Origin of the sequence: Microbacterium sp. NPDC089320 (assembly GCF_040684875.1) — a bacterium.
GTDB lineage: Bacteria > Actinomycetota > Actinomycetes > Actinomycetales > Microbacteriaceae > Microbacterium.
The window spans coordinates 57,672-112,538 of record NZ_JBFBGY010000004.1 but is presented as its reverse complement, the minus strand read 5'-3'; the positions used below and the strand labels follow the sequence as shown (position 1 = coordinate 112,538).

Genomic DNA, 54,867 nt, shown 5'->3' with positions numbered 1-54,867 from the left:
CGGGTTCCGCCCCGACAAGTCGTTCTCGAAGTGCGCTCGCGTGGTCGGCGAGGTCATGGGTCAGTACCACCCGCACGGCGACTCGGCGATCTACGACGCCCTCGTCCGTCTCGTGCAGCCGTGGTCGCTGCGCTATCCGCTGGCTCTCGGCCAGGGCAACTTCGGGTCGCCCGGCAACATGGGTGCCGCGGCCCCCCGATACACCGAGACCAAGATGGCTCCGCTCGCTCTCGAGATGGTGCGGGACATCGAAGAGGACACGGTCGACTTCACCGACAACTACGACGGTCAGACGCAGGAGCCGACGGTGCTTCCGTCGCGCTTCCCGAACCTGCTCGTCAACGGGTCGGTGGGCATCGCGGTCGGCATGGCGACGAACATCCCGCCGCACAACCTGCGCGAGGTCTCGGCCGCGGCTCTCTGGGCGCTTGAGAACCCGGGACTTCCCCGCGAGGAGCTCCTCGAGGGTCTGATCCAGCGGATCCCCGGTCCCGACTTCCCCACCGGTGCGCAGATCCTCGGCACCAAGGGTGTGCAGGAGGCATACCGCACCGGACGCGGCTCGATCACCATGCGGGCGGTCGTCAACGTCGAGGAGATCCAGGGCCGCACGTGCCTCGTGATCACCGAGCTTCCGTACCAGGTGAACCCCGACAACGTCGCGGTCAAGATCGGCGACCTCGCCCGTGACGGCAAGATCACCGGCATCGCCGACATCCGCGATGAGTCCTCGGACCGCACCGGACAGCGCCTCGTCGTCGTGCTCAAGCGCGACGCCGTCGCGAAGGTCGTGCTGAACAACCTGTACAAGCACACGCAGCTGCAGGAGAACTTCGGCGCGAATATGCTCGCGATCGTCGACGGTGTGCCCCGCACCCTGGCCATCGACGGTTTCGTGAGCTACTGGATCACGCACCAGCTCGAGGTCATCGTCCGCCGCACGCGCTTCCGTCTCGCGAAGGCCGAGCGTCGCATGCACATCCTGCGCGGTTACCTCAAGGCGCTCGATGCTCTCGACGAGGTCATCGCCCTGATCCGTCGGTCGGCCACGGTCGAGGACGCCCGCGATGGGCTGAAGAAGCTGCTCGACATCGATGACGACCAGGCTCAGGCCATCCTCGACATGCAGCTCCGACGCCTCGCGGCACTCGAGCGGCAGAAGATCCTCGACGAGGCTGCCGAGCTCGAGCGCCTCATCGCCGAATACCAGGCGATCCTGGCCGACGAAGCCCTGCAGCGCGACATCATCCGTGAAGAGCTCACGGGCATCGTCGACCGTTTCGGAGACGACCGCCGCACACACATCCTGCACGGCTTCGACGGCGACGTGTCGATGGAAGACCTCATCGCCGAAGAGGAGATGGTCGTCACCATCACCCGCGCCGGATACATCAAGCGCACGCGCAGCGACAACTACCGTTCGCAGCACCGCGGCGGCAAGGGCATCAAGGGCGCCCAGCTGCGGGCCGATGACATCGTCGAGCACTTCTTCGTGACGACGACGCACCACTGGCTGCTGTTCTTCACCGACAAGGGCCGCGTCTACCGCTCGAAGACCTATGAGGTCCCCGAGGCCGGCCGCGATGCGAAGGGGACCCACGTCGCGAACCTGCTTGCCCTGCAGCCGGATGAGAACATCGCGCAGGTGCTCGACATCCGTGATTACGGTGTCGCCGACTATCTCGTGCTCGCCACGCGCGACGGTCTGGTCAAGAAGACGCGTCTCGACGCGTACGACACCAACCGTCAGGGCGGTGTCATCGCCATCCGTCTGAACGATGAGGACGAGCTGGTCTCGGCACTCATGGTGAACGCCGAGGACGACATCCTGCTGATCAGCCGCCGGGGCATGTCGGTCAGGTTCAGCGCGACCGATGAGGCGCTGCGTCCGATGGGGCGAGCGACCGCCGGTGTGAAGGGCATGAAGTTCCGCGAGGGCGACAGCCTGCTCTCGGCCTCCGTCGCGGCTCCCGGTCAGTTCGTGTTCGTGGTGACCGACGGAGGCTACGCCAAGCGCACGGCGGTCGAGGAGTATCGCGTGCAGGGTCGCGGTGGTTTCGGCATCAAGGTGGCGAAGCTGAACGACGATCGGGGCACTCTCGCGGGCGGTCTGATGGTCTCGTCCGACGACGAGGTCCTTGTGGTTCTGTCCAGCGGCAAGGTGGTACGCTCTGCCGTGGCCGAGGTGCCCGCGAAGGGCAGGGACACCATGGGAGTGGTGTTCGCACGGACGACGGAAGCCGACCGGATCCTCGCCATCGCCCGCAACGGTGAGCGGGGCCTCACCGAAGAAGACGAATCGGATGAGGCTGACGTGGAGTCCACGTCCACAGCCCCCGAGACGAACGAGAACCCTGAGGAAGCAGACGCATGAGCACAGTAGCCGACAAGCTGGCGAAGAAGTCCACGCGCAAGACCGGTGGTAAGCAGGTGCGCCTGCGCCTCGTCTACGTGGACTTCTGGTCGGCTGTGAAGCTGTCGTTCCTGGGCGCTGTGGCGCTCGCGATCGTCACGATGGTGTCGTTCTTCCTGATCTTCCTCGTGCTGCAGGCGACCGGCATCCTCACGCAGGCCGATGAGTTCATCGGAACCATCACCGACAACTCGGTGCGGATCTCCGAGGTGGCCGGTCTTCCGCAGGTCATGGCCTTCGCCGCTGTGGTGTCGATCCTCAACCTGATCGTCTTCACCGTCCTCGGTGCGGTCATCGCCGGGATCTACAACGTCGCCGTGAAGGTGACCGGCGGACTGCTGGTCGGGTTCATGTCGAACTGATCGTCAGGATTCGAGAGGGGCGGGTGCGAACAGCATCCGCCCCTCTCGCGTTCAGCGACGCAGTAGGGAAAACCCGAAGCCGGGTCTCCGGTTGCCTCGGTGTCGGCCTGATCGGGGCCGCCGTACCTTTGAACCATGACGACACACACTGCCACGCCACAACCGGCGAGGGCCACGAAGCCACCGCTTCGCATCGTGCTCTCGATCCTGCATCTCGCAGGGATCGGAGTCATCGGCGGCTTCATCTTCGCTGCTCTGTCTGGACTCCTCGGCACCGGTCTCGGCCTGCTCTTCGTGGCGGGCGTCGGCATCGTGCTGCTCGTCGGACTCGTGTACGCGCTCTTCGGCGTGGGCTGGTTCGAAGTGGCGCGAGTCGGCGCCCTCTACCGGTCGCCGATCGTGCCTCTCAGATGGCGCCCCCGAGACCGGCCCGGGTTCGGCGGCTGGCTCCGCTCGCTGGGACGACAGGCCATGGACGGCCGCATGTGGCGGGCCCTCGCGAACTTCGCGATCACCGCCGTGCTGGGCTGGATCGTGCTGCGCCTCGCGTTCGGCCTGGTCTGGTCGATCGCGATCTCGTTCGCTCCGCTCACCGGGACGGATGCCGTGATCGGTCCGTTCGGCGGAGGCGGCATCGACACGGCGTGGGCGCCGGTCGTGGGCATCCTCGGCATCGCCGCGTGCCTCGCCGGAATGATCGGACTGGCACTCCTCAATCGGGTGCTCTCACTGGCCATCGTCGTTCGGAGCCGCGAGGCAGAGCTCACCGAGCGGGTGCGCACCAGCACCGCTCAGCGTGAAGGCGCCGTGCGCGCCGCCGACGTCGAGCGCACCCGCATCGAGCGGGATCTGCACGACGGCGTCCAACCGCGACTCGTGTCGGTCGGCATGACCCTGGGGCTCGCCCAGCAGAAGATCGATAACGACCCGAACGCCGCGAAGGAGCTGATCGCCGAGGCGCACACCTCGACCAAGGCCGCCATCACCGAACTGCGTCAGCTCGCCCGAGGCATCCATGCATCGGTCCTCGACGATCGGGGTCTGGATGCGGCGCTGTCCGCCCTCGCGGGTCGGTCGCACATCCCCGTGCATCTCGACGTGCGCATGGACGGGCGCTGCAGTCGTGAGGCCGAGGCCGCGGTGTACTTCTCGATCGCCGAGTCGCTCACCAACGCGGCGAAGCATTCACGGGCCAGCGAGGCGCGGGTCACTGTCCGCCTCCGCGACGGAGGGGTGCTCTGGGCTCGGGTCGAGGACAACGGCCTGGGCGGCGCACAGGTGCAGCCCGGCGGCGGGCTCGACGGCATCGCGAACCGCATCCTCGCAGCGGGTGGAACCTTCCGCCTCGAGAGCCCCCTCGGCGGGCCGACCAGTCTGGAGGTGACAGTGCCATGCGCATCCTGATCTGCGAGGACTCCGTCCTGCTGCGTGAGGGACTCGTGCGACTGCTCGAGGACGCCGGTCACCGTGTGGTGGCCGCACTGCCCGACACCAGCGGCCTCGACGAGGTGGTGATCGAGACGGAACCGGAGCTGTGCATCCTCGACGTACGGCTCCCCCCGACGTTCACCGATGAGGGGATTCGCGCGGCGCTCGGACTCCGCGATACGCACCCCGCGCTTCCGCTGCTCGTGCTCTCGCAGTACGTCGAGGAACGATACGCGTCGGACCTCATCGCCGCACAGGGTGGCCCGCTGGGCTATCTCCTCAAGGACCGCGTCGCCGATGTCTCGGAGTTCCTCGCCTCAGTGCAGCGGATCTCCGAGGGGGCGACGGTGCTCGACCCCGAGGTCGTGGCTCAGCTGCTCACCCGCCGCAACCGGGACGACCGGATGCAGCGTCTCACCGAGCGCGAACGGACCGTGCTGGCCCTGATCGCCGAGGGCAAGTCGAACCAGGCCATCGCCGGCCTGCTCTTCCTCTCGGAGGCGAGCGTCGAGAAGCACATCACCGCGATCTTCCAGAAGCTGGGCTTCGAGCAGGGTGAGTCGGGCAACCGACGCGTGCTCGCGGCCCTCGCACACATCGAGAACACGGGCGGCACGACGCCGACCGGACAGACAGGACTGGGACGATGACCACGAACGACCACGACTACCAGGGCGGACACACGCCCCTCACTCCCCCGCCGGCGCCCGGGGCGCAGACACAGGAGACCGCACCGGCTCCTGCCCCGACGGCGTCTCCCGCGCAGGCGGCGCCCGCCGATGCCGGCCGCTCGTCGGGCTCGACGGCGATCATGATCGTCACGGCCGTCGTCGGCGGCATCGCTCTGCTCGGCGCAGGAGGTTCGGCCGCGGTCGCCGCGACCGGCAGCATGATCGCCCCCACTGAGGGCAGTGACGCGGTGCTGAGTCAGGACGCAACCGGCATCGAGGCGATCGATCTCGACGTGGATGCGGGGAACATGCGCATCGAGTTCGGCGACGTCGATGAGGCCGAGCTGACAGTGACCAACCTCCGGGGACCGGCGTGGACTCTCGACCGTGAGGGTGACGAGCTGGTGGTCCGGAGCCCGGAATCGCGTTTCGGATGGTGGTTCGGCAGCTGGTTCGGCGACGACCAGTCGGCGGTGCTCACTCTGCCCGACGAACTCCGAGATGCCGAGCTCGATGCCGACCTCACTCTCGATGCGGGAAGCCTCGACGTCATCGGAGACTTCGGTGCTCTCGACATCACCGTCAACGCGGGCGCACTCGATGTCGAAGGTACGGCGAGCGGCCTCAGCATCGACATGAGTGCGGGCCGGGCCGATGCGCTGCTCGACGGCGTCGATGCGGCTGATCTCAGTGTGTCGGCCGGCGACCTGAACGTCGAGCTCACCGGGCGTGCGCCCTCTCAGACGACGATCGATGTGAGTGCGGGCTCGGTCGATCTGACCGTTCCGGATGAGTCGTACTCGATCACTCAGGACGTCAGCGCGGGTTCGCTCGATGCGAAGGTGGACCAGTCTTCCGGCACCCGCAACAGCATCGACGTCACTCTCTCGGCCGGCAGCGTGACGATCCGCCCGGGCCGCTGATGCCGATCGAGGGCGGGGGCGCGCCGGTGCCTCCGCCCTCGATTGGGTATTTCCGCAAATCTCCGGTAAAGTTTCGGAGGTTGACGGGCCCATAGCTCAGGCGGTTAGAGCGCTTCACTGATAATGAAGAGGTCCCAGGTTCAAGTCCTGGTGGGCCCACTCCTCAACTTAAAAATTCCCTCACGGGGCCTTAGCTCAGTTGGTAGAGCGCCTGCTTTGCAAGCAGGATGTCAGGAGTTCGAATCTCCTAGGCTCCACACTGTGTTGAGACAGTTCGAGAAGGCCCCGCCGAGTGCGGGGCCTTCTCGTTTCTCCCGTGTCTCCACAGGTGTTAACAACCCTGTTAACAACTGCTCGAGTGTACGGCTCGTGAGTGCACAGGTGTGGATGGACCTGTTAACAACGCCGTCGGCGAGTCCTCGTCTCATTAGACGGCCTAGATATCAACCCCCCTCCGCATTCTCAGGTCGGGGGCGTAGCGTGCTGGCATGAGCGACGCGGAGACGATGATCCAGACCGAGATCGTGTTCGATGGATCGAGCTATCTGCTCGCTCAGGATCAGGACGTCGACGATCTCCGAGAACGGATCGAGTCGGCGTCGAAGACCGCGGGCACGTTCGTCGACATGGTCGTCGTCGGGAACAGGGCTGTGAGCGTGCTCGTCACGCCGACCACCCAGGTCACGATCAGCGTGGCATCCGTGGCGTTCGATCCTCGGGATACCGGAGACGTCGACTTCCCCTACAGCGGGTTGTACGACGAGCTGTGACTCGGCGAGTCTGATCGCCGGTGGTTCAGAGCTCGGGACCGCGGATCATCCGCACAGGGCCGCGTGCGTCTCCGATCGTCACCTCGGCGCCCTTCTGCGTCACGACGATCTCTCCGCGGTCGGCGAGCAGTCCGGCGACCCGTCGCACCTCGGGCATCGTCGAGCGCCACGACTCCCCGCCCACGGTCCGAGCGACATCGCTCGGACAGATCGACGACTCTCCCCGTTTGCGGATGAGCGCGCGCGTCGCGGCCGCGATCCTCTCGTCGAAGACGTCACCGCTGCGGTCTTCCCACCACGGCGCCCCGCGTTCCCCGAGTGCGGTCTTGGCATCCTGCACGCGACGTCGCGCATCGGGTTCCTGAGCCTTCACTGCGCGGCGCGCGGCCATCAGCTCGTTCACGAGCTCCTGACGGAACGTCTCGGGGATCGACGGGTCGGTCGCTCTCCACCGCCGCCCGTCGATGACGACATGGTGACCGTCGGGAGTGCGTTCCGGGCCGCTCGCATCGCCGTCGTGTGTGCGCTCATCCGATGCCATGGTGACAGTCAAACCACCCGTGACCGCGCCGACCAGGGGGTTGACCAGTCCGGTCCGCGCGGCACTGCGTGCCGCGGAGCGTCACACCGAGCGAAGGTCGTGGGGAGCCAGGTTGAGACGCTCGCATCCGTCGGCGGTCACGACGACGATGTCCTCGATGCGTGCGCCCCACTCGCCCGCGAAGTAGATTCCGGGCTCGATGCTGAAGGCCATGCCTTCGCGCAGCACCAGATCGTTTCCGGGGGCGATGTACGGCTCCTCGTGCACCGAGACGCCGATGCCATGGCCCGTGCGGTGCAGGAAGGCCTCTCCGAGCCCCGCCTCGGCGAGCACGGATCGCGCGGCGGCATCCACCGCCTCAGCCGTCGCTCCGGGGCGCACGGCATCGACGGCGGCCTGCTGCGCACGAACCAGCACCGCGATGCGGTCGGCAGCCGCACTCTCGGGGGTGCCGACGACGTAGGTGCGGGTGCTGTCGGAGTTGTATCCGCTCGGCACGGCGCCGCCGATGTCGACCACGACGATGTCCCCGTCGTCGATCACGCGGTCGGACACCTCGTGGTGAGGATCCGCGCCGTTGGGCCCCGAGCCGACGATGACGAACTCCACCGAGCGGTGTCCCTCGGCCACGATGGCCTCGGCGATGTCGGCGGCCACTTCACGCTCGGTGCGCCCCGCTCGCAACCACTCGGGCACGCGGCGATGCACGGCGTCGATCGCAGAGCCCGCACGCCGCAGCTCGGCGACCTCATCGGCGTCTTTGATCATGCGGCTCTCGCGCAGCACCGGTGTGGCGAGCTCGACGCGCCGGCCGATCCGCTCGGCGAGCGGGATCACGTGCAGCGCTGGGAGGGCGTCTGAGACTCCTACCCGCGCCACGGGGCCGAGCGCAGCAGTCACGAGGTCGTAGGGGTTCTCGCCATCCACCCAATCCGAGACGGCCAGGCCGAGCTGACCGACAGCGGTGGTCCTGACCTTCGCCAGTTCCATGCGCGGCACGATGACGGTGGGGGAGAGGCCGGGACCGAGCACGAGTGCGGTGAGGCGTTCGATCGTGTCGCCCTCGACGCCGACCAGGTACTCCAGATCGGGGCCCGGGCCCACCACGATTCCGTCGAGACCGGCGTCGGCGGCAAGGGCTGCTGCACGGTCGAGTCGAGCGGCGTACACGGATGCGGGGAACGGCAGTGTGCTCACGGCATCCACGCTACTGCGCGAGCCCGCAACCGGGTACGGCGACTCAGCTGACGGCGAGGCGGATGCGCTCCGTGAGCGCCTTGCGGTTCGCGGCCGAGAGGTCGAGCAGCGCATAGGCCGTGGGCCACATCGTGCCGTCGTCGAGGTTCGAGATGGGCTCGAAACCGAAGGTGCCGTACCGGACCTTGAACTTGCTGGCCGGCTGGAAGAAGCAGAGCACCTTGCCATCCTTGCCCCATGCAGGCATGCCGTAGTACGTGCGCGGCATGAGCTCGGGAGCCACCTCGGTGACGAGTTCGTGAAGCGCCTTCGACAGCTCGCGGTCGTTGTCGTCGGGAAGCTTCGCGATCGCCGCCTCGAGGTCGGCGACACCCTCGGCGCGCACCTCTTCAGGGGTCTTCTTGGCCCGCGAACGGGACTTCCGCTTGTCGGCAGCGGCCTCCTTCATCGCCTCGCGCTCTTCGGCACTGAAGTTCTTCTCGTTGTCAGCCATGGCCGACTCCTTCCGTCGTGTGATCTGCGATGGATCTCACCCTACGGATGCGAAGGCAGCGGCGCTTCTCGATTCGTGATCGATCCGCCGGCGGTTCTCCGGCCGATGCCGGACCACTATGGTGGACGAATGGATATGCGGGTCGCGGCATACGCGGTCGTCACCGATGACGACGGTCGCATACTCCTTGCGCGCTGGATCGAGGGTCGCCGCGTGGCGTGGACGATGCCCGGTGGCGGATTGGAACCCGGCGAGGCGCCGGAAGATGCGGTGCGTCGCGAGCTTCGGGAAGAGACCGGCTACACGGTCAAGGTCGGCGAGCTGCTCGGCATCCATTCGAGGGTGATCCCGGCGAGCCAGAGGGTGAACGAGTCGGATCAGCCACTGCACGCGCTGCGCATCGTCTATCGGGCGTCTGTGACCGGCGGGAAGCTGACGTTCGAAGAGGAGGGCTCGACCGACATGGCCGAGTGGTTCCCGCTCAAGGCGGTGAAGGAGCTGCAGAGGGTCAAACTGGTCGATATCGCACTGCGAATGGCCGGCATCCTCTGAGTCAGTCGCGGGCCTCTTCGGGCACCGAGATGTCGGCGACGGTGGCGCCGTAGGCGGCGATGAGGTCGTCGGCGTCGACGAAGAGACTGTAGCCGTGCGATCCCGCGCCCATGGCGATCCGCTGGCCCACGATCGATTCATCGGCGAAGACGGGCCAGTCGGTGGTGCTGCCGATGGGCACGATGGTGCCGCGCTCGTAACCCGTGGCGGCCAGAGCGAGATCCGGATCCGGCAGGCGCAGCTTGTTCACGCCGACGATGGCCCGCAGCTTCGGCCAGGAGATCGACCGGCCGCCCGGGATCAGCGCGAAGAGGTACGTGTCATCCGATCGCTTGACGACCAGGGTCTTCACGATGCCGGAGGGAGGGATGCCGAGGAGATCTGCAGCCTCGAAGAGACTTCGGGCCGCGGGACGCTCGCGGATCTCGATGTCGAGACCGCGAGCGGTGGCGGCATCCCTCACCCGAGCATGGAGGTCCCCCGGCTCAGCGGCCGGGGGCTCCGATGTCGAGATCACGCGTCAGGAGCGGAAAGCGGGTCGTCCGCGACCCAGAGCTCGTCGTCTGCACGCAGTGCCTGCCAGGCGGCGTAGAGGACACCGGCTGCCGCGGCGACTCCGAGGATCAGAGCGATCACCGAGCCGACGCTCGGCCCCTTGGGCTCGGGCTGGGTGGCCTTCTTGACCTTCTTCACGACGCCCTCGCGCTTGGCGTTCGCGACGTCCCACGCGGTGAGCGCGGAGCCGACGACACCGCCGACGATCGGGACGACCTTGTCGTCCACCACGTGGTGTCCGAAGCGGACGCCACGGTCGACGACCGGCGCGACACGACGGTTGTAGGTGTCCTGCACGACGGGACCGACCTGCTCGCGACCGAAGTTGCCGAGCTGGCGTCCGGCTTCACGGGCGACGTCGGCGGCGTGCCCGACCAGGACCTGCTGGTTCTCCCAGAGCTGGTTGGCGTCGTTCTGCAGACGACGCAGCTCCTTCTTCCGCTTGCGGCTGATGCTCACGATGATCTCCTGTCGATTGGAGTACGGATTCCCCATCTTGCCACGCGACCCTGTATGGGGCGAGGGAATCGCCGAACCCTTGCGTCCGGGGGCGATGAGCGCTAGACGCGGGCCAACTCATGGGAAGCTCTGCGAGAATGGACCCATGGTTCACGCTTCTCATGTCGCAACCCTGCACACCAACCACGGTGACATCGTCATCAACCTCTTCGGCGACCACGCCCCGAAGACGGTCAAGAACTTCGTCGGCCTGGCCGACGGCACCCAGGAGTGGACGCACCCCGCCACCGGCAAGCCGGGCGAGGGCGCCCTCTACAAGGACGTCATCTTCCACCGGATCATCCCGAACTTCATGATCCAGGGCGGCGACCCGCTCGGACAGGGCGTCGGCGGTCCCGGCTACAACTTCGACGACGAGATCAACATGGAGCTCAACTTCAACGAGCCCTACATCCTCGCCATGGCCAACGCCGGCCTCCGTCGCAACGCCATCACGGGCAAGGCCGAGGGCACCAACGGCTCGCAGTTCTTCATCACGACCGACCCCACTCCCTGGCTGCAGGGCAAGCACACCATCTTCGGCGAGGTCGCGGATGACGCCTCCAAGGCTGTCGTCGACGCGATCGCCGCTGTGCCGACGGCTGCGGGCGATCGCCCCATCGAGCCGGTCGTGCTGCAGTCGATCGACATCGTCGCGGCCTGACGTCGACGCTGGCCGATCCGGATGACGACGCCTGAGTTCACGGACAACCGTGACAACTTCTGCTACCGGCATCCGGATCGGCAGAGCTTCGTGCTCTGCCAGCGGTGCCTGCGCACCATCTGCCCCGAGTGCCAGACTCAGGCGGCAGTCGGGGTCATCTGCCCCGAGTGCATGGCGGCGGAGCGCAAGAACCGCAGTCCCGCCCAGAAACGCGCCGAGCGTCGCTGGGGCGGACGCGGCACCGCACTCTCTTCGCGGGGCAGTGGCAAGCCTGTCGTCACCTACTCGCTGCTCGCGATCACCTCGTTCATCGGGCTCCTTCAGCTGATCCCGGGGATGGGTCAGGCCATCACCGGCCAGCTGCTGTTCGCGGCCGGTTATCTGTATCCGGACCTGTCTCTCATGCCGTTCGAACCCTGGCGGCTTCTCACAGCGGTCTTCGTGCACGGCGGTTTCCTGCATCTCGCGCTCAACATGCTCGCTCTGTGGATGCTGGGCCAGAGCCTCGAACCGATGCTGGGCCGGGTCCGCTTCCTGTCGCTATATCTGATCAGCGGTCTCGGCGGTTCCGTCGCCGTCGCACTGCTCGCGCCCGGCACGGCGACGGTCGGCGCCTCCGGCGCGATCTTCGGCCTGATGGCCGCGCTGCTGATCATCGGGCGCCACATCGGTGCGAACGTGACGGGGATCCTCGTGATCCTCGGCATCAACTTCGTGGTCGGGTTCGTGTTCTCTCAGAACATCGCCTGGCAGGCGCATCTCGGTGGCGCGATCGTCGGCGCGCTCGTGGCGTTCATCCTCACGAGAACCCGCAGACGCGAGCAGAGGACCCTGCAGATCGTGCTGCTGGCTGCGGTGGTCGTCGCCCTGATCCTGATCGTCGCCCTGTTGGTACCGTTCCTGATCACGACGGTTTACTCCTGATCAAGAGTTGTTAACAGGGTTGTTAACCGCTGTGAATAACATCTGTGTAATTCTCCCCATGTTGGGGATAACCTGTGGATAACCAGAAAATGGCCCCTCTCGCTGAAGCGAAAGGGGCCTTTTCGAAAGCAGTGGCGTGGCGCCCTAGCGCCAGCGAGTCGTCATCAGGAAGCCGATCAGAGCGATGCCCAGGCCGATCGCCAGGTTCCAGTTGTCGAGACCCGGGATCGGGAACTGCATGCCCGAGATGTAGAACACGAGGATCCAGACGAGACCGAGCAGCATGAAGCCGACCATCACCGGCTTGAACCACACGGCATTGGGCGCGGCTTCGCCTTCGCTGCGCGGAGCTTCGGGTTCTTCGGTCTTGCGGTCGCGTGCCATTCCCACAGTGTACCGAAGAGTGTCATATCGCGCGGAAAACCCAGGCCACAGGGCGGGAATTCAGGTCCGGCAGATAGGATTCTGGCCATGACTGCATCCGTCGTCTCGGGGGAGCGACGAGCACACCGTCGCCGGCGCCGTTCGCGCGCGACCTTCTCGAGCGTGCTCGGCGAGCTGCTGCTCACCGGAGGCGTGATCGTGCTCCTCTTCGTGGCCTGGCAGATGTGGATCGGCGACATCATCATCTCGGCCCAGAAGAACGAGGAGGGTGCGGCGGTCTCGCAGGAATGGGCGAACGCCCCCGCCCCCGAACTCCCACCGGTCGTCCAGACCGACGACGGAGCGACGGCCTTCGAGCCCGTGATCCCTGCCGCCCCGGCCGACACCGAGCTTCTCGGCCAGATGCACGTCCCGCGTTTCGGCGCCGAGTACAACGTCGGGATCTACGGCGGCACGAGCCGCGCACGCACGCTCGACAAGCTCGGCATCGGCGTCTACACCGATTCGAAGATGCCCGGCGAGATCGGCAACTTCGCGATGGCCGGCCACCGCACCACCTGGGGCAAGCCGTTCAATCAGCTCGACAAGCTCCAGGTGGGCGACGCGATCGTCGTCGAGACGCCCGACGGCTGGTTCACCTACCGCTTCCGGACGCTCGAGTACGTCAAGCCCACGCAGACCGATGTGCTGCTCGACGTGCCGCAGATGCCCGGCGTCGCGACCGGCGAGAGGTACATCACGCTCACCGCGTGTTCGCCGCTGTACTCCCTCGCCGAGCGCATCGTCGCCTACGGAGTGTACGAGAGCTTCCAACCGCGCGCCGAGGGTCCGCCCTCCGCGCTCACCGACCCGCCACCTCCGCCGGCCGCGCCGTCGATCTAGCCGAACGGACACGACGACCCATGTATGCCGCACTCTGGCGCATCCTCCCCGGCCCGTGGTGGCTGAAGCTCTTCATCCTCCTCGTGCTCGTGGCAGCGGTGCTCTACGGACTCTTCTGGTACGTCTTCCCCTGGGTGAGCCCTCTGATCACCCCGGGTGAGGTCGACCTCGAATGACGCGGGTGCTCGTCGTGGACAACCGCGACAGCTTCGTGCACACGCTCGTCGGGTACCTGCGCGAGCTCGGCGCTGAGGTCACGCTGATCGAAGCGGATGCGACTGATGCCGCCGATCTCGAGACGATGCTGTCGGATGTCGATGCGGTGCTGCTCTCGCCCGGTCCCGGTACACCCGATGACGCCGGGGTCTCGATCGACGCCGTGCGCCTCGCCGCACGGATGCGGATGCCGCTTCTCGGCGTCTGCCTCGGGCATCAGGTGATCGGCGCCGCGTTCGGCACCTCCGTCACGGAAGCGCCCGAGCTGATGCACGGCATGGTGTCGCAGGTCACGCATGACGGATCAGCCCTCTTCTCGGGCATCCCCTCGCCGTTCGACGCGGGCAGGTATCACTCGCTCGCTCTCGCCGAGAGCGCGCTGCCGGCGGATGTGGCTGTCACGGCGCGCACAGACAGCGGGACGGTCATGGCTCTGGCGCACACGCGGCTGCCGATCCTCGGGGTGCAGTTCCACCCCGAGAGCGTGCTCACCGAAGGCGGATACCGTCTGCTCGCCAACTGGCTCGCTTCGTGCGGCGACGAACACGCCGTGGCGATCTCCGCGACGCTGCACCCCGTGTCGGGTGCCGACCGTCGTGCAGGTCAGCCGGCCGCGACGCAGTAGCGCAGCTCGACCGTCGACCCGATCGCCACGTCTCCCGGTGCGGCCGACATCGACGACACGGTCGGCGGTTCGGTCGGAGTGCAGTCGATCAGCTCGACCGGACTGGGCGTGAGGCCGATGCGTTCGAGCTCGGCTTGCGCCGCCTCCATCGTCCACCCCGTCACGTCGGTGAGGGTCACCCGTCCGCTGGCGACGACGAGATTGATGACGGTCCGCGGGGCGACCTCGCTGTCGGCCTCCTCGCTCGCCTCCATCACCGTCTCGGCAGCCAGCCCCTTGTCGTTGCGCTGGATGACCGTCCCCAGTTCGAGTCCTGCCGCCGCGATCGCGTCCTTGGCGGCCGACAGAGACATGCCCTCCAGCATCGGAACCACTACCGTCTCCTTGCCGGAGGAGACGTAGACCGTCACCGAGTCGCCTTCGCTCACGGCGGTGCCGGCCGCGGGGTCTGTGCGGGTCACATTGCCCTCGGCGATGTCGTTGCTGGACTCGAGCACCAGTTTCGATGTCAGGTCGAGCTTGCCGAGATCATCCTGAGCACGCTCGGACGACACATTGACGAGGTCGGGCACCACGCGCGAGCTCGATGGCACGTCGTCGGGACGCATGCTGAGCGTCCACACCCAGAACAGCACCGATGCGAGCAGCACGGCCAGCAGCGCCACCCCCGCCCAGATCCACGCGACAGGCGGACCCGACTGCGTGCGAGCCATCGTGGTGTCGGTGCTCAGCTGACGCAGCGACCGGGCGGTCTCCTGAGCAGCGCGCGGATTGGGGCCGTAGAGTTCGCTCGTGAGTGCGCCGAGCTCCTTGCGGCTCGGCGCATGGCCGGACACCGCCGAGTCGAGCGCAGCGCGGAAGTGCGCGGCATCCGGGTATCGCTGGTAGGGATCCTTGGCCAGCGCGCGCAGGACGATCGGGTCGAGGGCACCGGGGGAGTCCTCGTTCACCTCGGTCGGAGGCACCGGGGTCTCACTGACGTGCTGGTAGGCGACGGCGACCGGCGACTCACCGCGGAACGGCTGACGGCCGGTGAGCAGCTCGTAGAGCACCACTCCGGTCGAGTAGAGGTCGGCCCGGGCGTCGACGGGCTCGCCCTTGGCCTGCTCGGGCGAGAAGTATGCCGCGGTGCCGATGATCTGCGTGGTCTCGGCGACCGTCGACGAGGAGTCGGACACGGCTCGGGCGATGCCGAAGTCCATGACCTTGACCTGGCCCTTGTCGGTCACCATGACGTTGCCCGGCTTGATGTCGCGGTGCACGACGCCCGCACGGTGCGAGTAGTCGAGCGCCTCGAGGATGCCGTCGACGTAGCGCACGGCGTCTTCGACCGGCACCGGCCCCTTGGCGATGATGTCCTTCAGCAGGGTGCCGCTGATCAGCTCCATGATGATGTACGGAGGCTCATCGGTGCTGCTGTCGGTGGTCGAGGGGTCGCCCGCGTCGTACACACGGACGATCGACGGGTGCGACATGCGTGAGGCGGACTGCGCCTCGAGACGGAAGCGCGTGCGGAACGCGTTGTCGCGCGCCAGTTCGGGGTCGAGGAGCTTGATCGCCACCGACCGACCGAGCGTCAGATCGTACCCGCGGTACACCTTCGCCATGCCGCCGTGCCCGATGAGCTCGTCGACGCGGTAGCGACCCGCGAGAACGCGTGGCTCTGTCGTCACGTGGTGACCCCCTGATACGACCTTGTGGATGCTCCAGCCTACGGCGGGAGCGGGTTATTCGCCTGAGTCTCCGCCGTCGGTGTCGCCTTCACCGGCATCCGTCGCGGGCAGGATGACGACGCCCGGCATGGCATCCGACTGCTCGGAGGGCATGTCGCTTCCACAGAAGACGCGGAACGTGGCGGTGATCGACTGTCCTGCCGAACCGGGAATGATCTGCGTCGAGAGCACGCTCGGTCCGAAGCTGCGGATGGACTCGCCGGAGTTGCCGCCGGAGAAGGTCGCGTTGGTGAGCGTCACCTCGAAGGCCGATCGTGCCGGAGTGCCGGACGGGCACTCGAAGCTCGGCCAGTTGAGGGTCACGGGCTCGCCCTCGGTGGCGGTGCCGGCGATGGTCGGAGTGCCCGCGGGCTTGCCCACCTTCACCTGCTCCTTGAAGGTCGTCAGCGTGATGACCGTGCCCTCGGGGACGTTGCCGCCGGGCTGCACGGACTCGACCGTTCCGACCTGGTTGGCGTTGGGAGCGACGGTGTTGCCCACCACGCACTCGGCCTGGAGTCCGGCGTTGATGGCGGCGTTCTGCGCGGCCTCGCACTGCATTCCGACGAGTCCGAGACCGTCGACGTCGACGAGCTCGGGCTCGGGAGTCTCGGTCTCGGTCGGCGTCGGCTTGGGGGTCTGTGACGTGGTCGCCGACCGGGTCGGCTCGGCGTCGGGGTCGCCCTGGTTCATCAGGGCGAACACGGTTCCGCCGAGCACGATCACGAGAAGCGCGATCAGCGCGATGAGCGGCCATGTCCACGGGCTGCGCTTCTTCTTCTTCTTCTCGGCGTCCTCCGCGGCCTGCTCGTCGGTGGGCAGCTGAGCCGTGGTGGGGAGGATGCGCGTGGTGCCGTCGTCACCGGATGCCGTGAGCAGCTGGGTCGCGTCGTCGGAGGTGACTCCGCCGGTCGCGATGGCGGGCACGGCGATGGCGGCGGAATTCAGATCACCGCGGCGCAGTGCCTGGGCGGCGCGCGCCACCGTCGCGGACGACGACGGTCGGTCGCCCGGCTTCTTGGCGATCATCGCCATGACGAGGTTCTGCACCGGGATCGGCACGGTCGGGGGCAGCGGCGGGGGCTGCTCGTTGATCTGCGCCATGGCGATCGCGACCTGCGACTCACCCGTGAAGGGACGCTTGCCGGCAAGGCACTCGTAGGCCACGATTCCGAGCGAGTATGTGTCGGTCGCCGGCGACGCCGGATGCCCCGACGCCTGCTCGGGCGAGAGGTACTGCACGGTGCCCATGACCTGGCCGGTGGCCGTCAGCGGCACCTGGTCGGCGATGCGGGCGATGCCGAAGTCGGTGATCTTGACGCGGCCGTCGGGCGTGATCAGCAGGTTTCCCGGCTTGATGTCACGGTGCACGAGACCTGCGGCATGCGCGGCCTGCAGAGCGGATGCCGTCTGCGCGACGATGTCGAGGGTCTTGTCGGCGTTCAGGGCGCCATCGCGCTCGAGCACGGTGGAGAGGGCCTCGCCGGGCACGAGCTCCATGACGAGGTATGCGCTGCCGTTCTCCTCGCCGTAGTCGAAGACACTCGCGATGCCCTCGTGGTTCACGAGTGCGGCATGGCGCGCCTCAGCGCGGAACCGCTCGAGGAACCCGGGGTCCCCCATGTACTCGTCCTTGAGGATCTTGATGGCCACGGTGCGGCCGATGACGTGATCCGTCGCCTCCCACACCTCGCCCATGCCGCCGATCGCAATACGCGACTGCAGCTCGTAGCGACCACCGAACGACACACCCTGCGTCGGTCTCATCTGCCCAGCACCGCCTCTATGACCTTCTTTGCAATCGGAGCGGCGATGGTGTCGCCGGATCCTGACTGCCCTTGTCCACCGCCGTCTTCGACGAGGACCGCTACTGCCACCTCGGGGTCGTCCGCCGGCGCGAAACCGGTGAACCACAACGTGTACGGCTTGTTATCGTTCTCGGTCGTGCCGGTCTTCCCGGCCACATCGACCCCGTCTATTCTTGCACCCTGCGCAGCGCCGTTTGAGACGCTCGCGACCATCGACGCCGTGAGCTGATCGGCGATCTTGGCGTCGGTCGTCCGGCCGAACTCGGTGTCGTCGTACGAACGGATGACCGAGAGGTCATTGCCGATCACCGTGTCGACCAGGCGGGGATTCATCACGACGCCGTCGTTGGCGATGCCGGCCGCCACCATCGCGATCTGCAGCGGCGTCGCGGTCACCTGTCCCTGCCCGAAGCCCGTGAGCGCCGTCTGCGCATCGTCGAGGGCGCGCGGGTAGCTCGACGGCGTCGACTCGAGCGGCGTCGAGAAGCTGCGGTTGAACCCGAACTTCTCCGCCATCTCGCGGATCGCGTCATCGCCGAGCTGCACGGCGAGCTCGGCCATCGGGATGTTGCAGCTCAGGCGGATCGCTTCGGAGATCGTCACGGTGTCTCCGCTGCCGCACGTGCCGCCCCACGCGTTCGCCACCGTGTTCGTCGAGCCGGGCAGCTGATAGCGAGCGGGGTTCGGAAGCGTCGAGTCGGGCGTCCAATCGCCCGAGGCGTAGGCGGCGGCCGCGACGACGAGCTTGAACGTCGAACCGGGAGGGTTCAGGTCGCCCGCGATCGCCCGGTTCGAAAGGGGCTTCGTCGGGTCTTCGTCGAGCTGGTCGTAGGTCGCGTTCGCGGCATCCGCGTCGTGCGTCGCGAGCTGATTGGTGTCGAACCCGGGGGTCGACACCAGCGCGAGGATCCGCCCCGTGTCCGGCTCGATCGCGACGACCGCGCCGTTGAGCCCCTGCAGGGCGTCATAGGCGGCGCGCTGCGCCGCGGTGTCGAGAGTCAACTCGACACTGAATCCACTCTGCGGCTGGCCTGAGAGGATCCGCTCGATCTCGGCGAAGAAGGCGCTCGACCCGGTTCCGGACAGGTCGGCGTTCATCGCCCGCTCGATGCCGGTCGCCGACTGCAGTGCGGGGTTGAAGTATCCGGTGACAGGTGCCCACATCGCGGCATCCGTGTAGACGCGCTGGAACTGGTAGCGGTCGTCGGAGGGGGTCGACGAGGCGATCGCGACGTCGTCGACGATGATCGATCCGCGCTGGATCTCGTAGCTGTCGAGCAGCGTGCGCCTGTTGTTCGGGTCCTGCCCGAGGGCGTCGGCCTCGACCACCTGGATCCAGCTGGTCGCGGCGAACAGCGACAGGAACATGAACAGCATCACGATGCTGAGACGGCGGAGTTCTTTGGTCATGTCAGCCGATCACCGTCCGGGGTTGGCTGCGGACGCCGTCGGAGATGCGCAGCAGGATGGCCACGATCAGCCAGTTGGCGATGAGCGAGGATCCGCCGGCGGCGAGGAAGGGGGTGGTCAGACCTGTCAGGGGGATGACCCGCGTGACGCCGCCGACCATGATGAACACCTGCAGCGCGATGGTGAACGACAGGCCGATGGCGAGCAGCTTGCCGAAGTCGTCCTGACCCGCCAGTCCGATGCGCACACCGCGGCTGACGAACACCATGTAGAGGCAGAGGATCGCGAACAGCCCGATCAGGCCGATCTCCTCGCCGAGGCTCGTGATGATGTAGTCGCTGTGCGCGAGGGGCGTGACATCGGGGCGTCCCTGGCCCCAGCCGGTGCCGAGGAGACCGCCGTGCGCCAGGCCGAACAGGCCCTGCATGGGCTGGAAGCCCGCGCCGTCGGGGTCGACCTGCTCGGGATCGAAGAGGAAGAGCCAGTTGATGAAGCGGCCCCGCACATAGCTGAGGATCTGCGTCGCCACAGCGACTCCGGCGGCCACGAGGGCGAGCCCGATGAGCACCCAGCTGGTCTTGCCGGTGGCGACGTAGAGCATCGCGACGAACATGCCGAAGATCAGGGTTCCGGTTCCGAGGTCGCGCTGGATCACGATGATGCCGAGCGAGATCGCCCACACCACCAGAACCGGTCCGAGTTCGCGCATGCGCGGCCACATGATGCCGAGGAACTTCGTGCCGACCGAGGTCAGGCTCTCACGGGTGCGCACCAGGTATCCGGCGAAGAAGATCGCCAGGCAGATCTTGGCGAGCTCGCCCGGCTGGAACGCGAACATGCCGCCGAGCGAGACCCAGACCTGGGCGTTCGCGTCGGGGATGCGCAGACCCGGGACGAAGGGCAGCAGCAGGAGCAGGATGCCGGAGAGGCCGAAGATGTAGGTGTAGCGGAACAGCACCCGGTAGTTGCGCAGCAGGATCACGCAGGCGATCGCACCCGCGAGGGAGATGCCCGTCCAGGCGAGCTGCTTCGTCGAGTACGCGTCCCAGCCCGTCAGCGATTTCGCGATGTCGATGCGATAGATCATGGCGATGCCGAGGCCGGTCAGCAGCGTGGCGATCGGAAGCAGGAACGGGTCGGCAGCCGAGGCAACGGCACGCAGCACGAAGTGCATGGCGAAGGCGAGCACCGCGAGACCACCGCCGATCGCGAGGATCATCGGGTCGATCAGACCGAGCGCACCGAGCTGCACGAGCGTGAGGGCCCCGCCGCTGAGCGCGACGGCGAACAGCAGCAGCCAGAACTCGCGGTTGCGCTGCGTCTGCGGCATCCGCATGCGCTTGAGCGCCTTGATGACGCTGGTGTCGGCCGTGACGTCGGCGGTCATCCTGCGTCCTCCGTCGGCGTCTCGGTGGGCAGGGGAGTGGGCAGCGGGGTCTCGCCGGTCACGCGGTCGGCGCCGGCCTGGAGCCGCGCGACGATGGCCTCGGCATCCGAGAAGGACCGGGCGGTGATCGTGCGCTCCACGGAGTCGCGCTGATAGGGCGGAAGGTTGGCGAGCAGGATGTCGGTGTCGCGGAGCGGCGTCGACAGGGTGATCGGACCGATGTTCTGCTGCACACCCTGGTAGATCACGACACTGTCCTCGTCGGCGCCGACGAAGTAACGGGTCTGCGTCCAGCTGTATGCCGCGAAGGCCGCGAACACGAGCATCGCGACGACCACCAGCATTCCGGCGATCCAGCCCAGACGGCGGCGCTTAGCGCGCCGACGGTCTTCTTCGATGAGCTCCTCGAGGTATTCGGGCGCCGGCTCGAAGTGGCTGGGCTCGTTCGCGGCCTGGCGCACAGGGTGCAGCCAGTTGCCGCGGGGCGCGCGCACCGGGGGCACCGTCACGTTGGCGGGGTTCGATGCCGAGCCGACGATCGTCGCCGTGCCGGAGTGCATCGCGTGCTGCCCGCCGACCTCGACGAGCACGATCGTGACGTTGTCGGGAGCGCCGCCGTCGAGCGCCTGCTTGAGCAGATTGTCGGCCGTGCGCCCCGGGGCCATGCCCATGCGCATCGCCTTGAGGATGTGATCCTCGTCGACCACGCCCGACAGGCCGTCGGAGCACAGCAGCCAGCGGTCGCCCGGCTGGGTGTGCATCACGAACATGTCGAGCTCGGGATCGGCGTCCATGTCGCTCAGCACGCGCATGAGCACCGAGCGGCGCGGGTGGTAGCGCGCCTCTTCGGGGGTGATGCGGCCTGAGTCGACCAGGCGCTGCACGAAGGTGTGGTCGGCCGTGATCTGTGTCACCGCGTCGTCGCGGTAGAGGTAGATGCGCGAGTCGCCGATGTGCCCGATGACCGCGTAGTCGTCGACCATGATGATCGCGCTGAGCGTCGTGCCGAGACCGGCGAGTTCGGGGCGGTCCTTGGCGGCGCGGATCAGGTCGCCGGCCGCCGTCGTCGCGGCGGCCTGCAGGGAGGCCTGCGCGTCGTCGACCGATGAGTAGGGCTGGTCGAGCGGCTCCATCCGATGGATCGCGATGCTCGAGGCGACGTCACCGCCGGCGTGACCGCCCATGCCGTCGGCGACGACGAAGAGATTCGCCCCGGAGTATCCGGAATCCTGGTTGTTGGAGCGGACCTTCCCGGTGTGGGAGATCGCGGCGCTCGAGCCCTCGAAGACCATGCCGGGGTCAGGCTCGCAGCTCGAAGGTCGTGGCGCCCACCTTGATCGGCGTGCCCAGAGCGAGTGCGACGGGACCGCCGGTCACGCGCTGGCCGGCGACGAAGGTGCCGTTGGTCGAGTCGAGATCCTGGATCGCCCAGCTGTCGCCGCGCAGCAGCAGACGCGCGTGGTGGCTGGACGTGTAGTCGTCGCGGATCACGAGAGCCGATTCACTCGAGCGACCGATCGTCAGCGTCTCGGTGCCGAGAGGGAGCTCGAGCCCCGCCTTCGGGCCGGAGGTGATCACGAGGCGCTTGGCCGTCGCGATCGTCGCGGGTCCTGTGCTGGCCTTCGACGAGGCCGGACGCGACGCCGGTGCTGATGCCGGTGACGGCGCCGGAGCCGGAGCCGGTGTCGCCGCCGCGGCCTCGGCCGGGAGCTTGCGGACCTTCATGCCGAAGAGGTCGGCGCGCAGCGAGTAGACGACCCCGAACACGAAGAACCACAGCAGCAGCAGGAAGCCGATGCGGAGCAGCAGGAGGACGAGTTCACTGGGAGTGCTCACGAGAGGGCTCCGAACGCGCGGGTCGCATCGTCGTCTCGCGGCCGGGGCGGGCGTGACGGGGAGGCGACGGGAACGATGCGGAACACCAGGTCGGTGCGTCCGATGGTCAGGGTGGTGTCGGAGGGGAGGGCGGCTTCGCGCACCTTCTGCCCGTCGACCTTGGTGCCGTTGGTCGATCCGAGATCGCGCATCATCGCGCGCTCGCCGTCCCAGAGGACCTCGACGTGCTTGCGGCTGGATCCGGCGTCGGCGATCGTGATGTCGGCATCCGTGCCGCGGCCGATCACGGTGCGCGCGCGGGTGAGGGAGTGGCGACGGCCCTCCACATCGATCACGGCCTGCCACTCGACACGGCCCTCGACCGTGCCGGAGCTGACGTTGATCGTGCCGGTGGCGATCTTGTCGTCGCCCTCGAGCGAGATCGAGAGCGGGCCCGAGAAGCTGTAACCCTGCGACTTCGCGTGCTTCGTGAGGAGCGCATGCAGCTCGTCGGTGAGGGCTCCGCCGAGCCCCTGCATCCGCTCGGCGTCGTCTGTGCTGAGGCGCACGACGAAGTTGTTGGGCGCGATGATGCGGTCCCTGCTCACCACAGCCGCTTTGGTGTCCGCTTCGCGCCGAAGGGCCGAAGCGATCTCCACGGGCTGGATGCCGCTGCGGAAGGTCTTCGCGAAGGCGCTGTTCACAGCGCGCTCGAGACCCTTCTCAAAGCTGTCAAGTAGTCCCACTGGGCTCCTCTGGCATGCCGACTGGTAGGCACATCGTAGCGAGGTGTGCTGGGTGAACGCCGTCGCGGGCCGGGAAAGCCCCGAGATTCCGGGGGAGTGGGGGAGGTGGGATGCGGCGAAATGCAGGACCGCGGCACGTCTGCAGGACTGGAGAACATCGTCTGATCCTGCATCCGTGCCCCGCTCCTGCATCCGGACGCGATGCCCATCGGGGCCCTGGTTTCTTCGAGGGGGTGAACGCGTGATATCTTTGGGAAGTTGAGTTCTTCGGAGCCCGACATACTCGCGCGAGTGGCGGAATGGTAGACGCGCTGGCTTCAGGTGCCAGTGTCCTTATGGACGTGGGGGTTCAAGTCCCCCCTCGCGCACAGCGAGCAGTAGATGTGAGACAGGCCCGGTTCCTTTCGAGGAAGCCGGGCCTTTTTCATGCCCGCAGGGCGTGGAGCGATGCGGTTGTTTTGAACAGTTCAAAATAAGGTACGGTGGGAAGACAACGTGGTGCCGGGGTTGCAGCCCCGGCACCACTGTCCGTGAGACACCACCATCCCTGACTGAGGAGGCTCACATGAGTCACGAACACGCCCCAGAGTACTCACGCCGGACGGCGTCGATCTCTCTTCCCTTCTTCGCGCAGCCTCAGGCCGTGCAGCGCATCTCACCCGCCGACTTCCACGCCACCCCGCCCCGCATCACCGATTCCGCGCAGTTCGTCGGGCGCGTGGACTCGGGTGGCCTCGGCAGCCCGCGCTATTTCGTCGGCGAGTACCGCGACGGACGGATGCCGAGTGCGCTCGTGCTCGAATACGGCGCCTCATCGGCCGACGAGAAGCGATCGGCCCGGGTGTGGAGTCTGGCCGATCGACGCGGCGCGACACCGGACTACCGCCTCGTCCACGACGACTCCTCGCGGGGGTACGTCACGGTGTGAGCGGGCCGGCTCACAGCACCCTCGCAGGACTCGCCGCCTTCACATGTTGGCGGTCGGGCCCCACTCATGATGGTGTGAACGGGTGAGATCGCCAGCTTCCCCCCACAGCGACGACCGGAGCGACGTGACGTCCGGCTCAGACCCCGAGACTCGCCCCCGCCGCCGGCGCGGCCGTGTGATCGGCTGGATCAGCGTCGTCGTCGTCCTCGCTTTGGTCGCTGTGGCCGCGATCGCCTACGGGCAGCTGCAGGGCAACGTCACGACCGCTCCGATCCGCTCGGATGACGAAGAGAGCGAGCCCGAACTCGCGACGGGCGATCTGAACATCCTGCTGCTCGGGTCGGATTCGAGGGCGCTCCAGTCGGATGGCTTCGGTGAAGACGACGGGAGCGAGCGCAGCGATGCCATGGTGATCGCCCACATCTCGAGCGACAACACCCGCATCGACGCCGTGCAGCTTCCGCGTGACACGCTCGCCGACCTGCCCGCCTGCGACGACAACGGCCGCGGGTCGTATGGCGGCGGCTTCGGGATGTTGAACTCGGCGCTGCAGTACGGACCGGCCTGCTCGGTCGCAGCGGTCGAGCAGCTGACCGGACTCACGATCGACCACTTCGTGCAGATGGACTTCGAGGGGTTCATCGGCATGGTCGACGCGATGGGCGGCATCGATGTGTGCCTGCCCGAGGCGCTGCAGGACGGCCACGCGCGCCTCGACCTGCCCGCCGGGCCGCAGTCGATCAACGGCGATCAGGCACTCGCCCTTGCACGCACGCGCCACGCGCTCGCCGAGGAGAGCGACATCGCCCGCCTCGGGCACCAGCAGATGGTGCTGTCGGCGATCGTGCAGAAGGCGACCAAGTCCGCTGTGCTCGTGCGCCCCGATCGGCTCTATGCGTTCCTCGATGCCGTCACCTCGTCGATGACGGTCGACCCGGGCCTGGGAGCCCTGACCGATCTCGCCGGCCTCGCCGCCCGCGTCGCCAACGTTCCGCTCAGCAGCGTCACGTTCCTCACGATGCCGACCACCGAGGCCCCGAACGACCCCAATCGCGTCGTGCCCACGGCGGATGCCGACGTCATCTTCCGGGCTCTGATCGACGACGTGCCCATCGTGCTCACGACCGACGAGGTGCAGCCCGAGGCCCCGGTGCGCACCGCACCCGTGCAGATCCTCAACGGCGCAGGCGTCAGCGGCCTCGCGTCCCGCGTCTCGGATGACGCGTCCGGCTACGGCTACACCGTCGCGGGCATCGCGAACGCCGACCCGGTCGACCTCACGACGATCATCGCGGCCGACACTCCTGACGCCCAGCAGACGGCACAGGCGCTCGCCGCGGAGCTCGGCATCCAGGTCACCGTGCAGGTCGGGGACGTCGACGGCGTGCAGCTGCTGCTCGGCGCCGACTACGAGGCGCTCACCTCGCAGCCCCGTGCGACCCCGGTGCCACCGCGGCCGGTCGACGCGGTGAACCGCAGCGCCGACACCGACCTGTGCGCCGCCTGAGGCGCGACTGAGCAGACGCGCCGGGCGACCTCAACGGCCGGTCGACCGATATATTGACCGACCACCCGAGGGCCTTCTCTGGGTAGTGTGGGCTGCACTCGCCCCTTTCGCAGGACGAAGCGGAGCCTCATGAGACAGCGCGCGTTCATCAGAGCCGCCTTCGTGGCCGTGCTCCTCGTCGTGGCCGGAGCCCTCGTCGCACCGATGACGGCGACCGCGGCGGGTGAAGCGACACTGTCGCTATTCAAGCGCATCGAGAACCTCGACACCGGCTCGAGCGTCGGTGATCGATCGCTGTGGGACGTGCAGGCCGTCAACGTCGACACCGGCGAGACGTTCCGCGGGCAGGGACTCAACGGCATCCAGAGCATGAGGATCCCGCCGGGCACGTATGAGATCTCGGAGATCGTGCGGGAGGACACCCCCGGCGGCTACCGCTTCGTGGAGTGGGAGTGCGGCGGAAGCGTCACGACCGAGCCCGTGCGCACCATCACTCTGACAGCGGACCAGCAGCTCACCTGCACCGTCGAGAACGAGGCGATCGCACCGACACTGACACTCATCAAGGAGGTCGTCGGCGGCAGCGCGGATCCGTCGCTGTGGACCCTGCAGGCGGAGGGGCCGATGAACATCCGCGGACCGGGGAACTCGGATGCCGTGACGGCGCAGCGGGTGCGGATCGGTCAGTACCAGCTGAGTGAGAGCGGCGGGCCGTCCGGCTACACCTCGAGCGCCTGGACGTGCACCGCGACGACTCTCGCGGGCGCGTCGAGCCCCCTGCCTGTGGACGCATCGGGACGGATAGACATAGACCTCGATCAATCGGTGACCTGCACCATCCGCAACACCGGTTCGCTGCCCAGGCTCACCCTGGTCAAGGAGGTCGAGGGACCCGCCGGAGCGACGCTCGACGAGCCGACCGAATGGACCCTCGCGGCTGCGGGACCCACCCCTCATTCGGGCGCGACCGGGTCTTCCGATGTGAGCCACGTCGCCGTGGAGCCAGGAACCTACACGCTGTCGGAGTCCGGGCCAGGGGGATACACGGCGAGCGAGTGGGAGTGCGTGGACCTCGCGACGGACCCGGACACCCCGGTGGCGGTCTCGGCGGGGCAGCTCACGATCGACGGCGACGAGGACGTGCGATGCACGATCGTGAACGCGTTCGCGGGTGGCCGGCTGACGCTGGTCAAGACCGTCGACGGACCTCAGCCCCCTCAGGCCTGGACCCTCTCGGCCGACAGCGGAGCCGAGCGCATCGAGGGCATCGTCGGCACGGCGTCGGTCACCGACGAGCCGGTCGGTGTGGGAACCTACGAGCTCGCCGAGACGGGACCCACCGACGGATACATGACCCAAGGCTGGCAGTGCACCAACTCGACGGGATTCGTCGATGAGGTCACGATCGCGGAGGGTGACGACGTCACCTGCACGATCGAGAACGTCTCACAGACCTCCCACCTCACGCTCGTGAAAGACGTCGTCAACACGGGAGGGGGAACGCTCGCTCCGAATGACTGGACCCTGAGCGCAGTCGGGGCGGTGGACTCGGTGTCGGGTGCGAGCGGCACGCCGGCGGTGAGCTATGCGGCGGTCGACCCGGGCACGTATGAGCTCGGCGAGGTCAGCACCGCAGCGGATGCCGGGCTGTACGAGGCGAGCGGGTGGGCCTGCATCGACGAGGAGACCGGGAGCCCTGAGGTCATGCCGACCGCGACGTCGGTGACGATCGACGGGAGCGAAGACTCGGTCATCTGCACGATCACGAACACCTGGACGCAGTCGACGATCACGCTGCAGAAGCGCGTGAGCGCCGCGTTCGGAACGCCGCCCCTGCCGAGCGAGTGGGTGCTTCGAGCATCCTCCGGCGCAACCACGGTCGAAGGCCAGTCGGGGTCGCCGAGTGCCACCCGCGTCCCGATTCCGGCCGATCAGACCTGGTCGCTCTCGGAGGTCTCCGGTCCCGACGGCTTCGAGCAGCTCGGATGGTCGTGCTTCGGCGCCACCGCCAGCGGCGGACAGGTCACGATCCCCGGCGGGCGGGACGTGGTCTGCGAAGTGCTGAACAACGCCATCACGCCCAAGATCACGCTCGTGAAGGAGATCGACGACACCGCCGGGGGAACCGCCTCGGTGGCGGACTTCGTTCTCAAGACGCGAGGGCCGGGCAATGCCGCCTTCGCCGGCGCGAGCGGGACGGATGCGGTGACCGATCTCTTCACCCCGCCGGGGGAGTACGTGTTCAGCGAGGACGGCCCCGCGGGATACGACGTGTCGTGGTCGTGCGTCGGAGCGGATTTCGACGCGTCGACCGAGAAGGCGACGCTCGGCTTCGGCGACGAGGCCGTCTGCACGGCCCTGAACGTCGCCATCGCCCCGTCGCTGAGTCTGGCGAAGGAGGTCGAGGGCGGTGATGCCGATCCCGACCTGTGGACCGTGCGCGCCGACGGACCCACCGACCTCGAGGGGCTCGGCTCGGTCGCTCCGACCGAGGTGCCCGCCGGCATCTACGTTCTCTCCGAGGCGTCTGACGACGACCAGGCGAGCGACTATGCGGCGGGAGAGTGGACGTGCGAGGGCGAAGGGTTCCCGGGCGCGGGCGGCATCCGTCAGACGGGTGACGGGACCGCCGAGTTGACCCTGCCGCTCGCTGTCGACGTCACCTGCACGATCGTGAACCGCTTCGATGCGACGCCGACCCCGACGCCGACGCCGACGCCGACGCCGACGCCGAGCCCGACTCCGACGCCGAGCCCGACTCCGACGCCGACTCCGACTCCCACGCCGAGCCCGACCCCCACGCCGAGCCCGACCGAGTCTCCTGACCCGACCGTGTCTCCTGACCCGACCGTGTCTCCTGACCCGGATCCGACACCGCCCGGTGCGGGTGGGTCCGGGGGCGGACTCCCGGGCACGGGTGGTGACGGAACGCTCGCGCTGGCCGTGGGCGGAGCGGCGCTGATCGTGGTCGCGGGCGGCATCGCGCTCATCGTCGCTTCTCGTCGCCGCGCAGCACGAGAGGGTGACGAGCACGAGTCGATGGAGTGACCGATCGTGATGCACGGATGACGCGTCGCCGCGTGGCCCCGGTCGCGTAGATCACCGGCAGACTGGAGAGGACTCCCCTTCCCGTCGACTGGAGACCCCATGCCCGAACAGCCTCGCCGCACCCCCAGCCAAGCCGTGCTCAGCGTGCAGCAGGTCGAGCAGGTCAGTCCCGACCTCGTGCGCATCACAGCCGGAGGTGAGGGCTACGAGGCCTTCACCGACAACGTCTACACCGACAAGTACGTCAAGATCCTGTTCGCCGACCCTCGCCACGGGATCACTCCGCCATACGATCTCGCCCAGCTGCGGGAGCACAGCCCCGAGAAGCTGCCCACTCCGCGCACCTACACGGTGCGTGCGGCGGATGCCGAGCAGCAGCGCCTCGTGATCGACTTCGTCGTGCATGGTAAAGACGGCGTCGCAGGCCCGTGGGCCCGGCGGGCACAGCCCGGTGACACTCTCGTCGTGAGCGGTGCGGGCGGCGGCTACACGCCCGAGCCCGGAGCGCCCTGGCATCTGCTCATCGGCGACCACACCGCCCTACCGGCGATCTCGTCGGCGGTCGAGGCGATGAGGGCGGATGCCGTCGGGCACGTCGTCGTCACCGTCGCCGACCCCGCCGACCGCATCCTGCCCGATGTTCCATCGGGAGTGACGGTGCGGTGGACAGACACCGACGACGACCTGCTCGACGTGCTCGCGGAGCTGCCCTGGCGCGACGGACACCCCGGAGTCTTCGCGCACGGCGAGCGGGGAACCATCAAGGCCGTGCGGGCCCTGCTGAAGCAGCGCGAGGTGCCGCGCGAGTCGTTGTCGATCTCCGCCTACTGGGCACGGGGCCGCGCGGAAGACCAGTTCCAGGCCGAGAAGCGTGAGCCGATCGGTCAGATCGAGTAGCGCTCGACGACCGTCAGAAACCCTCCGGCTCCCGCGGTGTGTACGCGCCCTCGAGTTCCGCGAGTTCGGCGGCCTCCAGCCGGATGCCGACGGCGGCGACCGCATCGTCGATGTGAGCGGGCTTGGTCGCTCCGACGATCGGGGCGGTCACGGCTGACTGCTGCGCGACCCACGCGAGCGCGATCTGCGCCCGGGAGACTCCGCGTGCCTGGGCGACGCGAGCCACCGCATCCACGATCGCCCGGTTCGACTCCTCCTCGCGGCGATAGAGCGTCGCGCCGAAGGCATCCGTCGCCGTCCGCGTGGTCGTCTCATCCCAGTCGCGCGTGAGCCTGCCACGCGCCAGCGGAGACCACGGCAGCACGCCGACACCCGAGTCGAGGCAGAACGGGTGCATCTCCCGCTCCTCTTCGCGCTGCAGCAGGTTGTACTGGTCCTGCATCGAGACGAAGCGCGTCCAGCCGTTCTGCGCAGCGACACCCTGGGCCGTGGCGAACTGCCACGTCCACATCGACGAGGCTCCGACATAGCGAGCCTTGCCGGAGCGCACGACGTCGTGCAGCGCCTCCATGGTCTCTTCGATCGGCGTCTCGGGGTCCCAGCGGTGGATCTGGTAGAGATCGACATGGTCGGTGCCGAGGCGGGTCAGGCTCGCGTCGATGGCCGACATGATGTGCGCGCGGCTGAGTCCGGCCTGGTTCGCGCCCGGGCCCATGCGCCCATGCACCTTGGTCGCGAGCACGATCTCGTCCCGGCGCGCGAAGTCCTTGAGCGCACGGCCGACGAATTCCTCGCTGGTGCCGTCGGAGTACACGTCGGCGGTGTCGAACGTCGTGATGCCTGCCTCGAGAGCCTGCCTGATCAGCGGACGGCTTGCCTCCTCATCGAGCGACCATCCGTGTGCTCCTCGATCCGGTGCACCGAAGCTCATGCATCCGAGCACCACCTTCGAGATCTGCAGTCCGGAACGGCCGAGCCTGACGGTGTCTGCGGTGTCGAGCATCCGAAATCCCCCTCGAGTCGTGGTCTGCGATCGATGCTCTCACGATGCGGCGGGGTGCGGGCCGAACGGACCGTCGTCGATCACAGGAAGACGCGGAGGTACTCGCCGATCTTCTCGCCGCTGTCTTCCGGCACGACCTCGACGCTGAGACGCGCGCGCACCCCGTCGGACTCGACCTCGATCGGCATCGCTCCGCATGCCATGACCGGGCCGTGCTCGACACCGTCGATGACCAGACAGACCCTTCCGGGTCCCGCCTCGCCACTCGCCTCGACCGCATAGAAGGTGTGCCCGTCGGAATCCTCACCGATCAGGCGCGCGGTATCGGGAACCACCGTCTCGAGTTGATCGGAGGTGACAGAGGCAGGCAGGCGTGCGGGTTCTCCGCTGTCGAGCACGTCGACGGTCGGGGCGTTGACACAGCCGGTGAGGAGAGAGACCGCTCCGACCACGAGAGCCCCGCTCATCAGATGACGGACGGGGGAGCGGTTCATGCCCACACCCTAAGGGCGACCGGCCCAGGACACAATCGAGTCGTCCGCCGAGACGGCCGCCGTCGGCGACGGAGGCCCCCGTCGTTCCGGGCCCGGGGCGGGAATGATCCTCGCCCTCTGCCGGGCTGTCAACCGCCGTGCGCTCCTCACCGATCCGACACATGATGGGAACCCGCACACAACCTGGAGGGCATCATGTCGAACATCGACGCTTTCGCGAACAGCTTCCCGCCGGACATGCCCGGCGTCCCCCGAGTCGACGACTTCTCGGACGGCACCTTTCCCACCGACACCGACCAGCCCGAGACTCAGGGCGACGACCCGGTCGACGCCGAGCTGGGCGACGACGGACAGGGCGACCTCGCCCCGGAGGACGAGGGTCTGCAGCACAGCGGCGACGCGCCGACCGACCTGCGGGACGGCACCGAGTGAGCCTCGGCGGCGAACCCGGGGCCGACGTCCGGGGCCCGGAGCCCTCGGAAGAAGGAATCGCGGCGCTGATCGACGACCGCAACGCCGACGACCCTGACCAGGTCGGAGAGACTCCCGCGGGAAACGCGGGTGCCGACTCGGGGGGCTCCGGTGCAGTGCGCGTCGACCCGTCGTCGGAGTCGTCGGTGCAGGACGAGTCCATCCACAACGACGAGCCGGGCATCGGGACGCGCCGCTCGGGCGAGTGACCGACGCGACCCCTGAGGCCGCGACCGCTGCGAAGGAGATCTCGCTCGACGAAGGGCCGGCCGACGGCATCCGTCCTTCGTACGGCGGGATCTCCTTCTCTGCGCGTGCCGGCGGTCGTAGGATTCTGCGCGTGAGCAACGCACTCGACGACGGACCGTTCTTTCACGGCACCAAGGCAGACCTGCGACCGGGCGATCTGTTGACTGCCGGGTTCCCGTCGAACTACCGGCCCGAGATCGTGATGAACCACATCTACTTCACGGCGGTGGCCGATGGTGCGGGCCTCGCCGCAGAGCTCGCTCCGGGGGAGCGCGAGCCGCGGGTCTACGAGGTCGAGCCGACCGGTGACTTCGAGAACGACCCGAATGTGACCGACAAGAAGTTCCCCGGCAATCCGACCCGCTCCTACCGCAGCAGCGCGCCGTTGAGAGTCGTCCGCGAGGTGCTCGACTGGACGCGACTCGCACCCGAGGCGCTCGCCGCATGGCGCGAACGGCTTGCGGCCCTGCATTCCGACGACCGCGCGGAGATCATCAACTGAGGCTGTCGGTTCGGGTCGTCTGCAGGATCCCGGCACGTATGCAGGAGAAGAGCCGGGGTATGGTCCTGCACACGTGCGCGAATCCTGCGATCGAACAGACTCGGACCCGGGTCAGCGGATGAGTCGCTGCGCGAGCGCTCCGAGGATGCGGTCGATGACGACGAACACGTAGCCGACCGCGACGAGGGCGACGGTCAGCGCGATGATCCACTGAGCGACGCCCGCGAGCCCGAGCACGTCGATGTCCATGAAGGGGTACGGAAACGCGTGTCCCGGCGTGAACTCCCCGCCGAGCGCGCCGTAGGCGAAGGCCCAGGCCAGATACGCATAGGGCAGGAGCGTCCACAGGGGCGGATCGATCCAGCGGAACGACCCCTTCGGCACGAAGACGAGCCAGTCGACGATCACGAGCACAGGGGTGATGATGTGGATCAGGTTGTCGGTGAGCGAGAAGATCTCGGCGTCGCCGTCGGCGAACCGTGCGGGCACGAGCACGATCAGATAGATCAGCATGGTCACGGTGATCGCGAACATCACAGCCCCGCTGCCCCGGGCGCTGGGGGTCGAGGTGCCGAACCGTCCACTCCGTCGCAGATCTCGGACCGTGCGGACGATGAGGAGCACCACCCACGCGAGGCACAGCAGGTTGCTGACCATCGTGTAGAACAGCACGGTCGTCCACGCCGGCTGACCGCTCAGCAGGTCGGCGTGCCGGATGATGCCGGTCAGGATGACGGCAAGTGCCACGACCCGGTAGACGAGTGCGGCCGGTCGGACGTTGACCGCGGCGCGGGAGAACAGCGGGGTGCGACGGGGCTCGGATTCCGGAAGGGCGGAAGCCGTGGGCAGGGAGACGACGGCTCTGGACATCCTTCGAGGCTACGCGTTGTGAGGTGGCGTCGACGCCGCGTCAGCGCCGCACCGGGTCGGAGTCGCCGTCGAGGAACCGCTCGAGGTCGCGCAGCGTCGGCGCGGCCTCCCAGTCCCCGGGGACGAGACAGGCCATCGCGCCGCAGGCGTTCGCCCGGCGCAGCACGGTGGTGAGATCCTGACCGTCGAGCAGGGCGCTGAGATATCCCGCGACGAACGCATCGCCCGCGCCCACCGTGTCGACCGGATCGATCGTGAACCCGGGGGCCTCCGCCACCGATCCGGCCGTGAAGACCGTGGCGCCGTCCGGACCCTGCTTGAGCACGGTCGTCGCGCATCCGGCTTCCCGCAGGCGCTCCGCGGCGTCGGCGACCGAAGCACCCGGATAGAGGATCTCGAATTCCTCCCCGCCGCCGAAGACGATATCGGCACGCTCCGCGATTTCGCGCAAGACGGGCCCTGCGACATCGGGCGACGCCAGCGCCGAGCGGTAGTTGATGTCGAAGCTCACGGATGCTCCGGCTGCCCGGGCACGATCGATCGCCGCGTGCACGGCGGCCCGGGCGGTCTCTGACAGCAGGGGCGTGATGCCGGTGATGTGCAGCAGCGACGCGTCCTCGACCCAGCCGTCGGGCAGATCCTCGGGTCGCAGCCGCGAACCGGCCGACCCTGCGCGGTAGTAGTGCACCGCAGTGGATGCCGCAGAGGGGCGCTCCTTCACCATGAGGCCGGTCGCGGCATCCGCGTCGACGATCTCTTGCACGTCGACGCCCTCACCGCGGATCTCTCGCACGACGCGTTCGCCGAAGGAGTCGTCGCCGACCCGGCCCAGCCACGAGGTCGCGACTCCGAGCCGAGCGAGCCCGATCGCGACGTTGCTCTCGGCGCCGCCGATGCCGAACGCCATCGAATTCGCGTGGCGCAGCGAGCCGATCTCGGTCGTGCGCACGAGCGCCATGGTCTCGCCGAGAGTGACGACAGAGGGCGAGGTCACGCGGAGCTCCGCGCGCAGACATCGACGAACGCGGCGGCGCGCTGCCGCAGCGCCTGCAGGTCGCCGCCCGCGAAGGCGTCGCCCAGCAGCGGGCCACCGACGCTGACCGCCACGGCACCGGCACGCAGCCAGGCCTCGGCCCCGGCCAGGTCGACGCCGCCCGAGGGCACAGCGACGAGGTCGGGAAACGGGCCGCGCAGATCCTTGAGGTAGGACGGACCCACCTGACCTGCCGGGAACACCTTGACCGCGGATGCTCCGGCCGCCCACGAGGCGAAGAGCTCCGTCGGGGTGAGTCCGCCCGGCACGATCGGCACGCCGGCATCCGTCGCCTGCGCCACGAACTCCGTCGAGGTGATCGGCGTCACGATGTAGGCCGCACCGACTTCGATCGCCCGCGCCAGGTCGACCCTGTTCGTGACGGTGCCGATGCCGAGGTCGATCGCGTCGCCGAAGCGGGCCAGCAGCTGCGGGAAGTGCTCGAAGGTGCCGGGCGTGGTCAGCGTCAGCTCGACGCTGCGGATGCCGGCGTCCACCAGCACGTCGAGCACGGCGTCGTAATCCTTCGCCCGCTGCGCGCGGGCGACGACGATCAGGCGCGAGTCGACCGTGCGCTGCGGAAGCGCGAGCCGACGAGCCTCACCAGTCATGGACGGTCCCGTCGAGCAGACGGTTCACCGGCAGATACGCCTTGGTGTACTCGTGGCCGGCCGCGGCATCCTCATCGAGGTCGACGCCGAGACCCGGCTGGTCGCCGGGGTGCAGGAAGCCCTTGTCGAACGTGAAGGACGTCTGGAAGACCTCGAGCGTCTGCTCGTTGTGCGGCATGTACTCCTGGATGCCGAAGTTGTGGATCGCCAGGTCGAGGTGCAGCGCGGCGGCCATACCGACAGGAGAGATGTCGGTCGGCCCGTGGATGCCGGACTTGATGCCGTAGATCGCGGCGAAGTCGAGCAGCTTCTTCATGGCCGTGATGCCGCCGGTGTGGGTGACCGCCGAGCGCACGTAGTCGATCAGCCGCTCGGTGATGAGCGTCTGATAGTCGAAGACCGAGTTGAAGACCTCGCCGATCGCGAGCGGCGTCGTGGAGTGCTGGCGCACGAGGCGCAGTGCGCTCTGGTCTTCGCCTGGGGTGCAGTCCTCGAGCCAGAACAGGTCGTAGGGCTCGATGTCCTTCGCGAAGCGCGCGGCCTCGATCGGCGACATCCGGTGGTGTCCGTCGTGCAGAATGCGGAGGTCGGTGCCGAAGTCCTCACGGATCTGCGAGAAGATCCCGGGCATGTGGTTGAGGTAGTTGCGGGTGTCCCAGGTCTCTTCGCTGGGACGGTCACCCGAGCGCTTGGCGGGCTCGTAGTCGTAGCGCACGCCGGGTCCTGCGGCCGAGACGCCGTAGATCTGGCCGAGTCCCGGCACGCCGGTCTGCACGCGAACGGCGGTGAAGCCGAGCTCCTCGTATCCGGTGATCGCGTTCTTCAGGGCGGCGTAGTCGGTGCCCGAGGCATGGGCGTACACGCGGACGCCCTCACGGCTCGCGCCGCCGAGCAGCTGGTACAGCGGCATCCCGGCCTTCTTGGCCTTGATGTCCCACAGGGCCATGTCGACCGCGGCGATCGCGGCCATGGTGACGGGGCCGCGACGCCAGTAGGGGCCGCGGTAGAGGTACTGCCAGGTGTCTTCGATGCGGTCTTCGTCGCGGCCGATCAGCATCGAGGCGACGTGGTCGGAGAGATACGAGGCGACGGCGAGCTCGCGTCCGTTGAGCGTGGCGTCACCCAGGCCGACGATTCCGTCGGAGGTCGTGATCTTGAGGGTGACGAAGTTGCGTCCGGGGCTGGTGATGATGACGTCGACGAGCTCGATGGTCATGGCGTTCTCTCCTGGGAGTGCGGGGTGAGGTTGTGGGGTGCGGGCGTTCGGGCGCCCGCACCCCTGGTCGTGATGAGCGGTGCGGTCAGATCGCGTCGCGCGGATCGGTCAGGTCGCGGCCGGCGACCTCCGGCATCCAGATCGAGGCGATGAGCGCGCACAGCGTGAAGACGAACAGCATGATGATGATCGGGATGAACGACCCCGTGGCGGCCGACACCCATGCGGCCGCGATGACGGGGCCGGCGCCGGTCGCCACGATGGCGGCGATCTCGCGAGCCATGGCCGTGAACGTGTACCGGTTGCGCGATCCGAACAGCTCGGGGAGCGTCAGGTTCTCGAGCGAGGCGAAGCTCATGACCGCGAGGTTGTGCAGCACCACGTAGCCGACGAAGACCTGCAGGGTGTCCTTGCTGTTGATCATGAGCATCGTCGGGACGATGACGATGAGAGCGATGATCGCCCACACCATGTACATGCGCTTGCGGCCGAAGCGGTCGCCGAGCCAGCCCGACAGGGGCACCGTGATGAATGCGACGAGAGACGAGACGATCACGGCATTGACGCCGATCGAGCGGTCGAGCAGCAGCACGACGGTGATGTAGCTGATCAGGTAGGTCTGGATCATGCCCGAGTTGCCGGCCTGTCCGAAGCGCAGCAGCAGCGCGATCGAGAACGCCTTCCAGGGCTTGCGGTTCATCGCCTCGAGCGTGCGGATGTCGTTGGTCTCGGTGGCGAGCTTCACGACCTCGTCGCGCGAGAGCGCCTTGCCGTCGACGACGTCGTCGCGCTCTTCGAAGACCGGGGTCTCCTTGAGGTTGAAGCGCACCCAGATCGCGAAGAGCATGATGACGGCGCTCGCGATGAAGGGGATGCGCCATGCCCAGGCGATGACCTCGTCTTCGCTGTATGCCACGAGCAGGATCGCCCAGATGCCCGAGGCGAGCAGCGTGCCGCAGTTGGTGCCGAGCGCGACGAGCGAGGCGATGATGCCGCGGCGCTTCGCCGGTGCGTACTCGGCGAGCATGACGCCCGCGCCCGAGATCTCGGCACCCGCGCCGAAGCCCTGTGCGATGCGCAGCAGCACGAGCAGGATCGGAGCGAGCACGCCCACCTGCGAGTACGTCGGCAGGAAGCCGATGAGGGTCGTCGCGAGACCCATCAGCAGGATCGTGTAGAAGAGGACCTTCGTGCGGCCGGTCTTGTCACCCAGGCGGGCGAAGAAGAACGCGCCGACCGGACGGGCGACGTAGCCGACGCCGTAGGTGGCCATCGCCGCGACGACGGCCACAGCGGGGTTCTCCGACGAGAAGAACAGATCGGCGAAGACGAGTGCGGCCGCCAGCGAGTACAGCTGGTAGTCCATGAACTCGAGCGCCGTGCCGAGCCAGCCGGAGATGGCGGCGCGGACGAGGTCTTTGACCGACCTCTTCGCGGCGGGATCGGCGGCCGAGGCCGTCGTCTGGGTGTCTGACATGGGAGGTACTCCTTCGGACCAGGGAAACAGGAGGGGTGTGTCGGGTTGTGCGCTAGAGGGAGAGCAGGACCTTCGCCGAGGCCGACGAGTCGCGAGCGAGCTCGAAGGCCTGGACGGCGTCGGATGCCGGGAGGACGTGCGAGATGACGGAGTCGAGAGCGTCGGATTCCGCCAGCAGGGCGACCGCGTCGTCGATCTCGGTCGAGAAGCGGAAGGCGCCGCGGATCGTGAGCTCCTTGGCGAGCATCGGGGCGAGGTTCACTCCGATGTCGGCGTTGGGCAGCATCCCGACCTGCACGATGGTGCCGACCCGGCGAGCGGCGCGCACGGCCTGGGTGAGCGCGACCCCGACGCCGGAGCACTCGAAGACGACGTCGTACGACTCGTTCTCGATCGTGTCGCGGCCGACGAGTGAGACCTCGGTCGCGCCGAGTGACGTCGCGCGGTCGAGGGGCTCTTCACGCACATCGCTGGCTCCGACGACCGCAGCGCCCGCGTGGAGTGCCGCGGCCACGACGAGGAGCCCGATGGGGCCCGCGCCAATCACGAGCACCCGCTTGCCGGTGATGTCTCCCGCGAGGCTCACGGCGTGGATCGCGACGGCCAGCGGCTCGGCGAGGGCTGCACGCTCGAGTGGAAGGGAGGCGGGGAGCACGCGGACCATGTGGTCTTCGACGATCAGCAGCTCGGATGCCCCGCCCTGACGGTGCGGGTTCGCCGCCGCGCTGCCGAAGTAGTCGCCACCGGGGCGCAGGTGCGGGTGGTTCTCGAGGCCGGGGACCTCGACTCCGTATCGCGCCGGGTGGACGGTGACGGGGGTGCCGGGCGCCAGGCGGCCCGAGGGGTCGAGATCGACGACGCCCGAGAGCTCGTGACCGGGGGTCAGGGGCTCGCGGATCGTGTACTCGCCGTTGGCGCCATGGAAGTAGTAGTGCAGGTCCGAGCCGCAGATGCCGACGTAGTTCACGCGGAGGCGCACCTCGCCCTCGCCGGGGCTGGGCGCCTCGCGGTCCTCCCAGCGGATGTCTTCCTTGCCGTGGATGGCGAGAGCCTTCATGGCTGCATCTCCTTGATAGTGGCCTCGGATGCCGAGACGGCATCGGTGATCGCGGCGTCGACGCCCTGTCGACGGATGATGTCGACGAACTCGCCGACACGGGCGATGAACGCATCCTGAGATCCGAGTCCATCACCGAAGAGGTGCAGTTCGCCGATCACGCGCTGCGCGAGTTCGCGTCCGTCGCGCGCGCTCGCCGCGTACCCCGCAAGACGCTCGCGAGCGCTGTCGGTCATCGCCGCGGCGTGCAGGCCGGGGTCGAAGCCGGGCAGCGGTGCGATGCACGACAGGTAGCCGGCGACGGTCAGCGCGATGAGGTGCGGCATCTCGCCGTTTCGCAGCGCGAGCAGAGCCGGCTCAGGGATGCGCTGGCGCAGCTTGACCGAGCCGTCGGTGCCGACCTGGCTCGTGCGGTGACCCAGAGCGCTGTTGGCCCACCGGTCGAAGAGCTCGCTCTCGTAGGCGCGGATGTCGACGCCCGACGGCACCTCGATCGACGGCTCGTATTCTTTGCGCAGTACGGCGCGGGCGGCCTTCTCGATGCCGTCGAGTCCGATGGCCTCAGGAATCGTGCCGACACCGCTGAGCGCGCCGAGATAGGCGATGAGCGAGTGGGTCCCGTTGAGCAGCCGCACCTTCATCTGCTCGTAGCGACCGACCTCGTCGGTGAACACGGCGCCGCCGGCCTCCCACGCAGGGCGTCCGCCGGCGAAGCGGTCTTCGATCGCCCACATGGTGAACGGCTCGGCGGGCACGGGGATGTCGTCGCGAGCGCCGAGCAGGGTGCTGACCCGGGTGCGCATCTCGGCGGTGGTCGCGGGCACGATGCGGTCGACCATGCTCGAGGGGAACGACACGGCGCGGTCGAGGAACGCGAGTGCGTCGGCGGCTTCGGACCCGGGCAGCTCGTGCAGGAATTCGCGCACGAGCTTCTCCGTGTGGGCGCCGTTGGCCGAGAGGTTGTCGCAGCTGAGGATCGAGATCGGCGTGCCACCGGCGGCGGCGCGAGCCTGCAGGCCGCGGGCGAGCTGTCCGATGGTCGAACGAGCCGGACCACCTCGCAGGTCGGCGCGCACGGTGTCGTCGTCGAGGTCGAGATGCTGCGTCGCAGGGGAGTAGCTGTAGCCGTTCTCGGTGACGGTGAGCGTCACGATGCGGATGCCGGGGTCGGCGACCTGCGCGACCACGCGCTCGGGCTGCTGGGCACCGACGAAGGCATCGGTGTGCACGCCGGGGATGGTGAGCGATGTCGTTCCCGGTGCGATGGTCGCGACCGAGTAGAGCATGTCCTGAGCGTGCATCGCGTCGACGATGGCGCGCGATCGCGAGGCGACACCCACGATTCCCCAGTCGCCACCCGCGGACTGCAGGGCTGCCGCGGTGTAGACGGCCTGGTGCGCGCGGTGGAAGCTGCCGAGCCCGAGGTGCAGGATGCCGGCACCCGTGGGGGTCGTTCCCGGGGTGGCGCTCGCGGTGGTGGTGCGGCGCAGGACCGGTGTCTCGATGCTCACGCGTCGGCTCCTTCGCTCTGGGCCGCGCACCCTGATGGGTGATCGGCGATGATCGTCCTGCAAACAGTGTGAATGAGTTGTACAAACTTGTCAAGCCATCTTTCATCGGCCGCGCGGACCGTAGGATGACGGGGAGGGTGGGAGCAGAACATGGCGGCAACACTGACGGACGTGGCTCGGCACGCAGGCGTGTCGATCGCCACCGCGTCGCGTGCCTTCGGCGAGCCGGACCGGCTCGCCCCCGGCACGCTCGGCCGCGTGCTCGAAGCCGCGACGGAGCTCGGGTACGCCGCCCCGCAATCGGCCTCAGCGACCCGCACCTTCGGGGTCGTCGTTCCCGATGTGTCGAACCCGGTCTACGCCACGCTGCTCAAGGCGATTCAGGGCCAGGCATGGCACGGGCGCCACCGCATCGTGCTGTTCGATGCCGACGAGGACCTGCGCCGCGAACGCGAGCAGATCGAGCAGGCCCGCAAACTCGACGGCATGCTGCTGTGCTCGCCGCGCCTGCCCGACGACGAGGTGCTCGCACTGGTCGGCGACACCCCCTACGTCGTGGTCAACCGTCAGATCGACGGAGCGCCCTGCGTGCTCATGGACACCGAGAACGGACCGGGCCAGGCGATCGAGCATTTGGTCGCGCTCGGGCACACGCACATCGCCTACGCCTCGGGGCCGCGAGGCTCGTGGGCCGACGTCCACCGAGCCGACACGGTCGCCCGCGCGTGTGAGCGCCACAGCATCCGCCTCACCCGCCTCAGCCACCACGCCGCGTCCATCCAGGGTGGCCGCGCAGCTGCCGCGCTCGCCGCGGCGAGCGGAGCGACCGCCGTCGTCGCCTACAACGACCTCGTGGCCCTGGGGCTGGAAGCCGGGATGCTCGAGCTCGGCAAGAGGTGCCCTGCCGACATCAGCATCGTCGGCATCGACGACATCGACCTGGCGGGCGCGGTCACGCCGGCGCTCACGACCGTGCGCATGCCGATCGAACGCAGCGGAGCGCTCGCGGTCGATCTGCTGCTGCAGGCCATGAACGGCACCGCGCTCGACGACGTCGTGACGCTGGGGTCTCAGCTGATCGTGCGGGCCTCGACGGCTGCTCCCGCGTCCGCCTGAGGGGCGCGTCTTGGTGATCAGCGTCGGATCGAGTTCACGACTGCGGCTGCCAGGTCCGCGGTTGCACCGCCTCAGCGGATGATGCCCTTCTGCCGAGCGGCGGAGACCGCGGCGGTGCGGGAGCCGACGTCGAGCTTCGAGAAGATGTGCGCGAGATGCGACTTCACGGTCGTCTCGCTGACGAAGAGCCGCTCTGCCACCTCGCTGTTCGATCGCCCTGCGGCGACGAGCTCGAGCACGTCGATCTCACGGCTGCTGAGGCTGACGCGCGGTGCGCGCATGCGGTCGAGCAGTCGGGATGCGATGACAGGAGCGAGCGCGCTCTCGCCCGCAGCGGCCGCGCGCACGGCGGCGGTGAGCTCGTGCGGTGGGGCGTCTTTCAGCAGATAGCCGCTCGCGCCCGCCTCGACGGCTCCGAGGATGTCGGCATCCGAGTCGTAGTTCGTGAGCACGAGAACGTAGGGCGGAGCGTCGAGCGCTCGGATGCGTCGGGTCGCGTCGACCCCCGTGGCCCGGGAGTGCGACCCGAACTGCAGGTCCATCAGCACCACGTCCGGATTCTCGCGCTCGGCGCAGGCGACGGCCTCGTCGGCGGTGGCTGCCTCTGCGACCACGTCGAGATCGGGCTCGAGACTGAACAGGGCGGTGAGGCCGGCGCGGACGATGGGGTGGTCATCGGCGATGACGAACCGGATCATGCGAACTCCGCCAGGGGGAGGTCGACGGTGAGCGTCGTGCCTCGTCCGGGCGCCGCATCGATCTCGAGTCGTCCGCCCAGCTGCTGCACTCGTTCGGCGGTGGCACGCAGACCGAAGGAATCCGATCTCTCGGCGGTGCCCCGCTTCGGGATGTCGGTGTCGAACCCGGTTCCGTCGTCTTCGACGGTGAAGCGCAGGCGGTCGTCCTCGACGCTAATGGTGACCGTCGCCGTCGTCGCGTGAGCGTGCTGGATGACATTGGCGATCGCACCCTGCGTGATGCGCAGCAGCGCGGTCTGCAGATGCATGGGCAGGACGACCGTGTCGGACACCCGGACCTGCACGTCGAGTCCCTGCGACGCCCACTCGGTTCGCGCCGGTCGTCGGAGGGCCCCGCCGAGGGACTGATCGTCGAGCTGGGGAGGGGTCAGCTCGCGGATGAACCGCCGCGCCTCGACGAGGTTCGCGGCGGCCGTCTCGCGGGCGAGCCGGATGTGCTCGATGCCGGGGCGCGTGTCGTCGGCACGGTCCGCCGCGTGCAGCAGCATCTGGATGCTGGACAGCCCCTGCGCGAGGGTGTCGTGGATCTCGCGGGCGAGTCGGGCGCGTTCGGCGAGGACGCCTGATTCGTGCTCACGGGCGGCGAGCTGTCCCCGTGTCGTGAGCAGTTCGCTGACCAGCGCTTCGCGCTGCTCGGCCTCTCTCGCCAGAGCCTGGTAGCCGAGGCCGATCAGCAGTGCGACGCCGGCGCCGACGAAGGGACCGACGACGCCGCCGACGCTCCATCCGCCGTGGAGTCCGAGTGCGCAGACAGCGATGATCGTCGCCACTAGGATCGCGGCCGACCCCGCCCAGCGGCCCAACAGGTGCAGGAACAGGAAGAACAGCGGAAACGCGAGATAGGCGGCGTCTGCGCTCATCCAGAGCAGACCGAGCCACTCGACGAACAGCACGGCCAGCCAGACCAGGGAGAAGAGTCGTCGCCGCCGGGAAAGCCGGGCGAGGGCGATACCCGCCGCGTACGTCGCGGCAAGTATCAGCGACAGCGCGACGGCGGGGATGCTCCATTCCGACGGGTCGAGCACCGCACGAGCGATCACGACGCCGGTCAGCGCGAAGAAGAGAACGTGCAGGCCTGTCCGCAGACCCACGAACACCGGGGTCAGAGCGGTATGCGCCATGGCTCGAACTCTACGCCGACGCAGCAGCCGTGGCATCGTCCGAAAGGACGATCACGGCATCCTCGATCCGGCCGCGCAGAGCTCTTCGAGCGGCCGATGACGCTGCCGCCGCCGACGGCGAAAGTGGAATGGTCCCCGCATCGAGGACAGGAAAGGCTCACCATGTTCGTCGCGTTACGCGATCTCCGCTTCGCCAAGGGTCGATTCATCCTCATCGGCTCCGTCGTCGCCCTCATCACCCTTCTCGTCGGGTTCCTCAGCGGACTGACGGGCGGGCTCGCCATCCAGAACGTCTCGGGCGTGCTCGCCCTGCCCGCAGATCGCATCGTGTTCTCGGCGCCCTCGGGCGACGGCGCGGCGCCCAGCTTCGCGGACTCCGCGATCACCGAGCAGCAGGCGGACGACTGGGCCGAGACGGCGGGGGTGAGCGAGGCGCGCCCCCTCGGCATCAGTCAGACCCGCGCCGAGACCGACGACACCCGTGCCGCGATCGCGGTGTTCGGGGTCGAGCCCGGTTTCGATGCCCACGCCCCCACCGCGGACGGTCTGCTGCGACTGTCGGTGCCCGCTGCGGATGCGCTCGACGCGACGGTCGGGGAGCAGATCGAGATCGCCGGTGTCTCCTACGACGTCGAGACGATCGAGGGAGACGCCTGGTACAGCCACACTCCCGTCGTGCAGATGACCCTGCGCGACTGGCAGGCGTACTCGGCATCCACCGGCAACCCCGATGCCTACGCGACCGTCCTCGCCGTCACGGGTGCGCCCGACTGGGATGCCGCGGATGCCGCGCAGGACACGGTCTCCGAGACCACCCTCGGCTCTCTGACCGCGCTGAGCGCCTTCCGCTCGGAGATCGGATCGCTCCTGCTCATGGTGGCCATGCTGTTCGGCATCTCGGGTCTCGTCATCGGGGCGTTCTTCACCGTGTGGACCATGCAGCGCAAGGGCGACGTCGCCGTCCTCAAGGCGCTCGGCGCGAGCACGCGCTCCCTGATCCGCGACGCGCTGGGCCAGGCGCTGGTCGTGCTGCTGATCGGCATCGGCGTCGGCCTGGCGCTGGTCACCGTACTCGGCCTGCTCGCCGGAACCGCCCTGCCGTTCCTGCTCAGCCCTCTCACGACCGTCCTTCCTGGCGCCATCATGATCGCCCTCGGGCTCGCGGGTGCCGCATTCGCCCTGCGATCCGTCACCTCTGCCGACCCCCTCACCGCACTCGGGAGCAATCGATGATCCGCCTGAACGACATCACTCTGACCTTTCCCGATGGTGACTCCCGCGTGACCGCCGTGGACGGAGTCTCGCTCACCGCCCACCCGGGAACCGTCACCGGCATCACCGGACCCAGTGGCTCGGGCAAATCGAGCCTGCTCGCCGTCGCCGGAACCCTGCTGCGTCCGGATTCCGGTGAGATCCTCATCGACGGCAGCGACGTGACCGCGCTCGGCCCGGCCCAGGCGACGCGTCTGCGGCGGGACCGGATCGGGATCGTCTTCCAGCAGTCGAACCTCATTCCGTCGCTGACCGCACGAGAGCAGCTGGGTGTCATGAATGAGCTCGGGGCCCCGGGCAGCCGCCGTCGCCGCGCCGAGGTGAGCGTTCGTGCCGAGGAGCTGTTGTCGGCGGTCGGCCTCGCCGAGCACGGTCACAAGCGCCCCAACCAGCTCTCGGGAGGGCAGCGTCAGCGTGTCAACATCGCCAGGGCGCTGATGAACGACCCGAGCGTTCTGCTGGTCGACGAGCCCACGAGTGCCCTCGACCAGGAGCGCGGGGCGGCGATCATCGACCTCATCCTGCGGCTCACCGACGAGAGGAACACCTCGACGCTGCTCGTCACGCATGACCTCGTGCACCTCCCGCGCATGCACGGGGTGCTGCATCTCGTCGACGGCCGGGTCGTCGACGGCCGCGTCGTCGACGAAGCCCTCCCGGGCCGCTGAGTCGGAGCCGATCGGATGCCCGCGGAGTACGCTCGCTGATGTGGGGCGGATCACGACGAGGCGACCGATACTGAAGCTCACTCTCGGAGAGGGGGCGGTTCGCCGAGCCGACACGCTGGCCGTCGAGGAGCCGCTCGAGATCAGGGTCGCGGGAGCACCGCTCGCGGTCACGATGCGCACGCCCGGGCATGACGTCGAGCTGGCGGCGGGGTTCCTGGTGTCGGAGGGGTTGATCGCCGACACGGCCGACTTCCACTCCGCGATCCACTGCGGCGGACCCGGCACCGGCGGCCAGGAGAACACCTACAACGTGCTCGACATCAGCCTCGCGCCAGGCGTCGCGCTCCCTGATCCCGATGCTGCTCGGCGCTTCTACACGACCAGCTCCTGCGGTGTGTGCGGCAAGGCCAGCATCGACGCGGTGCGCACGGTGTCGCGGCATCCGGTCTCTGACGACGATGTCGCCGTGGAGGCCGCCCGGATCGCGGCCCTGCCCGAGCGACTGCGCGCCGAGCAGGCGGCATTCGACAAGACAGGCGGCCTGCACGCCGCCGCGCTCTTCGACGCCGACACGGGCGAGCTGCTCGTGCTGCGTGAAGACGTGGGGCGGCACAACGCTGTCGACAAGGTGGTCGGGTGGGCGCTGCTGAACGGTCGGCTGCCTCTGCGCCGACAGGTGCTGCAGGTGTCGGGTCGCGCGAGCTTCGAGCTCGTGCAGAAGGCGGCGATGGCCGGCATCCCGATGCTGAGTGCGGTCTCTGCCCCGTCGTCGCTGGCGGCGGAGTTGGCGGAGGAGGCGGGCGTCACGCTCGTCGGGTTCGTCCGCGGACGAACCATGAACGTCTACACCCACGCGCATCGAGTGCGCATCGAGGATCTCGGCCCGGCTGAGCATCCGGCGGAGGGAGCGATCCATGCTCGATAGCCACGAGACCGCGGGACCCGCGGGAACGTCCGGGACGGCGTTCGGGCTGATGCCCGCCGAGCCGCGGCAGGGCGGATACGGCCCGCGCACCGATCGTGCCTGGTCGCGCGCGCCATACCGGCATCCGGCCGCGGGCTGGGGCGCCGCCGCGTCGGTCGGGCGCGTGGTGCTCGAGCAGCGCGAACCGATCGCCGGGCCGCTCGCGATGCTGCAGATGAACCATCCCGTGTCGGGTTACGACTGCCCCGGATGCGCCTGGCCGGACGACCCGGGCACTCTGAAGCTCGACATCTGCGAGAACGGCATCAAGCACGTCACGTGGGAGATGACCCGCAAGCGCGTCGACCGCCGGTTCTTCGCCGACCACTCGGTCACCGAGCTCGCGACCTGGACCGACTTCGACCTCGAAGACCAGGGACGTCTGACCGAGCCGATGTCCTACGACGCCGCGACCGACCACTATGTGCCGATCTCGTGGGACGACGCGTTCGCGCTGGTCGGAGACGAACTGCAGAGGCTCGACAGCCCCGACGAAGCGTCCTTCTACACGTCCGGGCGGCTCAGCAACGAAGCCACGTTCCTCTATCAGCTGATGGTGCGCGAGTACGGCACGAACAACCTGCCCGACTGCTCGAACATGTGCCACGAGGCCTCCGGCCGCGCACTCAAGGCGTCGATCGCCACCGGCAAGGGCACGGTCGACATGCACGACTGGGACGCCTGCGACGCTCTCTTCGTGCTCGGTGTCAACGCGGCATCCAACGCTCCGCGCATGCTCACGGCGCTCTCGGATGCCGTGAAGCGCGGCGCTCAGGTCGTGCACGTCAACCCGCTCGTCGAGGCGGGAGCGACCCGAACGATCGTGCCGCACGACTTCGTCGACATGGCCCGCTTCACGGCCACACCCACGAGCACCATGAATCTGCAGGTGCGGCCCGGCGGCGATCTGGCGCTGATCCGCGGCATGTCGAAGGTCGTCTTCGAGGCGGCCGCGGACGACCCATCGGTGCTCGACAGCGAGTTCCTCGCAACCCTGACGAACGGCGTCGACGAGTACCGCGCACTGGTCGATGCCACGACCTGGGCAGACCTCGTTCTCCAGTCCGGTCTCACCGAGGAGCAGATCCGGGCAGCCGCCGCGGTCTATCTGGCCTCGGAGCGCACGATCATCAGCTGGTGCCTTGGCGTGAGCCAGCACGAGCACGGCGTCGACACCGTGCGCGAGATCGTCAATCTGCTGCTCCTGCGCGGCAACATCGGTCGCCGGGGCGCGGGTCCCTCGCCGATCCGCGGGCACAGCAACGTGCAGGGCAACCGCACCTGCGGCATCGACCACCATCCGACGGATGCCTGGCTCGACCGCCTCGCCGACGTGTGCCGCATCGATCCGCCGCGGCATCCGGGACTCGACACGGTTCGCACGATCGAGGCGATGCACGACGAGCGCGTGAAGGTCTTCGTCGGCATGGGCGGCAACTTCGTGCTCGCAGCCCCGGACACCCCGTTCACCGCGCAGGGTCTCGAGAAGTGCCGCCTGACGGTGCAGGTGAGCACGAAGCTGAACCGCAGTCACCTGGTGCACGGCGAGAAAGCGCTCATCCTGCCGTGCCTCGGCCGCACCGAGCGCGACCAGCAGGCGCAGGGTCCGCAGGGAGTCACCGTCGAGGATGCGATGAGCATGGTCCACCTGTCGAGGGGACGCAAGCAGCCGGCATCCGCGTATCTGAGGTCGGAGCCGGCGATCATCGGAGGGATCGCGAAGGCGACCCTGCCGCACACCGCGACACCCTGGGACTGGTACATCGGCGACTACGACAACATCCGCGATGTGATGGCGAAGGTGCTGCCGGGGTTCGAGGGGTTCAACGACCTCATCCGCGATCGGCACGGCTTCCGCATCCCGCAGCCGGCAAGGGATCGTGTGTTCGAGACGGCGTCGGGTCGGGCCGAGTTCTCGCTCGCGCCGCTGCCGGACGTCATCCCTGAGTCATCCGAGACGCTCGTGCTGCAGACGGTGCGCTCGCACGACCAGTGGAACACGACGATCTACTCCAACGACGACCGGTACCGCGGCGTCAAGAACCTGCGCGAGCTGGTCTTCCTGCACGAGGACGACATGCGCGATCGCGGGCTCGTCGAGGGCGATCTCGTCGACATCGTGTCGACGTCGAAAGACGGGTCGACGCGGATGCTGAGGGCGTTCCGCGCCGTGCCGTACGACCTGCCGCGCGGCAGCGCCGCCGGGTACATGCCTGAGATGAACGTGCTGGTCGGGCGAAAGGACTTCAGCGTGCAGAGCGATCAGCCGCTCATGAAGAGCATCCAGGTGACGGTGTCGCGCAGCGCGCCCTGACCTGAACTGCGCTCGTCGGTGCTCAGGCGTCGGCGGTCACCGACTGCAGCGCGTGCACGACGGGGGCGAGCTCGGGCTGCGTGATCGCCTCGCCGAGCGCACGCTCGAGGGTCTCGTCGTGGATCGGATGCGCCTGCTCGTACAGCGCCAGGCCGGCGGGGGTGAGCTCGGTGTAGATGCCTCGACGGTCATCCGCACAGAGGATGCGGGTGAGCAGCCCGCGATCTTCGAGGCGTGTCACGAGGCGGGTCGTGGCGCTCGGGCTCAGCGCCGTCGCACGGGCCAGCTGCTGCATGCGCATGTGCCAGCCGTCCTGTCTGCTGAGGGCGTCGAGCACGGTGTACTCGACGACCGAGAGGCCGGCGGAGGTGCCGAGCGCCTTCTCGAGGTCGGCCTCGATGATCCCGTGCAGAGCGGCGAGGGTGCGCCAGCCGCGCGCACGGATCTCGACAGCGTCATCTGAGATGCCCACAGTGACCTCCAAGTAGTTGCTTGCGCTGGGTAGTTGCGTGTGCAATGATTATCCGTCGGACGCAATATCCCGCGTCTGCAACTACTTTAGCAGAGGACCACGGAGCACACCCATGCCACTCGGACTCATCGCACTCGCCATCGGCGCCTTCGGGATCGGACTCACGGAGTTCGTGATCATGGGCCTCCTCCCCGACGTCGCCACCGACTTCGGGGTCACCGAGGCCACGGCCGGCTGGCTCATCTCGGGTTACGCGCTGAGCGTGGTGGTCGGCGCCCTCGGCCTCACCGCCGCGACGACCCGTCTGCCGCGCAAGCCCGTGCTGCTCGGCCTCGTCGTGCTGTTCATCGCGGGCAACGCGATCACGGCCCTCGCACCCGACTACACCGTCGCCATGATCGGTCGCATCATCGCGGCCCTGTGTCACGGAGCCTTCTTCGGCATCGGATCGGTCGTGGCCGCCGAGCTCGTCGCTCCCGAGAAGAAGGCGCGCGCGATCGCGATCATGTTCACGGGCCTCACAGCGGCGAATGTGTTCGGGGTTCCGTTCGGAACCTTCCTCGGCCAGCAGTTCGGCTGGCGGTCGACGTTCTGGGTCATCTCGGCCATCGGCGTCGTCGCGTTCGCGGGGATCGCCCTGCTCGTCACGGCGCCGAAGGAGACCGGTGAGCAGATCAGTCTGCGCGGCGAGCTGCACGCCTTCCGATCGGGGCAGGTGTGGCTCTCCCTCATCGTCACCGCGCTCGCGTTCGGCGGCATGTTCGGCGCCTTCACCTACATCGCCTATACGCTCACCGGCGTCGCGGGCTTCGCCGACTCGACCGTTCCCTGGCTGCTGGTGCTCTTCGGCATCGGGCTCGTCGCGGGCAACTGGATCGGCGGACGCCTGGCCGATCGCTCGATCGACAGAACCCTGCTCGCCTTCATCGCCGCTCTGGTGGTCGTGCTGGTGCTGTTCGGGTTCGTCGCCTGGTCGCAGCCCGTGACGATCGCGATCCTGGTGCTGATGGGCGCTTTCGGATTCGGCACGGTGCCAGGGCTGCAGAGCCGCATCATGCACTACGCCGGCGGGGCGCCGACCCTCGCCTCCGGAGCCAACATCGGCGCGTTCAACGTGGGCAATGCCCTCGGAGCCTGGGCAGGCGGTCTCGGCATCGCCGCAGGACTCGGCTACACATCGCCCATCTGGATCGGCGCCGCGATCACGGCATCCGCACTGGTCGTCATGGTGATCGCGGTGGTCACGGCCCGGCGGTCGTCGCCCCTCGCCACAGGCACGCTCCAGACCGTGGCCGCGTAGCTCCCATCGATCCGCAGAGAGAAAGAAGCACGAGCATGAACGCTCCCACCATTCCCACCGTCACCCTGAACAACGGCATCGAGATGCCGCAGCTCGGCTACGGCGTGTTCCAGGTGCCTGATGCCGAGACCACGGCAGCCGTCGCCGGAGCCCTCGATGCGGGGTACCGCAGCATCGACACCGCGGCGATCTACGGCAACGAGTCCGGAGTCGGACGGGCGATCGCCGACTCGGGCATCGCTCGCGACGAACTGTTCGTGACCTCGAAGGTGTGGATCTCCGACCACGGATACGACGCGACCCTGCGGGCGTACGACGCATCGCTCGAGCGGCTCGGCCTCGATCACCTCGATCTGTATCTGATCCACTGGCCGACGCCCGCTCTGGAAACGTATGCGGACACCTGGCGGGCGCTCGAGAGCCTCTATCGCGAAGGACGAGTCCGGGCGATCGGCGTCTCGAACTTCGAACCGGAGCACCTCGAGCGCATCGAGACCGAAGGCGGCGTCGTGCCCGCCGTCAACCAGATCGAACTCCACCCGGCGCTGCAGAATCGAGTCGTCGCCGAGGCGAACGCTCAGCGGGGCATCGTCACCGAGGCGTGGAGTCCGCTCGCACAGGGGGCCGTCCTCTCCGACCGCTCCGTCGTCGAGATCGCCGAGCGCCACGGCCGGACGCCGGCGCAGGTCGTGCTGCGCTGGCACCTGCAGCAGGGACGCATCGTGATCCCGAAGTCGGTCACCCCGGCTCGCATCGCGGAGAATCTCGACGTGTTCGGTTTCGAGCTCACCGGCGACGAGCTGGCGGCGGTCGATCTCCTCGAGCGCGACGGCCGCACCGGTCCGCACCCCGCCGAGTTCAACGGCTGAGATTCTCGGGCGGTCATGCGGGCGCAGCGATCACTGCGCCCGCATGAACTCCTCGGCCGCCTGCACCTGAGCGGCGGAGGGGCGGATGCCGGTGTAGAGCACGAACTGCTCGAGGGCCTGCAGGGTCGCCACCTCGGCGCCGGTGATGACCGTCTTGCCGGCAGCGCGACCCGCGGAGATCAGGGGGGTCTCGGCGGGCAGGGCGACGACATCGAACACGACGGATGCCGCCGCGATCTGCTCCTCGGTGAACGACAGTGCGTGCTCGTCGTCACCGCCCGCCATGCCGATGGGCGTGATGTTCACGATGACGTCGGCGTTCGCGGCATCCGCATCCGCCGTCCAGGCGAACCCGTAGAGGTCTGCCAGTCCGCGACCGCGCTCCTCGTTGCGCGCCGCGATCGTGACGTGTGTGAATCCGGCGTCGCGGAAGGCGGCGGCGGTCGCCTTGGCCATTCCGCCCGAGCCGCGAAGCAGCACCGACGACGCCGGGTCGAGGGAGTTGCGCTCGATCAGCTGAGCGATCGCGCTGTAGTCGGTGTTGTACGCGGTGAGCACCCCGTCGTCGTTCACGATCGTGTTCACCGAGTCGATCGCGGTCGCCGACGGATCCATGTGATCGACGAGCGCGATGACATCCTCCTTGAAGGGCATCGAGATCGCGCAGCCGCGGATGCCGAGGCCTCGCACGCCCGCGATCGCCTGGCCGAGGTCGGTCGGAGCGAACGCCTTGTAGATCCAGTTGAGGCCGAGTTCCTCGTAGAGGAAGTTGTGAAAGCGCGTGCCGTTGTTGCTCGGCCGCGCGGACAGCGAGATGCACAGGGTCATGTCCTTGTTCAGCATGGTCACCGCACCAGGCTACTCGCGCACTCCGCTGTGTCTTTGCCACTGATGGCGGTCGACGTCAAGCCCCCTTGGCGTGATCGAACCGCCTCCCCTATCGTGAAGGTGCATGCACAGGGGATTGATCGTCTCCGTCTTCCCCAGAGACGGGCTGCCTTCCCCAGAGGCAAAGGCGATCCGTGCATGCGATTGGGCCCTCTCGAGTAGTTCTGTCCCCAACGGACTGCTCGAGAGGGCCGCTGCCGTTTGTCCTCTTCTCACAAATTTCGAATCTGTCCCCCAAATGGGGGACAAAAGCTCGCGCGAGGGGTTAGGCTGGAATCTGACGCACCCTCCGGTCGTCTTCGGCCCTCATCGCTCCCCCCGCGGTGAGGGCCACACCATTTTCTGACGGGTCCGCGCGCCACCGTCACATGACCGTGCGTGACTGCTCATGCAACATTTGGGTTACGGGCTGACATCAGGACTTCCGCTCAGCGCGTGCTCCACTAGCGTGGAGCACGTCGGGGCATCCTGCGTCGGCTTCTTTCCAGCAGAACAGGCAGTACATGAGCACCCAGGGCACGGTTAAGTGGTTCAACTCGGAGAAGGGCTTCGGCTTCATCTCCCCCGACGACGGCGGCGCTGACGTTTTCGCGCACTACTCCGCCATCGAGTCATCCGGCTACCGGTCTCTCGAAGAGAACCAGCGAGTCGAGTTCGACGTGGCGCAGGGCCCCAAGGGCCTGCAGGCTGAGAACATCCGTCCGCTCTGAGAGCGGACGTCATAGAACTCCCCGACCGGAGGTCTGCACTCGTTGCGACCCCCGGCGGGGAGTTCTGTGCTTTCCGGCGGACCGACGCTCGGGAGGAAGACTGCAGTCAGCCGAGCAGAAGCGCGCGCAGCTCGTCGGCGGATGAGGCGCGGAATGCCGCGTCGTCGCCTTCATGGGTGTCGCTGAACCCCCACTCGACGAAGATCACCGGCACACCGTTGGCATTGCCGCCCTCGACGTCGTGGTGGCGATCGCCGATCAGCACGGGTCGCGAGACATCTGCGCCACGCTCGGCCAGACGACGCAGCGCCTCGGCGACGATGTCGGTCTTCGACGCGAGGGTAGCTTCGTCGGGCGTGGCACCGACCGTCGTGAGGAAATACGGACGCAGCTCGAAGAAGTCGACGATCGCATCGACCTGGATCTCGGGCTTCGAGCTGGCGGTCGCCTGGGGCACGCCGGCCGTGTGGAGATCACGGATGATCTCGGGCACGCCCGGGTAGGTCGCGACGTCGGTCGTGTATCCGTCGGCCTTGCCGAGCGTGCGGTAGAACGCCACCGCTTCGGCCGCCTGCTCGGGGGTCATCGCGGCCTGGGCCTGGAACGACTGGAACATCGGCGGTCCGATCCAGTGCACGAGCTGCTCACGGGTGGGGGCCGGGTGGCCGAAGTGCGTGAGGGCGACGTTCAGGCGGCGGAGGATGCCGACCGACGCGTCGGCGATCGTACCGTCGACGTCCCAGAGCACGCACGAATAGGGGGAAGAAGCCATGCCTTCCAGCCTATGGGGAGTGCACGACTCGACCGACCGCCGTGGGCATCTGTGCAGGACCCTCAGAACAGACGAGGGATGCCGGACTCGATGCCCTTCATGTCGTCGTAGTCGAGCACGAGGCAGCGGATGCCGCGATCCTCGGCGAGCACGCGTGCCTGCGGCTTGATCTCCTGCGCGGCGAAGACGCCCTGCACGGGAGCGAGGTGCGGGTCACGCCCGAGCAGCTCGAGATAGCGGGTGAGCTGCTCCACGCCGTCGATGTCGCCACGGCGCTTGATCTCGACCGCGATGGCCGCGCCGTCGGCATCCCGCACGAGGAGATCGACGGGGCCGATGGCCGTCGGGTACTCGCGGCGCACCAGCGTCGCGCCATCCGAGATGCGCTCGACCTGCTCGGCGAGCAGACGCTGCAGGTCGGCTTCGACGCCATCCTTCTGCAGGCCGGGGTCGACCCCGAGGTCGTGGTCGGTGTCGTGCAGGATCTCGTAGATCTGCACCCGCAGCGCGTCGCCCGTCTTCTTGTGTGTCACTCGCCACACCTCGGTGACGCCGGCGATCGACTCCTCTTCGCCGGGCTCTTCGGCTGCGAGAGAGCACGGCGGGCTCATCCAGTTCAGCGGCTTGTAGCTGCCGCCGTCGGAGTGCACGAGCAGGCTGCCGTCTCCCTTGTGCACGAGCAGACGCGTGGCAAGCGGGAGGTGGGCATTGAGCCGGCCCGTGTAATCCACGGAGCATCGGGCGATGACGAGACGCACCCGTCGAGCCTACTTCGTCGGCGCCATCCCTTCTGCGGCGACGGGCTTCGGCGTCGGAGTTTCCACAGACGCGGTGAACCGACTCTCGCTGTCGATTCCAGCGGACTGGATCCTGACATTCTGGGCGAAGACGTCGAGGATGAGGAGATGACGGTGTCGCTGGAAGTCGTGAACACGATCGTGACCGTCGCCGCCACGCTGCTGGGTCTGGCGGCGGGGTTCGGATGGATGATCACGCGTATGGACGCACGCTTCGAAGCATTCGAGCAGCGCATGGATGCGCGGTTCGAGAAGGCGGAGCAGCGCACGGATGCTCGGTTCGAGAAGGTGGATGCGAGGTTCGACAGTGTGGATGCGAGGTTCGAGCGCGTGGAGGCGGAGATCCAGGCGCTGCGGTCCGATGTCGGAGACGTGAAGATCGCCATCGCCCGCCTGGAAGGCCCGGTGCCGCGCCTCCACGTCTCGCGGTGACCTACGAGGCGGACTTCGCCCCGACCGCGGGCGTCGACATCTCGTCCTTGCGCAGGGGCCGCGCGGCACCCGAGAAGAGACCCGACAGTACGACCAGGCCGACGAGGATGTAGAGGGTGTTGAGCAGGCCGATGTGCTCGCTGATGAAGCCGAGCACGGGCGGCCCGCCGAGGAACGAGATGTAGCCGATCGTCGCGGCGGCGCTCACCCGAGCGGCGGCCTTGGCCGGGTCGTCCGCCGCGGCGGACATGCCGAGAGGGAAGCCGAGCGAGGCGCCCACGCCCCACAGCGCCGCGCCCACGAAGACCAGCGGAAGAGTGGGCGCGAGGATGAAGAGCAGAATGCCCGAGGCCGCGGCCACCGCGAGGATGCGCAGCACGGCCACGCGGCCGAACCGGTCGACCAGCGGGCCTCCGAAGACGCGGACGAGGGTCATCGCGACCGAGAACGTCGCGAGTGCGGCGGCGCCCAGGGCGGTGCCGCCGCCGTGGTCTTCGGCGACCCCAAGAGCGAGCCAGTCGTTGGCGCCGCCCTCTGCGAACGACATGCCGAGCATGACGACGC

General features: G+C 68.1%; 57 protein-coding genes and 3 tRNA genes (2 of these 60 running past the window's edge). 31 read left to right on the top strand and 29 right to left on the bottom strand.

The window, feature by feature from the left end:
• The 8 genes from gyrA to AB0N61_RS12290 all read left to right on the top strand — a co-directional run.
• A protein-coding gene (gene gyrA / locus AB0N61_RS12325; RefSeq protein WP_363364432.1) for a DNA gyrase subunit A crosses the window boundary here: on the top strand, positions 1-2,374 show its 3' portion. Its footprint begins 188 nt before the window's first position; the window shows 2,374 of its 2,562 coding nt (coding positions 189-2,562); its start codon lies off the left edge, out of view; the stop codon is at positions 2,372-2,374.
• Positions 2,371-2,775 carry a DUF3566 domain-containing protein gene (locus AB0N61_RS12320; RefSeq protein ID WP_053098244.1) on the top strand — a complete coding sequence of 135 codons (405 nt, stop codon included), beginning with the start codon at positions 2,371-2,373 and terminating at the stop codon, positions 2,773-2,775. The genes gyrA and AB0N61_RS12320 overlap by 4 nt, the downstream gene beginning before the upstream one ends.
• A 135-nt stretch (positions 2,776-2,910) precedes the next feature.
• Entirely contained in the window at positions 2,911-4,179 is a 1,269-nt protein-coding gene (locus tag AB0N61_RS12315) for a histidine kinase (RefSeq protein ID WP_363364430.1), read from the top strand.
• Positions 4,167-4,853 (top strand): response regulator transcription factor, encoded by a 687-nt coding sequence (locus tag AB0N61_RS12310; RefSeq protein ID WP_363364428.1) that lies wholly within the window; start codon positions 4,167-4,169, stop codon positions 4,851-4,853. Before AB0N61_RS12315 ends, AB0N61_RS12310 begins: the two co-directional genes overlap by 13 nt.
• Entirely contained in the window at positions 4,850-5,797 is a 948-nt protein-coding gene (locus AB0N61_RS12305; RefSeq protein ID WP_363364426.1) for a DUF4097 family beta strand repeat-containing protein, read from the top strand. Before AB0N61_RS12310 ends, AB0N61_RS12305 begins: the two co-directional genes overlap by 4 nt.
• An 85-nt stretch (positions 5,798-5,882) precedes the next feature.
• A tRNA-Ile gene (locus tag AB0N61_RS12300) sits at positions 5,883-5,956 on the top strand.
• A 25-nt stretch (positions 5,957-5,981) separates the two neighbouring features.
• Positions 5,982-6,054, top strand: a tRNA-Ala gene (locus AB0N61_RS12295).
• Between the two features lie 231 nt (positions 6,055-6,285).
• Positions 6,286-6,567 carry a hypothetical protein gene (locus tag AB0N61_RS12290; protein ID WP_363364424.1) on the top strand — a complete coding sequence of 94 codons (282 nt, stop codon included), beginning with the start codon at positions 6,286-6,288 and terminating at the stop codon, positions 6,565-6,567.
• Between the two features lie 25 nt (positions 6,568-6,592).
• Here the strand turns inward: AB0N61_RS12290 and AB0N61_RS12285 are convergent, their stop codons facing one another.
• From AB0N61_RS12285 to AB0N61_RS12275, 3 genes are all read right to left on the bottom strand, one after another.
• Complete coding sequence (locus AB0N61_RS12285) at positions 6,593-7,108, bottom strand: DUF3253 domain-containing protein (protein ID WP_363364423.1); 516 nt, start codon at positions 7,106-7,108, stop codon at positions 6,593-6,595.
• Between the two features lie 81 nt (positions 7,109-7,189).
• Entirely contained in the window at positions 7,190-8,305 is a 1,116-nt protein-coding gene (locus AB0N61_RS12280; protein WP_363364422.1) for a Xaa-Pro peptidase family protein, read from the bottom strand.
• A 43-nt stretch (positions 8,306-8,348) separates the two neighbouring features.
• Positions 8,349-8,798, bottom strand: coding sequence for a DUF1801 domain-containing protein (locus AB0N61_RS12275; RefSeq protein ID WP_363364420.1), 450 nt, complete (start codon positions 8,796-8,798; stop codon positions 8,349-8,351).
• Positions 8,799-8,927: 129 nt separating this feature from the next.
• Between AB0N61_RS12275 and AB0N61_RS12270 the strand changes: the two genes are divergently transcribed.
• The gene (locus AB0N61_RS12270; protein WP_363364417.1) at positions 8,928-9,350 is read left to right on the top strand and encodes an NUDIX hydrolase; all 423 of its coding nucleotides are present in this window, start codon (positions 8,928-8,930) and stop codon (positions 9,348-9,350) included.
• A 1-nt stretch (position 9,351) separates the two neighbouring features.
• On the opposite strand, the gene AB0N61_RS12265 is transcribed toward AB0N61_RS12270, so the two are convergent.
• Both AB0N61_RS12265 and AB0N61_RS12260 read right to left on the bottom strand, forming a co-directional pair.
• A complete protein-coding gene (locus tag AB0N61_RS12265; RefSeq protein ID WP_185274899.1) occupies positions 9,352-9,813 on the bottom strand; it encodes a YbaK/EbsC family protein in 462 nt (153 codons plus the stop codon).
• Between the two features lie 50 nt (positions 9,814-9,863).
• On the bottom strand, positions 9,864-10,364 hold the full coding sequence (locus AB0N61_RS12260) for a DNA helicase (protein ID WP_363364414.1): 501 nt from the start codon (positions 10,362-10,364) through the stop codon (positions 9,864-9,866).
• Positions 10,365-10,509: 145 nt separating this feature from the next.
• On the opposite strand from AB0N61_RS12260, the gene AB0N61_RS12255 reads away from it, so the two are divergent.
• On the top strand, positions 10,510-11,067 hold the full coding sequence (locus AB0N61_RS12255) for a peptidylprolyl isomerase (protein WP_167947507.1): 558 nt from the start codon (positions 10,510-10,512) through the stop codon (positions 11,065-11,067).
• A gap of 21 nt (positions 11,068-11,088) precedes the next feature.
• Complete coding sequence (locus AB0N61_RS12250; protein WP_167947505.1) at positions 11,089-11,991, top strand: rhomboid family intramembrane serine protease; 903 nt, start codon at positions 11,089-11,091, stop codon at positions 11,989-11,991.
• Positions 11,992-12,135: 144 nt separating this feature from the next.
• Here the strand turns inward: AB0N61_RS12250 and AB0N61_RS12245 are convergent, their stop codons facing one another.
• Positions 12,136-12,375: a cell division protein CrgA gene (locus AB0N61_RS12245; protein WP_042541028.1), complete on the bottom strand. Its 240-nt coding sequence runs from the start codon at positions 12,373-12,375 to the stop codon at positions 12,136-12,138.
• Positions 12,376-12,462: 87 nt separating this feature from the next.
• On the opposite strand from AB0N61_RS12245, the gene AB0N61_RS12240 reads away from it, so the two are divergent.
• Genes AB0N61_RS12240 through AB0N61_RS12230 form a run of 3 tightly spaced genes read left to right on the top strand, consistent with a single transcriptional unit; the run spans position 12,463 to position 14,098 of the window.
• Positions 12,463-13,257: a class E sortase gene (locus tag AB0N61_RS12240; protein WP_363364410.1), complete on the top strand. Its 795-nt coding sequence runs from the start codon at positions 12,463-12,465 to the stop codon at positions 13,255-13,257.
• Between the two features lie 20 nt (positions 13,258-13,277).
• Positions 13,278-13,433, top strand: a complete 156-nt coding sequence (locus tag AB0N61_RS12235; RefSeq protein ID WP_167947501.1) for a hypothetical protein — start codon at positions 13,278-13,280, stop codon at positions 13,431-13,433.
• The gene (locus AB0N61_RS12230; protein ID WP_363364407.1) at positions 13,430-14,098 is read left to right on the top strand and encodes a gamma-glutamyl-gamma-aminobutyrate hydrolase family protein; all 669 of its coding nucleotides are present in this window, start codon (positions 13,430-13,432) and stop codon (positions 14,096-14,098) included. Before AB0N61_RS12235 ends, AB0N61_RS12230 begins: the two co-directional genes overlap by 4 nt.
• Here AB0N61_RS12230 and pknB read toward each other — a convergent pair.
• Genes pknB through AB0N61_RS12195 form a run of 7 tightly spaced genes read right to left on the bottom strand, consistent with a single transcriptional unit; the run spans position 14,077 to position 22,976 of the window.
• Positions 14,077-15,771 carry a Stk1 family PASTA domain-containing Ser/Thr kinase gene (gene pknB / locus AB0N61_RS12225; protein WP_363364405.1) on the bottom strand — a complete coding sequence of 565 codons (1,695 nt, stop codon included), beginning with the start codon at positions 15,769-15,771 and terminating at the stop codon, positions 14,077-14,079. The genes AB0N61_RS12230 and pknB overlap by 22 nt on opposite strands.
• Positions 15,772-15,825: 54 nt before the next feature.
• On the bottom strand, positions 15,826-17,577 hold the full coding sequence (locus AB0N61_RS12220; protein WP_363364403.1) for a protein kinase: 1,752 nt from the start codon (positions 17,575-17,577) through the stop codon (positions 15,826-15,828).
• Positions 17,574-19,028: a penicillin-binding transpeptidase domain-containing protein gene (locus AB0N61_RS12215; protein ID WP_167947493.1), complete on the bottom strand. Its 1,455-nt coding sequence runs from the start codon at positions 19,026-19,028 to the stop codon at positions 17,574-17,576. Before AB0N61_RS12215 ends, AB0N61_RS12220 begins: the two co-directional genes overlap by 4 nt.
• Position 19,029: 1 nt before the next feature.
• Complete coding sequence (locus AB0N61_RS12210) at positions 19,030-20,415, bottom strand: FtsW/RodA/SpoVE family cell cycle protein (protein ID WP_363364400.1); 1,386 nt, start codon at positions 20,413-20,415, stop codon at positions 19,030-19,032.
• Positions 20,412-21,707 carry a protein phosphatase 2C domain-containing protein gene (locus AB0N61_RS12205; protein WP_167947489.1) on the bottom strand — a complete coding sequence of 432 codons (1,296 nt, stop codon included), beginning with the start codon at positions 21,705-21,707 and terminating at the stop codon, positions 20,412-20,414. Before AB0N61_RS12205 ends, AB0N61_RS12210 begins: the two co-directional genes overlap by 4 nt.
• A 7-nt stretch (positions 21,708-21,714) precedes the next feature.
• Positions 21,715-22,251 (bottom strand): FHA domain-containing protein, encoded by a 537-nt coding sequence (locus AB0N61_RS12200; RefSeq protein WP_363364398.1) that lies wholly within the window; start codon positions 22,249-22,251, stop codon positions 21,715-21,717.
• Positions 22,248-22,976 carry a DUF3662 and FHA domain-containing protein gene (locus AB0N61_RS12195; protein WP_363364396.1) on the bottom strand — a complete coding sequence of 243 codons (729 nt, stop codon included), beginning with the start codon at positions 22,974-22,976 and terminating at the stop codon, positions 22,248-22,250. The genes AB0N61_RS12200 and AB0N61_RS12195 overlap by 4 nt, the downstream gene beginning before the upstream one ends.
• 285 nt (positions 22,977-23,261) lie before the next feature.
• Between AB0N61_RS12195 and AB0N61_RS12190 the strand changes: the two genes are divergently transcribed.
• The 5 genes from AB0N61_RS12190 (at position 23,262) to AB0N61_RS12170 (ending at position 29,356) form a co-directional block, all read left to right on the top strand.
• A tRNA-Leu gene (locus tag AB0N61_RS12190) sits at positions 23,262-23,344 on the top strand.
• 197 nt (positions 23,345-23,541) lie between these two features.
• Entirely contained in the window at positions 23,542-23,904 is a 363-nt protein-coding gene (locus tag AB0N61_RS12185; RefSeq protein ID WP_363364395.1) for a hypothetical protein, read from the top strand.
• 124 nt (positions 23,905-24,028) lie between these two features.
• The gene (locus AB0N61_RS12180) at positions 24,029-25,411 is read left to right on the top strand and encodes an LCP family protein (RefSeq protein ID WP_363364392.1); all 1,383 of its coding nucleotides are present in this window, start codon (positions 24,029-24,031) and stop codon (positions 25,409-25,411) included.
• A gap of 129 nt (positions 25,412-25,540) precedes the next feature.
• Complete coding sequence (locus AB0N61_RS12175) at positions 25,541-28,459, top strand: hypothetical protein (protein ID WP_363364390.1); 2,919 nt, start codon at positions 25,541-25,543, stop codon at positions 28,457-28,459.
• 99 nt (positions 28,460-28,558) lie between these two features.
• Complete coding sequence (locus AB0N61_RS12170) at positions 28,559-29,356, top strand: siderophore-interacting protein (RefSeq protein WP_363364388.1); 798 nt, start codon at positions 28,559-28,561, stop codon at positions 29,354-29,356.
• Between the two features lie 13 nt (positions 29,357-29,369).
• Here AB0N61_RS12170 and AB0N61_RS12165 read toward each other — a convergent pair whose 3' ends face one another.
• Together AB0N61_RS12165 and AB0N61_RS12160 are read right to left on the bottom strand one after the other, a co-directional pair.
• Positions 29,370-30,359 (bottom strand): aldo/keto reductase, encoded by a 990-nt coding sequence (locus AB0N61_RS12165; protein WP_363364386.1) that lies wholly within the window; start codon positions 30,357-30,359, stop codon positions 29,370-29,372.
• A gap of 80 nt (positions 30,360-30,439) precedes the next feature.
• On the bottom strand, positions 30,440-30,853 hold the full coding sequence (locus AB0N61_RS12160; protein WP_363364384.1) for a hypothetical protein: 414 nt from the start codon (positions 30,851-30,853) through the stop codon (positions 30,440-30,442).
• Positions 30,854-31,048: 195 nt separating this feature from the next.
• Here AB0N61_RS12160 and AB0N61_RS12155 point away from each other — a divergent pair, with 195 nt between their 5' ends.
• From AB0N61_RS12155 to arr, 3 genes are all read left to right on the top strand, one after another.
• Positions 31,049-31,285, top strand: a complete 237-nt coding sequence (locus AB0N61_RS12155; protein WP_167947473.1) for a hypothetical protein — start codon at positions 31,049-31,051, stop codon at positions 31,283-31,285.
• A complete protein-coding gene (locus AB0N61_RS12150) occupies positions 31,282-31,533 on the top strand; it encodes a hypothetical protein (RefSeq protein WP_363364383.1) in 252 nt (83 codons plus the stop codon). Before AB0N61_RS12155 ends, AB0N61_RS12150 begins: the two co-directional genes overlap by 4 nt.
• 131 nt (positions 31,534-31,664) lie before the next feature.
• Positions 31,665-32,075, top strand: a complete 411-nt coding sequence (gene arr, locus AB0N61_RS12145) for an NAD(+)--rifampin ADP-ribosyltransferase (RefSeq protein WP_363364381.1) — start codon at positions 31,665-31,667, stop codon at positions 32,073-32,075.
• A 111-nt stretch (positions 32,076-32,186) separates the two neighbouring features.
• Here arr and AB0N61_RS12140 read toward each other — a convergent pair whose 3' ends face one another.
• From AB0N61_RS12140 to AB0N61_RS12110, 7 genes are all read right to left on the bottom strand, one after another.
• Positions 32,187-32,945, bottom strand: coding sequence for a Pr6Pr family membrane protein (locus AB0N61_RS12140; protein ID WP_363364378.1), 759 nt, complete (start codon positions 32,943-32,945; stop codon positions 32,187-32,189).
• Positions 32,946-32,985: 40 nt separating this feature from the next.
• Complete coding sequence (locus AB0N61_RS12135) at positions 32,986-33,939, bottom strand: sugar kinase (protein WP_363364376.1); 954 nt, start codon at positions 33,937-33,939, stop codon at positions 32,986-32,988.
• Entirely contained in the window at positions 33,936-34,589 is a 654-nt protein-coding gene (locus tag AB0N61_RS12130) for a bifunctional 4-hydroxy-2-oxoglutarate aldolase/2-dehydro-3-deoxy-phosphogluconate aldolase (RefSeq protein WP_363364374.1), read from the bottom strand. Before AB0N61_RS12130 ends, AB0N61_RS12135 begins: the two co-directional genes overlap by 4 nt.
• On the bottom strand, positions 34,579-35,805 hold the full coding sequence (manD, locus tag AB0N61_RS12125) for a D-mannonate dehydratase ManD (RefSeq protein ID WP_363364372.1): 1,227 nt from the start codon (positions 35,803-35,805) through the stop codon (positions 34,579-34,581). Before manD ends, AB0N61_RS12130 begins: the two co-directional genes overlap by 11 nt.
• Before the next feature lie 85 nt (positions 35,806-35,890).
• The gene (locus tag AB0N61_RS12120; protein WP_363364370.1) at positions 35,891-37,282 is read right to left on the bottom strand and encodes an MFS transporter; all 1,392 of its coding nucleotides are present in this window, start codon (positions 37,280-37,282) and stop codon (positions 35,891-35,893) included.
• Positions 37,283-37,334: 52 nt separating this feature from the next.
• Complete coding sequence (locus AB0N61_RS12115) at positions 37,335-38,339, bottom strand: L-idonate 5-dehydrogenase (protein WP_363364368.1); 1,005 nt, start codon at positions 38,337-38,339, stop codon at positions 37,335-37,337.
• Positions 38,336-39,850 (bottom strand): mannitol dehydrogenase family protein, encoded by a 1,515-nt coding sequence (locus AB0N61_RS12110; protein WP_363364366.1) that lies wholly within the window; start codon positions 39,848-39,850, stop codon positions 38,336-38,338. The genes AB0N61_RS12115 and AB0N61_RS12110 overlap by 4 nt, the downstream gene beginning before the upstream one ends.
• Positions 39,851-40,021: 171 nt before the next feature.
• Here AB0N61_RS12110 and AB0N61_RS12105 point away from each other — a divergent pair, with 171 nt between their 5' ends.
• Positions 40,022-40,966, top strand: coding sequence for a LacI family DNA-binding transcriptional regulator (locus AB0N61_RS12105; RefSeq protein ID WP_363364364.1), 945 nt, complete (start codon positions 40,022-40,024; stop codon positions 40,964-40,966).
• 71 nt (positions 40,967-41,037) lie between these two features.
• On the opposite strand, the gene AB0N61_RS12100 is transcribed toward AB0N61_RS12105, so the two are convergent.
• Together AB0N61_RS12100 and AB0N61_RS12095 are read right to left on the bottom strand one after the other, a co-directional pair.
• Positions 41,038-41,664 carry a response regulator transcription factor gene (locus AB0N61_RS12100; RefSeq protein WP_363364362.1) on the bottom strand — a complete coding sequence of 209 codons (627 nt, stop codon included), beginning with the start codon at positions 41,662-41,664 and terminating at the stop codon, positions 41,038-41,040.
• Complete coding sequence (locus AB0N61_RS12095) at positions 41,661-42,845, bottom strand: sensor histidine kinase (protein ID WP_363364360.1); 1,185 nt, start codon at positions 42,843-42,845, stop codon at positions 41,661-41,663. Before AB0N61_RS12095 ends, AB0N61_RS12100 begins: the two co-directional genes overlap by 4 nt.
• Positions 42,846-43,007: 162 nt before the next feature.
• Between AB0N61_RS12095 and AB0N61_RS12090 the strand changes: the two genes are divergently transcribed.
• The 4 genes from AB0N61_RS12090 to AB0N61_RS12075 are packed head-to-tail and all read left to right on the top strand — an operon-like array spanning position 43,008 to position 48,063.
• Positions 43,008-44,078, top strand: coding sequence for an ABC transporter permease (locus tag AB0N61_RS12090; RefSeq protein WP_363364357.1), 1,071 nt, complete (start codon positions 43,008-43,010; stop codon positions 44,076-44,078).
• Complete coding sequence (locus AB0N61_RS12085) at positions 44,075-44,785, top strand: ABC transporter ATP-binding protein (protein WP_363364354.1); 711 nt, start codon at positions 44,075-44,077, stop codon at positions 44,783-44,785. The genes AB0N61_RS12090 and AB0N61_RS12085 overlap by 4 nt, the downstream gene beginning before the upstream one ends.
• Before the next feature lie 40 nt (positions 44,786-44,825).
• Entirely contained in the window at positions 44,826-45,710 is an 885-nt protein-coding gene (gene fdhD, locus AB0N61_RS12080) for a formate dehydrogenase accessory sulfurtransferase FdhD (RefSeq protein WP_363364353.1), read from the top strand.
• Positions 45,700-48,063, top strand: coding sequence for an FdhF/YdeP family oxidoreductase (locus AB0N61_RS12075; RefSeq protein ID WP_363364350.1), 2,364 nt, complete (start codon positions 45,700-45,702; stop codon positions 48,061-48,063). The genes fdhD and AB0N61_RS12075 overlap by 11 nt, the downstream gene beginning before the upstream one ends.
• A gap of 22 nt (positions 48,064-48,085) precedes the next feature.
• Here the strand turns inward: AB0N61_RS12075 and AB0N61_RS12070 are convergent, their stop codons facing one another.
• Entirely contained in the window at positions 48,086-48,535 is a 450-nt protein-coding gene (locus AB0N61_RS12070; RefSeq protein ID WP_363364348.1) for a MarR family transcriptional regulator, read from the bottom strand.
• Between the two features lie 112 nt (positions 48,536-48,647).
• On the opposite strand from AB0N61_RS12070, the gene AB0N61_RS12065 reads away from it, so the two are divergent.
• Together AB0N61_RS12065 and AB0N61_RS12060 are read left to right on the top strand one after the other, a co-directional pair.
• Positions 48,648-49,835, top strand: a complete 1,188-nt coding sequence (locus AB0N61_RS12065; protein ID WP_363364346.1) for an MFS transporter — start codon at positions 48,648-48,650, stop codon at positions 49,833-49,835.
• 35 nt (positions 49,836-49,870) lie between these two features.
• Complete coding sequence (locus AB0N61_RS12060; protein WP_363364345.1) at positions 49,871-50,704, top strand: aldo/keto reductase; 834 nt, start codon at positions 49,871-49,873, stop codon at positions 50,702-50,704.
• A 30-nt stretch (positions 50,705-50,734) separates the two neighbouring features.
• Here the strand turns inward: AB0N61_RS12060 and AB0N61_RS12055 are convergent, their stop codons facing one another.
• On the bottom strand, positions 50,735-51,553 hold the full coding sequence (locus tag AB0N61_RS12055) for a shikimate 5-dehydrogenase (RefSeq protein WP_363364342.1): 819 nt from the start codon (positions 51,551-51,553) through the stop codon (positions 50,735-50,737).
• A gap of 542 nt (positions 51,554-52,095) precedes the next feature.
• On the opposite strand from AB0N61_RS12055, the gene AB0N61_RS12050 reads away from it, so the two are divergent.
• The gene (locus AB0N61_RS12050) at positions 52,096-52,302 is read left to right on the top strand and encodes a cold-shock protein (RefSeq protein ID WP_042540947.1); all 207 of its coding nucleotides are present in this window, start codon (positions 52,096-52,098) and stop codon (positions 52,300-52,302) included.
• A gap of 106 nt (positions 52,303-52,408) precedes the next feature.
• On the opposite strand, the gene AB0N61_RS12045 is transcribed toward AB0N61_RS12050, so the two are convergent.
• Entirely contained in the window at positions 52,409-53,074 is a 666-nt protein-coding gene (locus AB0N61_RS12045; RefSeq protein ID WP_363364340.1) for an HAD hydrolase-like protein, read from the bottom strand.
• Between the two features lie 62 nt (positions 53,075-53,136).
• On the bottom strand, positions 53,137-53,832 hold the full coding sequence (gene nucS / locus AB0N61_RS12040) for an endonuclease NucS (protein ID WP_167947429.1): 696 nt from the start codon (positions 53,830-53,832) through the stop codon (positions 53,137-53,139).
• A gap of 147 nt (positions 53,833-53,979) precedes the next feature.
• Between nucS and AB0N61_RS12035 the strand changes: the two genes are divergently transcribed.
• Entirely contained in the window at positions 53,980-54,303 is a 324-nt protein-coding gene (locus AB0N61_RS12035) for a response regulator (RefSeq protein WP_363364336.1), read from the top strand.
• Between the two features lies 1 nt (position 54,304).
• Here the strand turns inward: AB0N61_RS12035 and AB0N61_RS12030 are convergent, their stop codons facing one another.
• A protein-coding gene (locus AB0N61_RS12030) for an MFS transporter (RefSeq protein ID WP_363364333.1) crosses the window boundary here: on the bottom strand, positions 54,305-54,867 show its final stretch. Its footprint extends 688 nt past the window's final position; only the last 563 of its 1,251 coding nucleotides appear in the window; its start codon lies off the right edge, out of view; the stop codon is at positions 54,305-54,307.

What these genes read in the sequence shown, in the direction of transcription:
- AB0N61_RS12215 (WP_167947493.1), bottom strand. Translation starts at nt 19,028, where the DNA reads ATGACCAAAGAACTCCGCCGTCTCAGCATCGTGATGCTGTTCATGTTC.
- manD (WP_363364372.1), bottom strand. Translation starts at nt 35,805, where the DNA reads ATGACCATCGAGCTCGTCGACGTCATCATCACCAGCCCCGGACGCAAC.
- AB0N61_RS12290 (WP_363364424.1), top strand. Translation starts at nt 6,286, where the DNA reads ATGAGCGACGCGGAGACGATGATCCAGACCGAGATCGTGTTCGATGGA.
- AB0N61_RS12095 (WP_363364360.1), bottom strand. Translation starts at nt 42,845, where the DNA reads ATGGCGCATACCGCTCTGACCCCGGTGTTCGTGGGTCTGCGGACAGGC.
- AB0N61_RS12090 (WP_363364357.1), top strand. Translation starts at nt 43,008, where the DNA reads ATGTTCGTCGCGTTACGCGATCTCCGCTTCGCCAAGGGTCGATTCATC.
- AB0N61_RS12160 (WP_363364384.1), bottom strand. Translation starts at nt 30,853, where the DNA reads ATGAACCGCTCCCCCGTCCGTCATCTGATGAGCGGGGCTCTCGTGGTC.
- AB0N61_RS12085 (WP_363364354.1), top strand. Translation starts at nt 44,075, where the DNA reads ATGATCCGCCTGAACGACATCACTCTGACCTTTCCCGATGGTGACTCC.
- AB0N61_RS12310 (WP_363364428.1), top strand. Translation starts at nt 4,167, where the DNA reads ATGCGCATCCTGATCTGCGAGGACTCCGTCCTGCTGCGTGAGGGACTC.
- AB0N61_RS12320 (WP_053098244.1), top strand. Translation starts at nt 2,371, where the DNA reads ATGAGCACAGTAGCCGACAAGCTGGCGAAGAAGTCCACGCGCAAGACC.
- AB0N61_RS12210 (WP_363364400.1), bottom strand. Translation starts at nt 20,415, where the DNA reads ATGACCGCCGACGTCACGGCCGACACCAGCGTCATCAAGGCGCTCAAG.
- AB0N61_RS12250 (WP_167947505.1), top strand. Translation starts at nt 11,089, where the DNA reads ATGACGACGCCTGAGTTCACGGACAACCGTGACAACTTCTGCTACCGG.
- AB0N61_RS12220 (WP_363364403.1), bottom strand. Translation starts at nt 17,577, where the DNA reads ATGAGACCGACGCAGGGTGTGTCGTTCGGTGGTCGCTACGAGCTGCAG.
- AB0N61_RS12175 (WP_363364390.1), top strand. Translation starts at nt 25,541, where the DNA reads ATGAGACAGCGCGCGTTCATCAGAGCCGCCTTCGTGGCCGTGCTCCTC.
- AB0N61_RS12235 (WP_167947501.1), top strand. Translation starts at nt 13,278, where the DNA reads ATGTATGCCGCACTCTGGCGCATCCTCCCCGGCCCGTGGTGGCTGAAG.
- AB0N61_RS12240 (WP_363364410.1), top strand. Translation starts at nt 12,463, where the DNA reads ATGACTGCATCCGTCGTCTCGGGGGAGCGACGAGCACACCGTCGCCGG.
- AB0N61_RS12285 (WP_363364423.1), bottom strand. Translation starts at nt 7,108, where the DNA reads ATGGCATCGGATGAGCGCACACACGACGGCGATGCGAGCGGCCCGGAA.
- AB0N61_RS12115 (WP_363364368.1), bottom strand. Translation starts at nt 38,339, where the DNA reads ATGAAGGCTCTCGCCATCCACGGCAAGGAAGACATCCGCTGGGAGGAC.
- AB0N61_RS12205 (WP_167947489.1), bottom strand. Translation starts at nt 21,707, where the DNA reads ATGGTCTTCGAGGGCTCGAGCGCCGCGATCTCCCACACCGGGAAGGTC.
- AB0N61_RS12100 (WP_363364362.1), bottom strand. Translation starts at nt 41,664, where the DNA reads ATGATCCGGTTCGTCATCGCCGATGACCACCCCATCGTCCGCGCCGGC.
- AB0N61_RS12140 (WP_363364378.1), bottom strand. Translation starts at nt 32,945, where the DNA reads ATGTCCAGAGCCGTCGTCTCCCTGCCCACGGCTTCCGCCCTTCCGGAA.
- AB0N61_RS12035 (WP_363364336.1), top strand. Translation starts at nt 53,980, where the DNA reads ATGACGGTGTCGCTGGAAGTCGTGAACACGATCGTGACCGTCGCCGCC.
- AB0N61_RS12275 (WP_363364420.1), bottom strand. Translation starts at nt 8,798, where the DNA reads ATGGCTGACAACGAGAAGAACTTCAGTGCCGAAGAGCGCGAGGCGATG.
- AB0N61_RS12155 (WP_167947473.1), top strand. Translation starts at nt 31,049, where the DNA reads ATGTCGAACATCGACGCTTTCGCGAACAGCTTCCCGCCGGACATGCCC.
- AB0N61_RS12305 (WP_363364426.1), top strand. Translation starts at nt 4,850, where the DNA reads ATGACCACGAACGACCACGACTACCAGGGCGGACACACGCCCCTCACT.
- AB0N61_RS12165 (WP_363364386.1), bottom strand. Translation starts at nt 30,359, where the DNA reads ATGCTCGACACCGCAGACACCGTCAGGCTCGGCCGTTCCGGACTGCAG.
- AB0N61_RS12045 (WP_363364340.1), bottom strand. Translation starts at nt 53,074, where the DNA reads ATGGCTTCTTCCCCCTATTCGTGCGTGCTCTGGGACGTCGACGGTACG.
- AB0N61_RS12075 (WP_363364350.1), top strand. Translation starts at nt 45,700, where the DNA reads ATGCTCGATAGCCACGAGACCGCGGGACCCGCGGGAACGTCCGGGACG.
- AB0N61_RS12245 (WP_042541028.1), bottom strand. Translation starts at nt 12,375, where the DNA reads ATGGCACGCGACCGCAAGACCGAAGAACCCGAAGCTCCGCGCAGCGAA.
- AB0N61_RS12120 (WP_363364370.1), bottom strand. Translation starts at nt 37,282, where the DNA reads ATGTCAGACACCCAGACGACGGCCTCGGCCGCCGATCCCGCCGCGAAG.
- AB0N61_RS12270 (WP_363364417.1), top strand. Translation starts at nt 8,928, where the DNA reads ATGGATATGCGGGTCGCGGCATACGCGGTCGTCACCGATGACGACGGT.
- AB0N61_RS12185 (WP_363364395.1), top strand. Translation starts at nt 23,542, where the DNA reads ATGAGTCACGAACACGCCCCAGAGTACTCACGCCGGACGGCGTCGATC.
- AB0N61_RS12315 (WP_363364430.1), top strand. Translation starts at nt 2,911, where the DNA reads ATGACGACACACACTGCCACGCCACAACCGGCGAGGGCCACGAAGCCA.
- AB0N61_RS12170 (WP_363364388.1), top strand. Translation starts at nt 28,559, where the DNA reads ATGCCCGAACAGCCTCGCCGCACCCCCAGCCAAGCCGTGCTCAGCGTG.
- AB0N61_RS12130 (WP_363364374.1), bottom strand. Translation starts at nt 34,589, where the DNA reads ATGACTGGTGAGGCTCGTCGGCTCGCGCTTCCGCAGCGCACGGTCGAC.
- AB0N61_RS12060 (WP_363364345.1), top strand. Translation starts at nt 49,871, where the DNA reads ATGAACGCTCCCACCATTCCCACCGTCACCCTGAACAACGGCATCGAG.
- AB0N61_RS12255 (WP_167947507.1), top strand. Translation starts at nt 10,510, where the DNA reads ATGGTTCACGCTTCTCATGTCGCAACCCTGCACACCAACCACGGTGAC.
- AB0N61_RS12065 (WP_363364346.1), top strand. Translation starts at nt 48,648, where the DNA reads ATGCCACTCGGACTCATCGCACTCGCCATCGGCGCCTTCGGGATCGGA.
- AB0N61_RS12230 (WP_363364407.1), top strand. Translation starts at nt 13,430, where the DNA reads ATGACGCGGGTGCTCGTCGTGGACAACCGCGACAGCTTCGTGCACACG.
- AB0N61_RS12050 (WP_042540947.1), top strand. Translation starts at nt 52,096, where the DNA reads ATGAGCACCCAGGGCACGGTTAAGTGGTTCAACTCGGAGAAGGGCTTC.